The organism is Alcaligenes faecalis (assembly GCF_009497775.1).
Classification (GTDB): Bacteria; Pseudomonadota; Gammaproteobacteria; order Burkholderiales; family Burkholderiaceae_B; genus Alcaligenes; species Alcaligenes faecalis_D.
Genome location: NZ_CP031012.1, coordinates 56895 through 113571 on the forward strand (window position 1 = coordinate 56895; position 56677 = coordinate 113571).

At 58.3% G+C, this 56677-nt stretch carries 50 protein-coding genes and 1 pseudogene (2 of these 51 only partly in view); 32 read left to right on the forward strand and 19 right to left on the reverse strand.

Annotation, left to right across the window (positions count from 1 at the left end; genetic code table 11):
• Positions 1 to 9 precede the first annotated feature (9 nt).
• Both DUD43_RS19390 and DUD43_RS00260 read right to left on the reverse strand, forming a co-directional pair.
• Positions 10 to 234 (reverse strand): annotated as a pseudogene (locus tag DUD43_RS19390) (antibiotic biosynthesis monooxygenase); the annotation flags it as partial.
• Between the two features lie 84 nt (positions 235 to 318).
• Positions 319 to 1020, reverse strand: a complete 702-nt coding sequence (locus DUD43_RS00260) for a glutathione S-transferase family protein (protein ID WP_153228661.1) — start codon at positions 1018 to 1020, stop codon at positions 319 to 321.
• 124 nt (positions 1021 to 1144) lie between these two features.
• On the opposite strand from DUD43_RS00260, the gene DUD43_RS00265 reads away from it, so the two are divergent.
• Positions 1145 to 2140 carry a 5'-nucleotidase gene (locus DUD43_RS00265; RefSeq protein WP_153228662.1) on the forward strand — a complete coding sequence of 332 codons (996 nt, stop codon included), beginning with the start codon at positions 1145 to 1147 and terminating at the stop codon, positions 2138 to 2140.
• Positions 2141 to 2273: 133 nt separating this feature from the next.
• Here the strand turns inward: DUD43_RS00265 and DUD43_RS00270 are convergent, their stop codons facing one another.
• Complete coding sequence (locus tag DUD43_RS00270; RefSeq protein WP_153228663.1) at positions 2274 to 3014, reverse strand: IclR family transcriptional regulator; 741 nt, start codon at positions 3012 to 3014, stop codon at positions 2274 to 2276.
• Positions 3015 to 3266: 252 nt separating this feature from the next.
• Between DUD43_RS00270 and DUD43_RS00275 the strand changes: the two genes are divergently transcribed.
• On the forward strand, positions 3267 to 4862 hold the full coding sequence (locus tag DUD43_RS00275; RefSeq protein ID WP_153228664.1) for a sulfatase-like hydrolase/transferase: 1596 nt from the start codon (positions 3267 to 3269) through the stop codon (positions 4860 to 4862).
• 63 nt (positions 4863 to 4925) lie between these two features.
• On the forward strand, positions 4926 to 5909 hold the full coding sequence (locus tag DUD43_RS00280; protein WP_153228665.1) for a Bug family tripartite tricarboxylate transporter substrate binding protein: 984 nt from the start codon (positions 4926 to 4928) through the stop codon (positions 5907 to 5909).
• Positions 5910 to 6040: 131 nt separating this feature from the next.
• Here the strand turns inward: DUD43_RS00280 and DUD43_RS00285 are convergent, their stop codons facing one another.
• On the reverse strand, positions 6041 to 6499 hold the full coding sequence (locus tag DUD43_RS00285) for a MarR family winged helix-turn-helix transcriptional regulator (RefSeq protein ID WP_121737629.1): 459 nt from the start codon (positions 6497 to 6499) through the stop codon (positions 6041 to 6043).
• Between the two features lie 200 nt (positions 6500 to 6699).
• Here DUD43_RS00285 and DUD43_RS00290 point away from each other — a divergent pair, with 200 nt between their 5' ends.
• The 9 genes from DUD43_RS00290 to DUD43_RS00330 all read left to right on the forward strand — a co-directional run bounded on the left by DUD43_RS00290 (position 6700) and on the right by DUD43_RS00330 (position 18439).
• Entirely contained in the window at positions 6700 to 8910 is a 2211-nt protein-coding gene (locus tag DUD43_RS00290) for an indolepyruvate ferredoxin oxidoreductase subunit alpha (RefSeq protein WP_153228666.1), read from the forward strand.
• Between the two features lie 23 nt (positions 8911 to 8933).
• On the forward strand, positions 8934 to 10439 hold the full coding sequence (locus DUD43_RS00295) for an indolepyruvate oxidoreductase subunit beta family protein (protein ID WP_153228667.1): 1506 nt from the start codon (positions 8934 to 8936) through the stop codon (positions 10437 to 10439).
• 232 nt (positions 10440 to 10671) lie between these two features.
• Positions 10672 to 11187, forward strand: coding sequence for a MarR family winged helix-turn-helix transcriptional regulator (locus DUD43_RS00300; protein WP_052362948.1), 516 nt, complete (start codon positions 10672 to 10674; stop codon positions 11185 to 11187).
• A 95-nt stretch (positions 11188 to 11282) separates the two neighbouring features.
• On the forward strand, positions 11283 to 11726 hold the full coding sequence (locus DUD43_RS00305) for an acyl-CoA thioesterase (RefSeq protein WP_035269363.1): 444 nt from the start codon (positions 11283 to 11285) through the stop codon (positions 11724 to 11726).
• A 130-nt stretch (positions 11727 to 11856) separates the two neighbouring features.
• Positions 11857 to 14193 carry a bifunctional salicylyl-CoA 5-hydroxylase/oxidoreductase gene (locus tag DUD43_RS00310; protein ID WP_153228668.1) on the forward strand — a complete coding sequence of 779 codons (2337 nt, stop codon included), beginning with the start codon at positions 11857 to 11859 and terminating at the stop codon, positions 14191 to 14193.
• A 21-nt stretch (positions 14194 to 14214) separates the two neighbouring features.
• Entirely contained in the window at positions 14215 to 15339 is a 1125-nt protein-coding gene (locus DUD43_RS00315; protein ID WP_153228669.1) for a cupin domain-containing protein, read from the forward strand.
• Between the two features lie 95 nt (positions 15340 to 15434).
• On the forward strand, positions 15435 to 16358 hold the full coding sequence (locus DUD43_RS00320; RefSeq protein ID WP_153228670.1) for a fumarylacetoacetate hydrolase family protein: 924 nt from the start codon (positions 15435 to 15437) through the stop codon (positions 16356 to 16358).
• Between the two features lie 15 nt (positions 16359 to 16373).
• The gene (locus DUD43_RS00325) at positions 16374 to 17402 is read left to right on the forward strand and encodes a carbon-nitrogen hydrolase family protein (RefSeq protein WP_153231499.1); all 1029 of its coding nucleotides are present in this window, start codon (positions 16374 to 16376) and stop codon (positions 17400 to 17402) included.
• A 248-nt stretch (positions 17403 to 17650) separates the two neighbouring features.
• A complete protein-coding gene (locus DUD43_RS00330) occupies positions 17651 to 18439 on the forward strand; it encodes a cyclase family protein (RefSeq protein ID WP_153228671.1) in 789 nt (262 codons plus the stop codon).
• 94 nt (positions 18440 to 18533) lie between these two features.
• On the opposite strand, the gene DUD43_RS00335 is transcribed toward DUD43_RS00330, so the two are convergent.
• Positions 18534 to 18755: a hypothetical protein gene (locus DUD43_RS00335; RefSeq protein ID WP_153228672.1), complete on the reverse strand. Its 222-nt coding sequence runs from the start codon at positions 18753 to 18755 to the stop codon at positions 18534 to 18536.
• A 477-nt stretch (positions 18756 to 19232) separates the two neighbouring features.
• Between DUD43_RS00335 and DUD43_RS00340 the strand changes: the two genes are divergently transcribed.
• From DUD43_RS00340 to DUD43_RS00370, 7 genes are read left to right on the forward strand one after another with little or no spacing between them, the layout of a single operon-like run.
• Positions 19233 to 20201, forward strand: a complete 969-nt coding sequence (locus DUD43_RS00340) for a PDR/VanB family oxidoreductase (protein ID WP_153231500.1) — start codon at positions 19233 to 19235, stop codon at positions 20199 to 20201.
• A 24-nt stretch (positions 20202 to 20225) separates the two neighbouring features.
• The gene (locus DUD43_RS00345) at positions 20226 to 21560 is read left to right on the forward strand and encodes an aromatic ring-hydroxylating dioxygenase subunit alpha (RefSeq protein WP_045930501.1); all 1335 of its coding nucleotides are present in this window, start codon (positions 20226 to 20228) and stop codon (positions 21558 to 21560) included.
• A gap of 2 nt (positions 21561 to 21562) precedes the next feature.
• Entirely contained in the window at positions 21563 to 22045 is a 483-nt protein-coding gene (locus tag DUD43_RS00350; RefSeq protein ID WP_094195171.1) for an aromatic-ring-hydroxylating dioxygenase subunit beta, read from the forward strand.
• A gap of 19 nt (positions 22046 to 22064) precedes the next feature.
• A complete protein-coding gene (locus tag DUD43_RS00355; protein WP_153228673.1) occupies positions 22065 to 23696 on the forward strand; it encodes an AMP-binding protein in 1632 nt (543 codons plus the stop codon).
• 4 nt (positions 23697 to 23700) lie between these two features.
• Positions 23701 to 24882, forward strand: a complete 1182-nt coding sequence (locus DUD43_RS00360; protein ID WP_153228674.1) for a thiolase family protein — start codon at positions 23701 to 23703, stop codon at positions 24880 to 24882.
• The gene (locus tag DUD43_RS00365) at positions 24882 to 25283 is read left to right on the forward strand and encodes a Zn-ribbon domain-containing OB-fold protein (RefSeq protein WP_108727031.1); all 402 of its coding nucleotides are present in this window, start codon (positions 24882 to 24884) and stop codon (positions 25281 to 25283) included. The genes DUD43_RS00360 and DUD43_RS00365 overlap by 1 nt, the downstream gene beginning before the upstream one ends.
• 21 nt (positions 25284 to 25304) lie before the next feature.
• Positions 25305 to 26036, forward strand: coding sequence for an SDR family NAD(P)-dependent oxidoreductase (locus DUD43_RS00370; protein WP_042484928.1), 732 nt, complete (start codon positions 25305 to 25307; stop codon positions 26034 to 26036).
• A gap of 242 nt (positions 26037 to 26278) precedes the next feature.
• On the opposite strand, the gene DUD43_RS00375 is transcribed toward DUD43_RS00370, so the two are convergent.
• The gene (locus tag DUD43_RS00375) at positions 26279 to 26971 is read right to left on the reverse strand and encodes a TetR/AcrR family transcriptional regulator C-terminal domain-containing protein (protein ID WP_153228675.1); all 693 of its coding nucleotides are present in this window, start codon (positions 26969 to 26971) and stop codon (positions 26279 to 26281) included.
• Positions 26972 to 27132: 161 nt separating this feature from the next.
• Here DUD43_RS00375 and DUD43_RS00380 point away from each other — a divergent pair, with 161 nt between their 5' ends.
• The 4 genes from DUD43_RS00380 to DUD43_RS00395 all read left to right on the forward strand — a co-directional run bounded on the left by DUD43_RS00380 (position 27133) and on the right by DUD43_RS00395 (position 32038).
• Positions 27133 to 28548: a DHA2 family efflux MFS transporter permease subunit gene (locus DUD43_RS00380; protein WP_153228676.1), complete on the forward strand. Its 1416-nt coding sequence runs from the start codon at positions 27133 to 27135 to the stop codon at positions 28546 to 28548.
• A 502-nt stretch (positions 28549 to 29050) separates the two neighbouring features.
• A complete protein-coding gene (locus DUD43_RS00385) occupies positions 29051 to 29554 on the forward strand; it encodes a TRAP transporter small permease (protein ID WP_153228677.1) in 504 nt (167 codons plus the stop codon).
• Positions 29555 to 29569: 15 nt separating this feature from the next.
• Entirely contained in the window at positions 29570 to 30859 is a 1290-nt protein-coding gene (locus tag DUD43_RS00390) for a TRAP transporter large permease (RefSeq protein ID WP_153228678.1), read from the forward strand.
• Positions 30860 to 31000: 141 nt separating this feature from the next.
• Positions 31001 to 32038 (forward strand): TRAP transporter substrate-binding protein, encoded by a 1038-nt coding sequence (locus tag DUD43_RS00395; RefSeq protein WP_153228679.1) that lies wholly within the window; start codon positions 31001 to 31003, stop codon positions 32036 to 32038.
• A 417-nt stretch (positions 32039 to 32455) separates the two neighbouring features.
• Here the strand turns inward: DUD43_RS00395 and DUD43_RS00400 are convergent, their stop codons facing one another.
• Complete coding sequence (locus DUD43_RS00400) at positions 32456 to 33844, reverse strand: DUF6056 family protein (RefSeq protein WP_153228680.1); 1389 nt, start codon at positions 33842 to 33844, stop codon at positions 32456 to 32458.
• 330 nt (positions 33845 to 34174) lie between these two features.
• Here DUD43_RS00400 and DUD43_RS00405 point away from each other — a divergent pair, with 330 nt between their 5' ends.
• From DUD43_RS00405 to DUD43_RS00425, 5 genes are read left to right on the forward strand one after another with little or no spacing between them, the layout of a single operon-like run.
• Positions 34175 to 35062 carry a SphA family protein gene (locus DUD43_RS00405; RefSeq protein ID WP_153231501.1) on the forward strand — a complete coding sequence of 296 codons (888 nt, stop codon included), beginning with the start codon at positions 34175 to 34177 and terminating at the stop codon, positions 35060 to 35062.
• Positions 35063 to 35084: 22 nt separating this feature from the next.
• Positions 35085 to 35867: an SDR family oxidoreductase gene (locus DUD43_RS00410; protein ID WP_045930507.1), complete on the forward strand. Its 783-nt coding sequence runs from the start codon at positions 35085 to 35087 to the stop codon at positions 35865 to 35867.
• A gap of 57 nt (positions 35868 to 35924) precedes the next feature.
• On the forward strand, positions 35925 to 37169 hold the full coding sequence (locus DUD43_RS00415; RefSeq protein WP_153228681.1) for a styrene monooxygenase/indole monooxygenase family protein: 1245 nt from the start codon (positions 35925 to 35927) through the stop codon (positions 37167 to 37169).
• A gap of 25 nt (positions 37170 to 37194) precedes the next feature.
• Positions 37195 to 37806 (forward strand): flavin reductase family protein, encoded by a 612-nt coding sequence (locus DUD43_RS00420; protein WP_042484910.1) that lies wholly within the window; start codon positions 37195 to 37197, stop codon positions 37804 to 37806.
• A 1-nt stretch (position 37807) separates the two neighbouring features.
• A complete protein-coding gene (locus DUD43_RS00425; protein ID WP_153228682.1) occupies positions 37808 to 39400 on the forward strand; it encodes a phytoene desaturase family protein in 1593 nt (530 codons plus the stop codon).
• Positions 39401 to 39422: 22 nt separating this feature from the next.
• Here the strand turns inward: DUD43_RS00425 and DUD43_RS00430 are convergent, their stop codons facing one another.
• Positions 39423 to 40400: an AraC family transcriptional regulator gene (locus tag DUD43_RS00430; protein WP_153228683.1), complete on the reverse strand. Its 978-nt coding sequence runs from the start codon at positions 40398 to 40400 to the stop codon at positions 39423 to 39425.
• Positions 40401 to 40561: 161 nt separating this feature from the next.
• Between DUD43_RS00430 and DUD43_RS00435 the strand changes: the two genes are divergently transcribed.
• Entirely contained in the window at positions 40562 to 41179 is a 618-nt protein-coding gene (locus DUD43_RS00435; RefSeq protein ID WP_026483916.1) for a flavin reductase family protein, read from the forward strand.
• Between the two features lie 245 nt (positions 41180 to 41424).
• Here DUD43_RS00435 and DUD43_RS00440 read toward each other — a convergent pair whose 3' ends face one another.
• Entirely contained in the window at positions 41425 to 42204 is a 780-nt protein-coding gene (locus tag DUD43_RS00440) for an ABC transporter ATP-binding protein (RefSeq protein WP_009461219.1), read from the reverse strand.
• 261 nt (positions 42205 to 42465) lie between these two features.
• Between DUD43_RS00440 and panD the strand changes: the two genes are divergently transcribed.
• The gene (panD, locus tag DUD43_RS00445) at positions 42466 to 43026 is read left to right on the forward strand and encodes an aspartate 1-decarboxylase (RefSeq protein ID WP_009461218.1); all 561 of its coding nucleotides are present in this window, start codon (positions 42466 to 42468) and stop codon (positions 43024 to 43026) included.
• A 239-nt stretch (positions 43027 to 43265) separates the two neighbouring features.
• On the opposite strand, the gene DUD43_RS00450 is transcribed toward panD, so the two are convergent.
• The 8 genes from DUD43_RS00450 to DUD43_RS00485 all read right to left on the reverse strand — a co-directional run bounded on the left by DUD43_RS00450 (position 43266) and on the right by DUD43_RS00485 (position 53398).
• Positions 43266 to 45803, reverse strand: a complete 2538-nt coding sequence (locus DUD43_RS00450) for a TonB-dependent siderophore receptor (protein ID WP_153228684.1) — start codon at positions 45801 to 45803, stop codon at positions 43266 to 43268.
• 250 nt (positions 45804 to 46053) lie between these two features.
• Complete coding sequence (locus tag DUD43_RS00455; RefSeq protein WP_153228685.1) at positions 46054 to 47067, reverse strand: FecR domain-containing protein; 1014 nt, start codon at positions 47065 to 47067, stop codon at positions 46054 to 46056.
• Positions 47068 to 47085: 18 nt separating this feature from the next.
• The gene (locus DUD43_RS00460; protein WP_153228686.1) at positions 47086 to 47646 is read right to left on the reverse strand and encodes a sigma-70 family RNA polymerase sigma factor; all 561 of its coding nucleotides are present in this window, start codon (positions 47644 to 47646) and stop codon (positions 47086 to 47088) included.
• 142 nt (positions 47647 to 47788) lie between these two features.
• Positions 47789 to 48793, reverse strand: coding sequence for an ABC transporter ATP-binding protein (locus DUD43_RS00465; RefSeq protein WP_153228687.1), 1005 nt, complete (start codon positions 48791 to 48793; stop codon positions 47789 to 47791).
• Positions 48790 to 49764, reverse strand: a complete 975-nt coding sequence (locus DUD43_RS00470) for an ABC transporter ATP-binding protein (protein ID WP_153228688.1) — start codon at positions 49762 to 49764, stop codon at positions 48790 to 48792. Before DUD43_RS00470 ends, DUD43_RS00465 begins: the two co-directional genes overlap by 4 nt.
• Before the next feature lie 3 nt (positions 49765 to 49767).
• Positions 49768 to 50682, reverse strand: a complete 915-nt coding sequence (locus DUD43_RS00475) for an ABC transporter permease (RefSeq protein WP_009461211.1) — start codon at positions 50680 to 50682, stop codon at positions 49768 to 49770.
• A 1-nt stretch (position 50683) separates the two neighbouring features.
• Complete coding sequence (locus DUD43_RS00480) at positions 50684 to 51670, reverse strand: ABC transporter permease (protein ID WP_009461210.1); 987 nt, start codon at positions 51668 to 51670, stop codon at positions 50684 to 50686.
• A gap of 156 nt (positions 51671 to 51826) precedes the next feature.
• The gene (locus DUD43_RS00485; protein ID WP_153228689.1) at positions 51827 to 53398 is read right to left on the reverse strand and encodes an ABC transporter substrate-binding protein; all 1572 of its coding nucleotides are present in this window, start codon (positions 53396 to 53398) and stop codon (positions 51827 to 51829) included.
• A 213-nt stretch (positions 53399 to 53611) separates the two neighbouring features.
• Here DUD43_RS00485 and dinB point away from each other — a divergent pair, with 213 nt between their 5' ends.
• A complete protein-coding gene (gene dinB / locus DUD43_RS00490) occupies positions 53612 to 54781 on the forward strand; it encodes a DNA polymerase IV (protein WP_228125861.1) in 1170 nt (389 codons plus the stop codon).
• A 264-nt stretch (positions 54782 to 55045) separates the two neighbouring features.
• Entirely contained in the window at positions 55046 to 56236 is a 1191-nt protein-coding gene (locus DUD43_RS00495) for an acetylornithine transaminase (RefSeq protein ID WP_153228691.1), read from the forward strand.
• Between the two features lie 116 nt (positions 56237 to 56352).
• Here the strand turns inward: DUD43_RS00495 and DUD43_RS00500 are convergent, their stop codons facing one another.
• Positions 56353 to 56677, reverse strand: partial view of a helix-turn-helix domain-containing protein gene (locus DUD43_RS00500; protein WP_026483905.1) — the 3' portion only. The gene runs 2 nt beyond the window's last position; the window shows 325 of its 327 coding nt (coding positions 3–327); its start codon straddles the right edge of the window (only 1 of its three bases is visible, at position 56677); the stop codon is at positions 56353 to 56355.
• A protein-coding gene (locus tag DUD43_RS00505; RefSeq protein ID WP_035269329.1) for a type II toxin-antitoxin system RelE family toxin crosses the window boundary here: on the reverse strand, positions 56663 to 56677 show its 3' portion. 249 nt of this gene lie beyond the right edge of the window; the window shows 15 of its 264 coding nt (coding positions 250–264); its start codon lies beyond the right edge, outside the window; its stop codon occupies positions 56663 to 56665. The genes DUD43_RS00500 and DUD43_RS00505 overlap by 17 nt, the downstream gene beginning before the upstream one ends.

Consider the following 56677-nt stretch of genomic DNA (forward strand, 5'->3'; position numbering starts at 1 on the left):
TTGCAGGGTCTGGGCGGGGGCGCTGGCGTGAAAGTCCTTGCAGCTTTGGGAGTCTCGCCAGCTTTCATGCAGCACCCATTGTCCTGGGGGCTGGTCTTTGCGCAATACATCGAAGCGTAAACAGGCGCTGTTGGCTCGGGCTTGTTCAGCCAGCGAGCCTACATAGGCGTCCTGTGCCTGAGGGTCCAGATCGGTGAAATGGTAGTTTGTAGTGCGAAAGTACGTATCGCCCATGCGGCGCAATCCTTGACAGCGAAATCATTCGGGACCATCAAGGATACTCTTTCGTGCCTGCACTGACATGGCAATTCGCTGACACTAGGCTGGCTGGCGTAAATCCAGATGTATATCAGCCACACGCAGGATTTCGGCTTCGTGGTCCGGGTCGCGCCAGGTGTCCTGACAGGCCATCTGGTGCCAGCGCTGCATGGCAGGCAGTTCCAGTATGCGGTTCATGTAGTCCTGACAGGCCTCGTCCAGCTTCAGACCATAGGTTTGCAGGCGAAACACCACGGGGGCGTAAAAGGCATCGACTGCGCTGAATCGCTCTCCGGCCAGGAAAGGGCCACCAAAACGGCTCAAGCCTTCTTGCCAGATGGTTTGCAGACGCTCCAGCTCGCCTTGCAGGCGCATGTCGTGCTGATGGTGGTGGGCACGCAGGGCGACGGCAAAGGGGCAAAGATTTCGCAGCGAGGAAAAGTTGGCGTGCATTTCCGCGCTGGCGCTGCGAGCCCAGGCACGGGCCACGGGGTCAATCGGCCAGACGCCGGGATGCTGTTCAGCCAGGTATTCGGCAATGGCCAGGCTGTCCCAAATGATTTGCCCATTGGCATGCAGCACGGGTACCTGACCGGCCGGGGCCATTTCGTGAAAAGCCAGGGTGCTGAAGGGAGGGCCGAAATTGAACCATCGCACATCAAAGTCCATGCCCAGGTGGCTCATCAGTAGCCAAGGGCGTAGGGACCAGGACGAATAGTGGGGATTGCCCAGGACAAGGGTATAGCGTTTGGAGGCTTGCATGGTGGCACGATTTCACGAAGGTGATAGTGTTTGCACTTTAGTAGGCTTTGTTCTGCTTGGGTAGTACCAGAACTGGCTTGTCGTTTTGGTATGCTGTTTTTTTTGCGGATTTGGGGAGCGGTGCATGGCGTATGACCTGGAGAAACGGCTGGTGATTGGGTTGGCTTCCAGCGCTTTGTTTGATCTGAGCCAGTCCCATCAGGTCTTTCTGGAGCAAGGTGAGGCGGCTTATCGCGATTACCAGCTGGCGCGCGAGCACGAGCCCCTGAAGCCAGGTGTGGCCTTTTCCTTCATCCGGCGCTTGCTGGCCCTGAATGATCTGTCGCCCGACGATCCCTTGGTCGAGGTGGTGCTGCTGTCCCGTAACGATCCCAATACGGGTTTGCGGGTGATGAATTCCATTCGCCATCATGATCTGGACATTACGCGGGCGGTGTTTTTGCAAGGGGGCGACCCCAGCCCTTATATTCAGCCGCTATCCATCAGCCTGTTCCTGTCGGCCAATCAGGAGGATGTGCATCGGGCGGTGCAGCAAGGCTATCCCGCAGGTCAGGTGCTGAATTCCTCTTACGAGGATGCTTACGACGACCAGCCCATCCGCGTGGCCTTCGACTTTGATGGGGTGATTGCGGACGACGAGTCCGAACGTGTGTATCAGCAGGAAGGCGGCTTGCCGGCTTTTTTCGAGCATGAAGTGCGTTTGGTGCAAAAACCGCATAATCCGGGCCTGTTACAGGCGTTTTTGCTGAAATTGGCGCATATTCAGGAAGTGGAGCAGCAGCGTCAGGAGCAGGATGCCAGCTATGTGCCGCGCCTGCGGATTGCGATTGTGACGGCGCGCAATGCCCCGGCTCACGAGCGCGTCATCAATACCATCCGTAGCTGGGGTATTGAGGTGAATGAGGCTTTCTTTCTGGGCGGCATCGAAAAACGGCGGGTGCTGGAAGTCTTGCAGCCGCATATCTTCTTTGATGACCAGACCACGCACCTGATTCCTACCGCGCAGACTTTGCCTTCCGTGCATATTCCGTTTGGAGTGGTGAACCACCCGCCGGTGAAAGCGACGGAGCCGGAGAAAAAGAAAGGTCGGAAACAGGAGCAGCGGAAATCAAAGCCGTAGACAGGGTGTGTGATCGGCTGGTGCGGCTGCAGCGGGCTTAGTGCTAAATCCGTTCGGTTCTAAACCCGCCCAAGACAAAGCCGCGTACTGATGCTTGATCAGGCGCGGCTTGGTCCTTGTGGGCACCCAGTCCTCAGACTTGTGCCAGAGCGCGGCTAACGGCGCGTGCAGCGGGTTGGATCAGGCTGGCCAGTGCCTCGGGGTTGATGGCCTCAAAGCGTTCCAGCGTGCCCAGCAAGGTCAGGCTGCCGAAAATCCGTTTGGCATCGTCAAAAATAGGCGCGGAAATGCCGCCTATGCCCGGATTGATCTGCTCCTTGGTGATGCAATAGCCTGCACGGCGCAGCTCCTGCATATGGGCGGAGAAGGCTGGCCATTCCTTGCCCAGGCGCTGTACATAATCAATTTCCTGATTCTTCTCGTACAGACGGCGCAGATGGCGGGTGGGCAGGTAAGCCGTGACGATACGTGCCGTGGAACTGCGGAACATATCCATGGTGCGGCCCCGGCCAAACAGCAGCTCGAAACGCTCCGGCCCGGTTTCCTGATGGGTGGTCAAAATGCGTTCGCCATATTGCTGGCCAATCAGGACGTCCAGCCCGGTCTGCTCGACCAGCGAGCGCAACAGGGGACGACAGCGGCTGACCAGCGGATCAAATTCGCGGATCAGTAAATCCATTTCTATAAACCGGGGCCCGGGAGCGTAGCCTTCTGGGCTGCGGATCAACAGGCCGCTATTGCATAGCTCTTTCAGATAGCGATAGGTGGTGGCGGGAGGGTAGCTCAGGCGGGTGCAGATGGTCTCCACATCCAGAACCGGCGTGTGTGCACCGTACAAGTCCAGAATTTGCAGCATGCGTCTTAGACTATTCATGTGCCCTCGTAAAAACGGAGTTGTTGGTTCTCTATTCTAACCACGCTCTGGCCTGTCAGTGGCGAGCAACAGCGGGCATGGCTCCGGTCTACTGGTTTATACCTAAACCATCAGATTATTCAAAAATTATTCTCAGACTACGGTAATAATCTGGAACATAAGCGGGTCTGTTATGCATTTGCTTACACATGGCCTACTCCTTTTGTGATGCCGGGTTATACACGGGCCCGGCCCGGTTTTTTCGAGGCGGACATGGATCAGGCTCATCCCAGCCAGGTGTCTTTAGAGATCAAGAATGTGCTGTTCATCATGTGTGATCAGTTACGTGCGGACCACCTGTCCTGTTATGCCCCTGGCGGTGCATTGAAGACGCCCAATCTGGATCGTCTGGCCGCCATGGGTGTGCGCTTTGATCGCGCCTATGTGAACTCTGCCGTCTGTGGCCCCTCGCGGGCCTCGTATTACACCGGCCGCTATCCCTTGTCGCACCGGGTTAGCTGGAACCGCGTCCCTCATCCTATCGACGAGCTGTATCTGGGCGATTATCTGGCCCAGTCCGGGCGAGACTGCCATCTGCTGGGCAAGACTCACCACGTGCCGGACCCGGCCGGGGCCAATGCCCGGCGCTTTCAGGTGCAGCCCGAGGGGGCCGAGCGTTTCTGGCAAGGCGGCTTTACCGCGATTGAGCGCTACGACGGTCACTTTGAAATGGGCCCGGATAGCGAGTACCGCCAGTATTTGCAGGCTCAGGGTTACGACAGCGAGCGTCCCTGGGAAGACTATGTGATTGGCAGTCAGGATGCCCAGGGCCAGTTCGCCTCCGGTTGGTACATGCGCAATGCCAGCCTGCCTGCACGAGTGCAGGCGCAGGACTCGGAAACCGCCTACTTCACCCAGCGGGCCATGGATTTCATCACGGACAAAGGTGAAGAGCCCTGGGCCCTGCACCTGTCTTTCATCAAACCGCACTGGCCTTACAAAGCGCCCGCGCCCTACCACGACCGCTTTGGCGCGGAAGATGCCTGTACGCCCTTGCGTGCGGAGCACGAGCGCCAGAATGCACACCCGGTGCACGCGGCCTATCAGCAGCACGAAGAGTCACAGTCCTTTGCCCAGGATGAGGTCTGGCGCACGCTCAAGCCTGTCTATATGGGCCTGGTGCAGCAGATTGACGATGAAGTCGGCCGTTTGCTGAACATGCTGGAGCAGCAGGACCGCCTGAAAGACACCCTGATTATTTTCAGCTCCGATCATGGCGATTTGCTGGGCGATCACTGGCTGGGCGAAAAAGAGTACTTCTTTGAAAACGCCATTCGCGTTCCGCTGATCGTGGTTGACCCACGGGCCTCAGCGAATGCCACACGTGGCCAAAGCAGCGATGCCTTTGTGGAGTGCGTGGATGTCACCCCCACGATTCTGGATGCCTTGCACCTGCCTGCCCAGGAACACCGGGTGGAAGGTCGTTCCCTGATTCCCCTTTTGCACGGCCAGTCCGACTGGGCGCGTGAGTACACCGTGGCCAGCCTGGATTACGCCTATCGGGAAGCCCGCCAGATTCTGGGTCGTGGCGTGGATGAATGCCGGGGCCTGATGTTGCGCGATGGCGAGTATAAATACATGCACTGGCAGGGTTACCGGCCACAACTGTTCGATTTGAAGCAAGACCCTGACGAGCTGCACGACCTGGGCGCAGACCCGGCGTATGCAGCGGTTTGTCGGCGTATGAAAGAAGGCCTGCTGGACTGGCATGACACCCTGAAAGGGCGTGCCAGCGAGAGCTGGGCCGCGGTAGAGGATCGTACCAATGCGCATGAGCGCATGATGAATATCTTGATTGGACGATGGTAGATGCGCTGCGGGGGGCTACCAATCGGTGGCGGGCCGCAATCAATAACGATAAGGAGTGGACAAATGAAGCAGCTTAAAAATACGACGCTGGCCCTGTTGTTGGCAGGCGTAGGTGCTTTGGCCCCGATGATGGCTCAGGCCGCCTGGCCGACCACGGATCAGGTTCGTATTGTGGTCCCTTACCCACCCGGCACCGAGCCGGACATTCTGGCCCGCGATCTGGGTGTGCATCTGAACAAGGCCACCGGCAAGGTCTTTGTGATCGAGAACCGTCCGGGCGCCAACGCCATTATCGGCACCGACAATATCGCCAAAGCCAAGGGCGACGGTGCTTCCCTGCTGATGGTCGATAGCCTGGCAGTCTCCACCAACCCGCTGCTGTACAACAACCTGCCCTACAAATGGGAAAAGGACCTGAAGCCGGTCACAACGGTAGCCGGTGTGAACCTGTACCTGCTGGTGCGTAATGATTTCCCGGCCAAGGACTACAAGGAATTCATCGCCCAGGCCAAGAAAGCCAATGGCGACACCAATGTGGGCACAGGCGGCCGTGGACACGTCACGCACCTGGGCATGGGCTTGCTGGCCCGTGAAGAAGGGGTGAATTTCACCTACATCCCGTACAAGGGCATGGCCCCGGCCACTAATGCCATTCTGGGCGGTGAGACGGATGCCATGCTGGTCGGCGGTATTCTGGCGTCCCAGCACGTGGATGGCGGCAAAGTGCGCATCCTGGCCGTAGGCTCGGACAAACGTACCGAATTGCTGCCCAATGTGCCGACCGTGCAGGAAGCAGGCGGCCATGCCAACAGCATTCCAACCACGACGTTTGCGCTGTTTGCCCCCGGCACCACGCCCGATGACACTGTGAAAGAGATTCAGGAACAGGTCGATGCCGCCCTGAAGACGCCCGAGATGCAGGCCGCCTTCAAGAGCCGGGGTCTGGCCCAGTTCTTCACCACCCCTGCCCAGACGCTGGAGCGCGTGCAGAACGACTCCAAAGTCTATTCCGAGTTGATTCCTACCTTGGGTATCCAGCCTGAATAAGGCTTTGGTATCCCCCGGCGGGCACACCTGCCTGTAGCTGGATCACAGGCGGGTGTGCTGCTTTTTTAAAACCGGCTGCGGTTCAAACCAAGCAGGGTTTGAACCAATAGTGCGACGGGATTCGCTGCGTTTTACTGATCGTTGTAGTCGTGCTGCTCGGAGATCAGGCGCCGCAAGGTGGTCTTGAGGGCATTGACGTCCAGTGGTTGCAGGCGCTGCACCACTTCCTGTTCGTGCAGGCGAGCCTTGGCAATCAGACCTGAGATCAGGGTTTGGCCTTCCTCGGTAATGCGCACCAGCGTGATGCGGCGGTCCACATCGTGGGCCACGCGACGCAGCAAGCCCTGTTTTTCCAGCCGGTCCAGCAAACGGGTCACGGTGGGTTGTTTGGTGGTGGCAATACGAGCCAGGTGGCCGATGCTGACCTCGCCCGCGCCGGACAGGGTGGACAGGACACGCCATTCGGAAATGGACAAACCGTTGCTCAGCACCACTTCGTGGAACTCGGCAGAGATCAGCTGGCTGGCCTGGGCCAACAAGGCGGGCAGGTAGTTTTCGACAAAGACGGTGTCGTGTTCGGTGGGGCTCATGGTGCTTATTGTCATTACAGGCTAATGGGTGCCGCAAGGCGGCAACAGGGCTCACTATAACCAAGCTGTTCGTTTGCGTGTCGCAAATAATTTGCTGACTTTACTAGGGAAAACCATGAGGATGGATATGTTGAGATATAAACATATTCAGATGAAAATAAATACCATGTTCACAATGAGCGGTAAGTAAGGAAAGAAAAATGGCTGAGCGATCGTTTGTCGAAGAAGTCAAAAAGCTGCGCCTGGGTGATGGAGACGTATTCAGTGGCGAAGGCATCCTGGCAGTGACCAAAGCCCTGCTGGAATCGGGCGTGTCCTACGTGGCCGGCTACCAGGGTGCGCCTATCTCGCACTTGATGGACGTGCTGGCGGATGCCCAGGACATCCTGCAAGAAAACGGTATCCGTTTTGAAAACAGTGCCAGCGAGGCAACGGCGGCGGCAACGCTGGCCGCGTCGGTTAACTACCCGCTGCGTGGCGCCATCACTTTTAAAGCAACCGTGGGTACCAACGTGGCCTCGGACGCGCTGGCCAACCTGGCCTCCGGTGGGGTCAAGGGCGGTGCGCTGATCATTGTGGGCGAAGACTACGGTGAAGGCTCGTCCATCATGCAGGAGCGTAGTCACGCTTTTGCCATGAAATCCCAGATGTGGATGCTGGACCCCCGTCCTAACCTGCCCTGTATTGTGCAAGCGGTAAAAGACGGCTTTGATCTGTCCGAAGCGTCCAACACCCCCGTGATGTTGCAGCTGCGTATTCGCGCCTGTCACGTGCATGGTCAGTTTGTGGCCTCGGACAACCGCCGCGCCAAATTCACCATCAAAGAAGCCATGGAGCAGCCCACACGCGACATCAATCGCATTGTGTTGCCGCCTGCCAGCTTCCTGCACGAAAAAGAAAAGATCGAACAGCGCTGGCCGAACGCCGTCAAGTTCATCGAAGAGCGTCAGCTGAATGAATTCTTTGCTGATGGCACCGATGACGTAGGCCTGATCGTTCAGGGCGGTGGCTACAACACCGTGATCCGTGCTCTGGAACACCTGGATCTGGCCGACGTGTTTGGCGAATCCAAAGTGCCCATGTACGTCATGAACGTGGCTTACCCGCTGATTGAATCTGAAATCGTCCGTTTCTGTGAAGGCAAGCGTGCGGTGCTGGTGCTGGAAGAAGGTCAGCCCAACTTTGTGGAACAGAACATCTCCGACATCGTGCGTCGTCACAATGTGGACGTAAGTCTGCACGGCAAGGATCTGCTGCCACTGGCCGGTGAATACAACACCGCCACCATGTTGAAAGGCCTGCGTGCCTTCATGGAAAAATACGGCCGCGTCGAGCCCCTGGCTCCTCGCAAGCCACGCGTGATCCCGATGAAAGTCGAGACCGTGGAACGCCCCAAAGCTGAACAAGCCAGCCTGGTGGAAGTGGAAGCCGCTGAAGTCCAACCTTTGGGCAGCCTGGACGAGAACGTTCATGCCCGTCCGCCAGGGTTTTGTACCGGCTGTCCCGAGCGTCCTATCTTTACCGCACTGAAGCTGGTGGAGCGCGAGCTGGGCGAACACCACGTGTCGGCCGACATTGGCTGTCACCTGTTCTCCATTTTGCCGCCCTTCAACCTGGGTAACACCACCATGGGTTACGGCCTGGGTGGCGCCGGTTCGGCTGCCTTGAACGTGGATTCGGACAAGCGTGCGATCTCGGTGATGGGTGACGGTGGTTTCTGGCACAACGGTTTGACCAGCGGTATTGCCAATGCCGTGTTCAACCGCAGTGACAACCTGACCATTGTGATCGACAACAGCTACACCGCGGCTACGGGTGGTCAGGACATTCTGTCCTCCAAGGCCAAGAACGAAACCCGCAGTACCGGTCACCTGATCGAGAAAGCGGCACGTGGTGTGGGTGTGGAGTGGTTGCGCATGATTCGTCGCACCTACGACCTGAAGACCATGACGGCAACCCTGCGTGAAGCGCTGACGACCAAAGAAAAAGGTCCGAAAGTGCTGGTGGCGCAAAGTGAATGTATGTTGAACCGTCAGCGTCGCGAGAAAGGTCAGGTGCGTAAAGCCGTGGCTGCGGGCGAACGTGTGGTGCGCGAGCGCTTTGGTGTGGACCCGGACACATGTACCGGCGATCACTCCTGCATCCGCTTGTCCGGTTGTCCTTCGCTGTCGATTCGCCCCAATCCGGACGCCCTGCGTCAGGACCCGGTGGCGAACGTGATGAACAGTTGTGTGGGTTGCGGTCTGTGTGGTGAGGTTTCCCACGCGGCGATTCTGTGCCCGTCTTTCTACCGTGCACAAGTGGTCAGCAACCCGACTGGCTGGGACAAGTTCCGCGAAAAAACCCGCCGTGGCTTTATCGGCTGGTTGCAGCGTCGTGACGCTGCTCGTCGTGATCGTCTGGCCTTCTAAGCACACCCGTAGAGATTTTTATCATGCAGATCAAACCAATCAAGATTGCTATTTTGGCCATGGGTGGCGAAGGCGGCGGCGTGTTGGCCGACTGGATCGTCAACCTGGGCGAACAAAACGGCTACTTTGCACAGACTACCTCGGTGCCTGGCGTGGCCCAGCGTACCGGTGCCACGATTTACTACGTGGAACTGTTCCCGCACTCGGCCGCTGTGGATGGCAAAAAACCTGTGCTGGCTCTGATGCCCATGCCCGGTGATGTGGACGTGGTGCTGGCTTCCGAGTTGATGGAAGCCGGTCGCGCCGTACAACGTGGCCTGGTGACAGAGGACCGCACCACGCTGGTCGCCTCGACTCACCGCGTCTACTCCATTGCCGAAAAATCGGCCATGGGCGATGGCCGTGTGGACGACAACGCGCTGATTGCTCACGCAACCCAGGCTGCCAAGCGTTTTGTGTACTTCAATATGGAAAAAGCGGCCGAGGATTCGGGCAGCGTGATTTCCGCCGTGCTGTTTGGCGCCTTGGCCAGCACCGGCGTGCTGCCCTTCAGCCGCTCGCAGTTCGAGCAGACCATCGAGCGTGGTGGTGTGGGCGTCAAGCCCAGCCTGAAGGCTTTTGGTGCCGCTTACGCCCGTGTCGCGGAAGGCGATGCTGGTAAGGCCGATTCGGAAAACAAGCCTGTTGATATGGCGACGCTGGCTCCTCGCGACCCTGCCGTAGCCAAGCTGATTGACCGTGTCCGTGCCGAAGTCCCCGCGCAGGCTCAGCCTATCGTGGTGGAAGGTGTGCGCCGTGTTCTGGACTTCCAGGACGTGAACTACGCCAATCTGTACCTGGACCGCCTGAAAAAGATCAGCCAGTTTGCGCGTCCTGACGATGTGGCCCTGATCCGTGAAACCGGCCGTTATCTGGCGCTGTGGATGTCCTACGAGGACGCCATTCGCGTGGCCGAACTGAAGACCCGCTCCAGCCGTTTTGACCGTGTACACAAAGAAGTGCGCGCTGCCGACGGCCAGATCGTGGCGATCAACGAATACATGCACCCCCGTGTGGAAGAAATCAGCGAAATCCTGCCGTTTGCCAGCGTGGGCCGTTGGTTGATGCGTCCTACCTGGGGCAACAAGCTGGTGAAATCCCAGACCAAATCTGGTCGTGTGATTCAAACCAGCTCGGTGCGCGGTTTTATTCCTTTGTACTTGCTCTCGGGCTTCAAGCGCTGGCGTCGTCGCACGCTGCGTTACCAGGCCGAGCAGCAGCGTATTGAAGGCTGGTTGAAGCAGATCGAACAGGCTGCCGATGCCCACCCGGCTCTGGCGCTGGAAATTGCCCAGTGTCAGCGTCTGGTCAAAGGCTATGGCGATACCCATGCCCGTGGCTTGCGTAACTACCAGACCGTGATGTCGGCTCTGGAACGCAACCCCAGCACCCTGTCGCCTGCCATCTTGGGCGCCCTGCGCGATGCGGCTTTGGCTGACGAGCACGGCGTGAAGCTGGAGGCAGCACTGCGCCAGTACGCACTGGTGTAAGGGCAACACCGGGCCGCTTTCGGGCGGCCTTGGTGAAAACCCTTGAGGAAGCGTTTTTATCCCGCCAAATACTTTATTTCTAAAATATTCATAGTAGAATATAAATTCGGATTGGCACTGCGAAGAAGGCCCTGAAAGCCAACGATCCCGTGTCTACTTGGCCACTTGTTCAAGCAAGAATATCCCGCTGTTGGTCAAACTGAAATTAGCCAAAGTTTGGGGGAAAAACAATATGAATCAAAGCGAAGCAGCACTTGAATTCCTGGTAGAGCCGGCCGATGCCGGATTTGAAGGCCGCGTCGGTCCCAAGGACCCGGCCAGCCTGAAATTGTGGTTGCGCATGCTGACCTGCACCAAGCAGATCGAGGACGAAATCCGTCGCCGCCTGCGCCAGAATTTTGATATTTCGCTGGCCCGTTTTGACTATATGGCCCAGTTGTACCGCTACCCGCAGGGTCTGAAGATGGGCGAGCTGTCGCGCTATCTGATGGTGACCGGCGGCAATATTACCGGACTGACTGACGAGCTGGCCCGCGAGGGCATGGTGTCTCGCCAGAGCAGCCCCACTGACCGACGTGCCTGGGTGTTGCGTCTCACCCCCAAGGGCAAAAGCAGTTTCGAGGCGATGGCCCAGGCCCACAGCGACTGGATTGCAGAAATGTTTGAAGGACTGGGTACCGAGGAAGTCGTGCACATCCATCAGCACCTGGGCCTGTTACGGGTTCATCTGCAAAGCGCGGCCAGCTAGCATAAGGTGCATCCTGCCAGGCCTGTGAACCAGGCAGGATGCGGATAGCGCCACGAACAGGCGCACAAAACACTTGCTAAAAAGGTGTCTACAACATGGTTTCCAAGCTGTACGAACAAGAACATCGCATCCGTTTTTCGGAATGCGATCCGGCGGGTATCGTTTTTTATCCGCAGTACTTTGTGATGTTTAACGACCTGATGGAAGCATGGATCGACTCCATGACCCCCGAGGGTTTTCACAACATGATCGCCAGCAAACGGGTGGGCATGCCCTCGGTGCACATTGAAGCCGAGTTCAAGTCCATCAGCCGTATGGGTGATGATGTGGTGATGAGCCTGGGTGTGGAACGCATTGGCAATAGCTCCTTGAAGCTGCTGTTGCGCTGCATCGGTAAAGACGGCGTGTTGCGTATGCAAGTGCGCCAGACCGTGGTGACCACCTCGTTGGAGACGCACCTGGGTATTCCTATCCCTGATTTCCTGCGCAACCCCATGCAAGAGTATGTGATTGCCCAGCCAGAAAGCAGCAAGGCTTGATCTAGTTTGAAGTAGTAGCAGGCAGTGTGCAGGTCAGCTATTTTTTTTGATTTAAATAGTTGACTTGTATAATATTTATTAATAAATATACTATGCTCAGAAGCATGTATTCAGACCATACGGACATATCATGAATATCGTATGTATTGGCGGAGGCCCAGCCGGCTTGTATTTCGGTTTGCTGATGAAGTTGCAAAACCCTCAGAACGAGGTTTTTGTAGTCGAGCGTAACCGACCGTACGACACCTTTGGCTGGGGTGTGGTGTTCTCGGACGCGACCATGGAAAACCTGCGTGAAGCTGACCCCGTGTCCGCGCAGACCATCGGTGACGCGTTCAACCACTGGGACGACATTGAGTGCCATTTCAAAGGTAGCGCCGTGCGCTCCAGCGGCCATGGCTTTATCGGGATTGGTCGCAAGAAATTGCTGAACATCCTGCAGGCCCGCTGTGAAGAAGTGGGCGTCAAGCTGGTGTTCGAGACCGTGGTCACGGATGAAGCTGAACTGGCCCGCAAGTACAACGCCGATATCCTGATTGCTTCTGACGGCATCAACAGTGCTGTTCGTACCCGCTACGAAGACGTGTACCAGCCTGATATCGACACCCGTAACTGCCGCTTTGTGTGGCTGGGTACGGAAAAAGTGTTCGACGCCTTTAACTTCATTTTTGTTGAAACCGAGCACGGCTGGTTCCAGGCTCACGCCTACCGCTTCCAGGACGGCCTGTCCACGTTCATCGTGGAAACGCCTGAAGAGACCTGGCAGAAAGCCGGTATTGGCGAAATGTCGCAGGAAGAGGCCATTGCCTACTGTGAAAACCTGTTTGCCGACCACCTGGATGGCAACAAGCTGATCAGTAACGCCACCCACCTGCGCGGTTCGGCCATCTGGATCCGTTTCCCACGCGTTATCTGCAACAAGTGGGTGCACTGGCAAGATTACGGCACCGGTAAGCAAGTGCCTGTGGTGCTGATGGGCGACGCCGCTCACACCGCTCACTTCTCCATCGGCTCCGGCACCAAGCTGGCCCTGGAAGATGCCATCACGCTGGCCAAGCACATGGACCACGAGTCCATGGAAGAGGCCCTGAAAGATTACGAAGCCGCTCGTAGCGTGGACGTATTGCGTATTCAGAACGCTGCCCGCAACTCGACCGAATGGTTCGAGAACGTGGCCCGTTACGCCAATATGAAGCCCGAGCAGTTCACTTACTCCATGCTGACCCGTTCGCAGCGCATCTCGCACGAGAACATGCGTATGCGTGACGCCGCCTGGCTGGAAAAATACGAGCGCTGGATGGCGACCGAAGCCGGCATGACGCTGGCCGACGGTGAAAAAGCCCCTTCGCCCATGTTCACACCCTTCAAGCTGCGCGATATGCAGTTGAAGAACCGTGTCGTGCTCTCGCCCACGCTGATTTATAGCGCCAAGGATGGCATGCCCGGTGCTACGCACCAGGTGCATTACGGTAGCCGCGCCATGGGTGGTGCTGGCCTGATCATGGCTGAAATGACCGCTGTGACGCCTGAAGGTCGTGTCACCCCCGGTTGTACTGGTTTGTGGAACGACGAGCAGGCCAATGCCTGGAAACCTGTGGTGGCTTTCGCCCACGAACAGGGTGCCAAGATTGGTGTGCAGCTGGGCCACGCTGGCCGTCGCGGTTCGACGCAGTTGGGCTGGGAAAAAGCCAACAAGCCGCTGGCTGAAGGCAACTGGCCTTTGGTGTCGGCTTCTGCCCTGCCTTACCAGGCTGGCGTAACCGCCGTTCCTGCCGAGATCACTCGTGCCCAGATGGACGAAATCCGTGACGCCTTTGTGGCCGCTGCCAAGCGCGCTGACCAGGCCGGCTTTGACTGCATCGAATTGCAAGCCGCCCACGGTTACCTGCTGTCCAGCTTCATCTCGCCGCTGACTAATCAGCGTAGTGACGAATTTGGTGGTAGTCTGGAAAATCGCATGGCTTACCCGCTGGAAGTGTTTGCGGCTATCCGCGCCGTCTGGCCAGAGAACAAGCCCATCATGGTGCGTATCTCGGCAACAGACTGGGCCGAAGGTGGCAACACGGCGGACGATGGTGTGGAAATTGCACGCCTGTTCAAGCAAGCCGGTGCCGATCTGATCGACGTGTCCTCGGGTGAAGTGGTGCTGGAGCAGCAGCCAATTTACGGCCGCATGTACCAGACGCCATTCTCCGACCGTATCCGTAACGAAGCCGGTATCGCCACCATGGCGGTGGGCTCGATCATGGAAGCGGATCACGCCAACAGCATTATTGCTGCAGGCCGTGCTGACCTGTGCGCCCTGTCGCGAGGCTTTCTGGCCGACGCGAACTGGCCACAACGTCAGGCTGCGGAGCTGGGTTACACCGACCTGGCCTGGCCCGTTCAGTACGAATGGGGCAAGGACTGGTTGCAGCGTCAAATCAAACGTGCGCCAGTGGCCCAGGACGGCCCTGCCAAGTCATAAAACACGAAAGGAGACAGCATCATGTCGGAAGAACGTTTTGACACCCACCGCGAAAGCGTGCTCGGTCGTGCAGATGTTGAGGACACGCCCGAATTGGTGAAGTACTACCAGGATTTGACTCAGTTTGAAGCCGGTGCCCTGTGGACCGTGGCGAACAAGATTGAGCCCTGGGAGCCCAAGTCCGAGTCCGTGCCTGTGGTGTGGCGCTACCGCGACCTGCGTGACTACGTGTTGCGTTCGGTGGATCTGGTCAGCCCTGAAAAGGCCGGTCGTCGTGTGATTTACCTGAACAACCCCGGTCGCCAGGAAGTCTCGGCGGCGGTGGGCTGGCTGTACTCCGGTTTGCAGGTCATGAAACCGGGCGAAGCGGCTTCCGCACATGCACACTCCTCCTCGGCCCTGCGTTTCATCATGGAAGGCCGTGGTGCCTACACCATCGTGGACGGCCACAAGATGACCTTGGGCGCCAACGATTTCGTGCTGACGCCTAACGGCTGCTGGCACGAGCACGGCGTGGAAGCCGATGGCCTGCCCTGCATCTGGCAAGACGGTCTGGACATTCCACTGGTCAACGCCCTGGAAGCCGGTTTCTACGCGGTTCACCCGGATCTGGCCCAGGCCATTACGCACCCCGTCAACGACGCGGTGGGTATCTGGGGCGGCCGTGGTCTGAAGCCAACCCTGCACGATTGGCAAAAACCGTACTCGCCTCTGCTCAAGTACGAGTGGGAGCCTACTTACGAAGCCTTGTCGGCCTACGCCAAGGTTACGGACGGCAGCCCGTTTGATGGCGTCATCATGGACTACATCAACCCGCTGACCGGCGGCCCTGTCATGGCCACCATCGGCGCCAGCATGCAAATGCTGCGTCCTGGCGAGCACACCAAGGCCCACCGTCACACCGGCAGCATCATTTACCAATGCGCCAAGGGTGAAGGCTATTCGATCATCAATGGCAAACGCTTTGACTGGCGCGAACGCGACATTTTCTGCGTACCATCCTGGATGTTCCACGAGCACGTGAACGGTTCTTCGTCCGAGGACGCTTGCCTGTTCTCGTTCCACGACCTGCCCGTGATGCGCGCCCTGAATCTGTACCGCGAAGAAGCGCTGGCAGAGAACGGCGGCCACCAGGTCCTGCTGTAAGACTACTTGTTTAACCTATTTGGACGGCCTGCCAAGGCGGGCCGACCCGATTCATTCAAGCCATCTGCACAAGATGGCCCAATCTGGAGATAGAAATGCGTCTTGTAACGTACCGTAGTGAAGTTGCTGCCGCTGGCCGCTTGGGTGCCATTGTGGGTGATCTGGTGGTTGACCTGGGTTACCTGGGCGACGCCACAGGCCACATGCTGCCTGACAATATGCTCGATTTCATCGACCTGGGCCCAGCCGCTGTGACCTCCACGGCTCGCTTGCTGGAAACCTACGCCGACGATATGCCTTTTGGTGTGGCGCTGCCCCTGGCCAACGTCAAGCTGTTGGCTCCTATCCCACGCCCACGCAAGAACATCTTTGGTATTGGCTTGAACTACGTGGAACACGTGGCCGAATCCAGCCGCACTCTGGACACCTCCAAAGAGCTGCCCAAACAGCCCGTGATTTTCTCCAAGCCACCAACCACCGTGGTTGGCCCTGGCGATGCCATCGAGCACAACAAGAACATCACTCAGCAAATGGACTGGGAAGTTGAACTGGCCGTGATCATGGGCACCCGTGCTCAGCGCGTGGCTAAAGAAGACGCTCTGAAGTACGTGTTCGGTTACTCCGTCATGATCGACGTGAGCGCCCGCGACTGCCGTCGTGCCGGTCAGTGGATCTACTCCAAAGGCCAGGACACCTACGCTCCTTTCGGTCCCGTTATCGTGACTGCTGACGAGCTGACCGATCCTCACAACCTGAACCTGAGCCTGACTCTGAACGGTGTGACCAAGCAAAGCTCCAACACCAAGCACATGCTGTTCAACGTGAACGACCTGATCGCTGACATCAGCGCCGGTATCACGCTGGAACCCGGTGACATCATCGCTACTGGCACCCCAGAAGGCGTGGGCGCTGGCCGTACTCCTCAAGAGTGGATGTGGCCTGGTGACGTGGTGCACGCTGTGGTTGAAGGCATTGGCGAATTGCGTCACCCCATCGTGGACGTGACCCCACAAAACTAAGTAAAGGAGAGCATGATGCTGGAATTGCGTCAGTTCAAGGCCGCCGCCGTACAGGCAGCGCCTGTGTTCCTGGACACGAATGCGACCATCGAAAAAGTATGTCGTCTGATCAATGAAGCAGCCGATAACGGTGCCGAGCTGATCGCCTTCCCCGAGGTGTTCGTCTCTGGCTACCCTTACTGGAGCTGGGTGATGAACCCGATCGAGGGCAGCCCGTGGTTCGAGCGCCTGTGCAAATCGGCCATCGAAGTTCCCGGTCCCGAGATCCAGAAGGTTGCGCAAGTTTGTCGTCAGCGCAAGGTCAACGTGGTGTTGGGTGTGAACGAGCGCAGTCCCGTTGGCATCGGCACCATTTACAACACGCTGGTCACCATCGGCGCGGACGGCCGCATTCTGGGCCGTCACCGCAAACTGGTTCCAACCTGGGCTGAAAAGCTGACCTGGGCCAACGGCGACGCCTCCTCGATGCGTGTTCATGACACCACGATTGGCCCGCTGGGCGCCTTGGCTTGCGGTGAAAACACCAACACGCTGGCTCGTTTCAGCCTGTTGTCGCAAGGTGAACTGGTTCACGTTGCCAGCTACATCGCTTTGCCCGTGGCACCGAAAGACTACGACATGGCCGAAGCGATTCGCCTGCGTGCCGCTGCTCACTGCTTTGAAGGCAAGGTGTTTACGGTTGTGGCTTGCTCGACGGTTTCCGAGGAAATCATCGAAGCCATGTCGGCCAGCCATCCTGAAGCACGTGAACTGCTGGCTCGTCCCAACAGCGCGTTCTCGGGCATTATTGGCCCCGATGGCCGCGTTCAGGGCGAACCACTGATCGACAAGGAAGGCATTGCCTACGCCGATATCGATCTGTCGCGCTGCATCCAGCCGCGTCAAATGCACGACATCACCGGTCACTACAACCGTTTTGACGTGTTTGACCTGCGTGTGAACCGCAAGGCTTTGACGCCTGCCCGCTTTTACGAAGGCGACGCAGCGTCCCAGCCAGACCTGAATCCTGCCGAGTTCTCCGTTCTGGACGACAAGGAAGTGTAAGAAGGTTCAAGACGGTCCCTTTCCCCCAGTGGATCGGGACCGTTTTTTGACGGGTCTCTTTGCTCAAGCGACCTGCTCAAAAAAAACCGCCGTGGCCTTGCCGCAGCGGTCCAAGATGCACACTGCCTTTTGTAAAAAAGGGCAGCGCCGGGCCTGAAGGAGCGGGCTGTTTTAACGGCTGGTCCCTATCCTGCGCCTTGCAGGGCAGGCACTTATAACGATGACATAAGATCCCAGTAGGAGATGAAATGAGCGACAAGAACCCATTGGCAGCCTTTATCCAGGCGATCGACAGCAAGCAGGTCCGTTTTGTGGATCTGACCCAGACTCTGTCTCCCAGCTTCCCCGCCTTGCAACTGCCCCCCCAATTTGGCCAGACTGCCGGTTTCTCGATTGAGCGCATCAGCCAATACGACGAAAACGGCCCAGGCTGGTACTGGAACAACTTCACCTGTGGCGAACACACAGGTACCCACTTTGACGCGCCTGCGCACTGGATCTCCGGCAAGGACCATCCGGACAACACCGTCGACACCATTCCGGTGGACAACTTCCTGCGCCCTGCCGTTGTAGTGGATGCTTCTGCCGAAGTGGCCCAGAACGAAGACTTCATCCTGACCTCCGAGTTCCTGTTGAACTGGGAAGCCAAGCATGGCCGTATCCCTGAAGGCGCCTGGGTGCTGTTCCGCACCGATTGGTCCAAGCGCGTGAACGACGCCGAGGCGTTCCTGAACATGCGTGAAGACGGTGCCCATACACCTGGCCCAGCCCAGGAAGCCGTGGAGTGGATGATTCACGAGCGCAAGGTTCACGGTTTTGGCGTTGAAACCATCAATACCGATGCTGGCCAATCCTACGCATGGCCCATTGGCTACCCTTGCCACACCCTGATGCACGGTGCCAACCGCTACGGTTTGCAGTGCCTGTGCAATCTGGATCAGCTGCCCCCTCAAGGTGCACTGATCATGTCGGCCCCTCTGAAGATTGAAGGCGGTTCCGGCAGCCCACTGCGCGTGGTCGCACTGGTTGCTCAGTAAGCACGAGAGCAGAGTCGGCAAAGCAAAAAAAAGGGTCAGGCAAAGCCTGACCCGATATGGATAGAGTGTCGTTCAAAGCAGGTCTGTCATCCATTCAGCGTTTGGGTGCGTGGGTGGGGGAAGTTTTCTTGTGAGTGGCCGGTGCCTGGTGAGTGGTGGCTGCGCTGGCTTTAGGGGTCGTCGCGTGTGCGGCGGGTGCCGTTTGAGCCGTAGCGGCATGAGGGGCGGGAGCCGGTTTTTGTGCCATGGCAGCAGTGCCGCCTAAAACACCCGTAGCGCCCATAATGACTGCGCAGATCAATGTTGAACGTTTCATCGTAAAACTCCTTGCGGTAAGAAAACTTGGGTTTGTCTGTGTTAGACGGCCTGATTATGCGCAAGGTGCTGTGAACAGAATCTGAAAACGGCATTCATATTTTGTTCATCTTGAACGTTCTATCGATAAACTGCGGGGTGAGTACAAACGGTGCTGACAGCGTGCCAGACAGTCGTTACCGTGTCTGAGCGATGCTGTTTTCTCACCTAGTGGTTTTCCATTATATTCGGCAGTATATATTTATCCGTAAACTATTCATCAATAAAATAAATTCACAAAAGAATGAATAGAGATCCAGCCATACAGCCAGTCTTGGTGTCAGGCAGCCGGTTTTAGCGGAGACAGTAGACGAGCCTTACGCAGCCTTTTTCAGGTTACGCGATACCGTCCCATTGCCCCCTGCGGCGCTACATCATGCCACGGCTTGGCCTTTTCGGCTGGGTAATTGATGTAGTCATGCTCAATGGTAGGCACATGATGGATACTTTTGAACTCGTCATCCGGGACATCCAGAACGCATCCCCGCTGATTCGCAGTTTTACGCTAGAGCCTGCCCAGGCCGGTTCCCTGCCCGCGTTTGCGCCGGGTTCGCACCTGCAGGTACAGATTCCTGATCTGAACGATCACCGCTGCTATTCCCTGATTTCGCTGGACGCCGACACGGCACAGGGTCCGACCTGTTACCGTCTGGGCGTGCGCCTGGAAGACAATAGCTCGGGTGGTTCGCGCTTCATGCACAGCCTGAAAGTAGGCGATACGCTGCGTGTGGCTGGTCCCAAGAACGATTTTCCCCTGCACGCCGCTGCGGCAGGCGAGACCGAAACCGTGCTGATTGCCGGTGGTATCGGTATCACTCCCATTGCCAGCATGGCCGCTGCCCTGCATCACCAGGGCCGCCCCTACCAGCTGCACTATGCCGGTCGCAGCGTGGAACAGCTGGCCTTTCTGGACGAGCTGAGCGCCCTGTCCGGCCCGGCCCTGCGCCACTACGCCGACGATAGCGAAGGCCGTTTCTGCCTGAATACCCTGCTCGACGGTCTGTCCAAGGACCAGCACATTTACGTCTGTGGCCCCAAAGGCATGATTGATGCCGTGATCGAAGCCTGCAAGCAACGCGGCTGGCCTACCGACCATGTTCACTTCGAGCTGTTCATTACCGCCGCTCCCCAGGAAGGCGACCAGCCTTTTGAAGTGGAATTGCGCCAAAGCGGTGTCACCCTGCAAATTCCGGCCGACAAGACCATTGTGGACGTGATGGAAGAGCAGGGCCTGGACCCCATGATCGACTGCAAGCGCGGCGAGTGCGGCGTCTGTACCTGTGATGTGATCGAAGGCGAGGTTGACCACCGCGACTATTTCCTGAGCGACTCGGAAAAAGCCAGCAACAAGGTCATCCAGATCTGTATTTCCCGTGCCAAGACCCCGCGTCTGGTGCTGGATCTATAAAGCCCTAGGGCGACGGAGAACATGATGGAAAAGTATCGTGATAATCCCCAGGCCATCCGCGAATTGGTACGCGAGGCCGAGGTCCACAAGGATTTGTACATCAACCAGGAGCTGTTTGAACTGGAGATGGAGCAGTTGTTCGTCAATACCTGGGTCTACGTTGGCCATGCCAGCCAGGTGCCCAATAAAGGCGACTTCTACACCACGACGGTCGGTACTGAGTCCGTCATCATGGTGCGCCATACCGATGACAGCATCCGTGTGCTCTATAACCGCTGCCCGCACAAAGGCGTGCAGGTAGCGGGCGAGACCTGTGGCAACACGGGCAAATTCTTCCGTTGCCCCTACCACGCCTGGACCTTCAAGACCGACGGCTCCTTGCTGTCCATCCCCTTGAAGAAAGGCTACGAGAACACCGGCTTTGAATGCACCGAAGGCAGCAAGGGCATGGCAGCGGTACAGAACGTCAAGGTGTACCGCGATTTCGTGTTCTGTCGCCTGGCCGACGAAGGCGTGAGCTTTGAGGACTTCTTTGGTGAGTCCCTGAGCACCATCGACAATATGGTGGATCGCTCCCCCGAAGGCCGTCTGGAAGTGGCCGGTGGCGTGATGCGCTACATGCACCAGTGCAACTGGAAAATGCTGGTCGATAACCAGACCGATACCTGTCACCCCATGGTGGCGCACGAGTCTTCGGCCGGTACGGCAGTAAAAGCCTGGGAAGCGGCCCCTCCGGGCACACCCAAGCCCATGGCGGTCGAGCTGTTTGCCCCGTTCATGTCGCCTTACGAGTTCTACGAAGGCATGGGCATTCGCGTGTGGGAAAACGGTCACGGCCATACCGGCGTGAGCAATTCCATCCACGCTGATTACTCCGAAATTCCCGGCTACTGGGACCAGATGGTCGAAGCCTACGGTGAAGAACGCGCCAAAGCCATTTTGGGCGACACGCGTCACAACACCTGTTACTTCCCCAATATTATGGTCAAGGGCCCGATTCAGACCCTGCGTTTGTTCAAGCCGCTGGCCGCTGACAAGACCCTGGTGGAGTCCTGGACCTTCCGCCTGGTGGGTGCCCCTGACACCTTCCTGGAACGCACCCTGATGTACAACCGCCTGATCAACGCGCCGACCTCCATGGTCGGTCACGATGACCTGGAAATGTACGAGCGTGCCCAGCACGGTTTGCAGTCGCGTGGTCGCGACTGGATGAACCTGGCCCGTCTGGTGGAAAAAGATGAAGACCAGCAAAAGAACGTGGTGATCAACGGCACCAGCGAAATGCAGATGCGCGCCCAGTTCCGCGCCTGGTTGAAGTTCATGCTGCCCGAGCAGCAGGCCAAGAAAGAAGAGGAATAACCATGAGCGAAATCAGCCGTCAGGCCCTTATCGATTTTGTGTATGCGGAAGCCCGCCTGCTGGATGAACAGCGCTACGAGCAATGGCTCGACCTGTTCACCGAGGATGGCTACTACTGGATGCCCTTGGCGCACGATCAGCAGGACGCCCGTTTGCACGCGTCCCTGATGCACGAGGACAAGCTCTTGCTGCGTATCCGTGTGGAACGTCTGGCAGGCCGCCGTACCTTTTCCCAGCAGCCCAAGAGCCGCAGCCATCACTTGCTCCAGCAACCCACAGTGGAAAGCATGGACGAGGAAAAAGGCGAATACACCGTGCGTTGCGCCTTCCACTACACGGAAACGCGTGGCGACAACCAAGATATCTATGTGGGTTGGAATACCTACACCTTGGTGCGCCAGGACGACGCTTTGAAGATCCGTCTGAAACGGGTGGATCTGCTCAATTGCGACGCGCCTTTCGGCAATATCCAGTTGTTTATGTGACAGGACAGGAGAATTTTTGATGGCCAACACCACGGTCTACCAGGCTTTTCGAGACACCGCCCAGAAATGGGGCGACAAGCCCTTTGTATGTACCCTGCCTGAGACCGCCGAGATCTACGGTATTGAAGCGGGCGAGCTGACTTACGGTCAGGCTCTGGAGCGTATCGACGCCTTGCGCGCCGGCTACGCCGCTGCTGGCTACGGCCACGGTCATCGCGTCGGCATCCTGCTGGAGAACCGCCCCGTGTTCTTCCTGCACTGGTTTGCACTGAACAGCCTGGGCGTGTCCATTGTGCCGATCAACCCGGACCTGCGCGCTGCCGAGCTGGAATACCTGATCGGCCATTCGGAAATGATCATGGCCATTGCCCTGCCCAGCCGTCACCAGGATCTGGTGGAAGCGGCTCAGCGTGCTGGTCAGCCTTTTGCCATCATGGCCGATGGTGATGTGCCTCCGATGGTGGAGCGCGCCGCCTCCCGTTCCTGTGACATTCCTGATGAAAACAGCGAATGTGCCCTGCTGTACACCTCCGGCACCACAGGCCGCCCCAAGGGCTGCATGTTGGCTAACCAGTACTTCCATTACGCTGGCGAGTGGTATCGCGACATTGGTGGCCTGGCTTCGCTGGAGCATGGCAAAGAGCGCATGTTGACTCCGCTGCCCCTGTTCCACATGAATGCGATGGCCTGCTCGACCATGGCCATGGTCAAGACCGGCGGCTGCCTGATCTCCCTGGACCGTTTCCACCCACGCAGCTGGTGGGATTCGGTGCGTGAATCTGGCGCAACCGTGGTGCATTACCTGGGCGTGATGCCAGCCATTCTGATGAAGGCCGAGGCCAGCGAAAAAGACCGTCAACATAGCGTGCGCTTTGGTTTTGGCGCCGGTGTGGACCGTGGCCTGCATCCTATTTTTGAAGAACGCTTTGGTTTCCCTCTGCTGGAAGCCTGGGCCATGACCGAAACCGGCGCGGGTGCCAGCATCATCGCCAACCACGAGCCACGCCATATTGGTACTTCCTGCTTCGGCAAGGAAATGCCTGTAGTTGAAGTGCTGCTGCGTAAAGACGATGGCGAACCTGCTCAGGCCGGCGAAAACGGCGAGTTGCTGGTGCGCTCGGCCGGTGACAACCCACGCTACGGCTTTTTCTCCGGCTACTGGAAAGATCCAGCGGCGACCGACGAAGCCTGGGAAGGCGGCTGGTTCCACACAGGCGACATTGTTTGCCGTGATGAAGAAGGCTACCTGCACTTTGTGGACCGTAAAAAGAACGTGATCCGTCGCAGTGGCGAGAACATCGCTGCCGTGGAAGTGGAAAACATCATGCAGCAGCATCCGCTGGTGCGCTCCATTGCCGTGGCCGCCGTGCCCGACGCCATCCGTGGCGACGAAGTGATGGCGTTGGTGGTGCCGCACAATCCTATCGAAACCCAGGAACAGCGCGAACAGGCTGCCCAGGAAATGGTGCAGTGGGGTCTGACCCAACTGGCCTACTTCAAGGTGCCCGGCTACGTTCTGTTTGTGGATGCCCTGCCGCTGACTTCGACCAACAAGATTCAGCGCGGTGAGCTGAAAACAGTGGCCCTGGCCGCTTTGGAAAACCCGGCCTGCGTGAACACGAATCACCTGAAAAAACGTCAGGAGGCCTGAGCCCATGGCCTTGCCGCAAGCAGCCCGCCAGGGCTATGACGATGTGGTGCTGGTCGCTCCGGTGACCATTCCTTACGAGCGCCATTCCGAGCAGACCGCGCATTGGTGGCTGGGTGCGGCATTGGGCCAGTTGCTGGCCCAGTCCGGCCTGAAAAAAGCCGATGTCGATGGCGTGTGCGTGTCCAGTTTCACGCTGGGTTCGGACACCGCCGTAGGCGTGATGCAGCATTTTCAAATGAGCCCGCGTTGGCTGGACCACATCCCCATGGGCGGTGCCAGCGGCGTGGTGGCCATGCGTCGTGCGGCCCGTGCCGTGCAGTGTGGCGATGCGTCCATCGTGGCGTGTATTGCGGGCGATACCAACCACCGTGAATCCTTCAAGAACACGGTGTCGGGCTTTTCGCGTTTTTCGCAGGATGCCGTCTACCCCTACGGTGCCGGTGGACCCAATGCCAGCTTTGCGCTGCTGACGGACTACTACATGCGTCACTACGGTGCCACGCGTGAAGATTTCGGCAAGCTGTGCGTCGCCCAGCGTGACAATGCGCTGCGCAACCCGCATGCCCTGATGAAAAAACCGCTGACGCTGGAACAGTACATGGATGCGCGTGTCATTGCCGACCCCATCCATCTGTTCGATTGCGTGATGCCTTGCGCCGGAGCCGAAGGTTATCTGGTGATGCGTCGTGAACAGGCCGAAGCATTGGGCCTGCCTTATGTCCGTATTCGTTCCACCATCGAGCGTCATAATGCCTTCCCTGAAGATGCGGTACAGCATCGTGGTGGCTGGGCCATGGACAAGGATGCGTTCTACGAACACGCGGGCCTCACCCCGGCAGACGTGGATTTCATGGAAACCTACGATGACTACCCTGTCATCAACGTCCTGCAGTTTGAAGACCTGGGATTCTGCGCCAAGGGCGAAGGCCCGGAATTCATACGCAAGAACACCTTTACCGTAGACGGCAGCTTTCCCTTCAATACCAGCGGCGGACAGCTGTCGGTAGGCCAGGCTGGCGCTGCCGGTGGTTATCTGGGTCTGGTTCAGGCGCTGCGCCAATTGACGGATACCGCAGGCGACACGCAAGTGGCCAATGCCCGCATCGGTCTGGTGTCCGGCTTTGGCATGATTAATTACGACCGCGGCATTTGTACTGCTGCGGCCTTGCTGGAACGGGGGCAGTGATGAGCGATACCCAAATCTTGCCACCGGGCGCACGCAGCGCCACGGCAGCCGGTCTGACCGAAGCCGCCCAGCGTGGCGAATTCGCCCTGCAAGTGTGTCCTTCCTGCGGCACGGTGCAGTATCCCGCCAGGGACGTGTGCGGCCATTGCCTGCACACCACGCTGAACTGGAAGGCGGTGGCGGACACGGGCGTGTTGCGTGCCACCACGACCCTGCATCACAGCAACGAACCCTATTTTCAGGCACGACTGCCCTGGCGTATCGGCACCGTTCAACTGGATTGCGGCCCTTTTGCCATCGCCCACTTGCCCGAAGGCGGGCAGGCCGATGAGAAAGTGCGCCTGAGTCTGGAACTGGATGCCGGTGGCGTAGCCGTGCTGGTGGCGCGCCCTGCGCCTTGAATTTGCCTGGAGACAATCAAGATGACACAAGCTCAATACACCGCCATTGTGACGGGCGGCAGCACCGGTATTGGTGAAGACATTTGCCGCAAGATGCTGGATCAGGGTTACACCGTGATCAGCATGGCGCGCAATGTACTGCCCTGGACGCACGAGCGTCTGCACTGCGTGCAGGTGGACTTGCTGGATGCCGTGGCAACCGAGAAAGCGGCCAAGGACATTGCCGAGCGCTTTGAAGTGACTCACTTCATCCACAACGCAGGCGTAATCTGGCCCGCCTTGCTGGACGAGGTCAAGCTGGAAGACTTGCAGGGCCTGACCCAGATTCACCTGGGCGCAGCCTTGCAGATTACCCAGGCGGTGGTTCCTGGCATGCGCGAGCGCCACTTTGGCCGCATCGTGCTGATGTCATCGCGTGGCGCGTTGGGTCTGCAAACCCGTACTGCCTATGCCGCTACCAAGGCTGGCATGTTGGGCATGGCTCGCACCTGGGCGCTGGAACTGGCTGATCAAGGTATTACCGTCAACGTGATTGCCCCCGGCCCCATCACCACTAATATGTTCTACGACGTGGTTGAAGCCGGTAGCGAGCGCGAAGCCAAGCTGGCTGCCGCGATTCCCGTGAAGCGCCTGGGCCGTGCGGATGACATCAGCCGTGCCACCCTGTTCTTCTCGGATCCTGAAAACAGCTTCATCACGGGCCAGACCTTGTATGTCTGCGGTGGTGCCAGCGTGGGTACGCTGACGATCTGATCGACGGGCAACAGGACTGCTCGTGATTGCGCCTTGAGTGCGTTCGGGAGCCAGTCCATTTGCTTGGCGTAATATAAAAGCCCCCTTGGTTTTCCAAGGGGGCTTTTGTTTTTGGATGGCACAGCACCCTTGATGGACTATCTGTTCCAGCATGTCGGGCGGCGACTGTCATTTAAACAAACGGCTGAAGGGACCATCTTGATTGGTGGCGGCTGGTTGGCGGTACCTGGATTTTTTGCTGCCTAAGTTTTTTTCTTTGTCGTAGAGGCCGTTTTTGGCTTTTTATCCCCGGTTTTTGATGTCAAAAGTCGCTGTTTCAGACCTTCGACCATCAACATCAGCCCAAACTCGAATGAGGTTTCGGGGTCCAGGGCCGGAAGGCTTGCTGTGGCTGCCTGGGCTTGCCCGTTCGCGTTGGCTTTCGGGCTCGCCTCAGAGTCTGTTTCTGCTTTCTTTGCAGGCTGATCATTGCCCGCCGCCTGCCGCGTTTGACTCTCCAGCACGCAGCCCAGCGTGTATTCACCGGCAGACAGCAAGGCCATGGCCGCTTCTTCCTGGCTAAAGCCCACTTGCTCCAAATAAGCAATCTTGGGCAGCAGCCGTTCCATTTCCGTTTGACCGGGTGTGCTGCCCGCATGCAGCCGTGCGCCGTCGCGGTGGCTTAGCAAGGCCGCCCGAAAGCTGCGGGCATTGTCGGCAAACCAGCTGGCCCATGGTTCGGTGGAGTCGGGCACGGCCAAGGTGTGGTGTTCGACCAGCACCGTGGAGGCCATTTGTCCCAGCAAGACAGCCTTGTCGCGGAAATGCCAATACAAGGTGGCCGACTCTACCCCCAGCTTTTGCGCCAGCTTGCGGGTGGTCAGCGCGTCCAGGCCCAGCTCGTCCAGTAATTCCAGAGCGGCGGCGACGACTTGTTCAGGCCGGATTTTTGCCATTGGGGTGTCCTTGCTGAAAGAGGGTGTGCGTGCCGGGGTGAAGAAAATCCGGCTGTTGCGTGCAGCACAAAGTTTAGCATTGATAGATTAATCTATCGTTGATAAATAAATCTATCGATGATAGATTTTTATCTTTCCCGATCTTTAAAAAGGAACCGCCCATGAGCACAGCGCAAAAAACCTTGCCGGCGGCTATCACTTCCATTCCCCTCAGCATGTGGATGCAGGCCGGCATCATTACCCTGGGTGCCTTTTGCACCATGCTGTCTGCGACCTTGCTGAGCGCCGCCTTGCCGACCATCGCCAGCAACCTGGGGGTAAGCGAGGCGGCCATTCAGTGGCTGGCCAGCGCGTATCTGATGGCCTTGGCTGCGGGTGTGCCTGTCAGCGCCTGGGCCTCGCGGCGTTTTGGGCCGACGCAGTTGTGGCTGGCGGGCCTGGCCTTGTTTGCCGCCTTCTCTGCCTTGTGCGCACTCGCCCCGTCTTACGAGCTCTTGCTGTTTGCTCGCATAGGCCAGGGCTTGGCCGGTGGTTTGCTGGTGCCTGCCGGGCAGACGGTAGTCGGCATGGTGGTTGGGCGCGAGCGTCTGGGGCGCGTCGTTGGCACGATAGGCGTGGCGATTGTGCTGGCTCCGGTATTGGGCACGTCCTTGGGAGCCATGTTGCTGGGTAGTGCTGGTTGGCAAAGCCTGTTTTGGGTGAATGTGCCCTTATCTATCCTGGCCCTGATTGCCGGTTGCTATGGTTTGCCCCGTCCGGTCGTCGCGGCCAAAGGGCCGCAGCGTCTGGATTGGCTGGGACTGTTCCTGATCCTGTGCAGCCTGCCCTTGTTGATGGAAGGCATGAAGGCGATGGGGGCTATGGCGTCCGGCGATCAGTGGCATTGGCTGGCGTTGGCCGTTGGAGTGGTATTTGCCGTCCTGTTCGTCTACCGCTCTTTGCGTGTGGACTCGCCCTTGCTGCATTTGCGTCTGTTCAAGCAGCGCAGCTTTGCCTTGTCAGCCTTGCTGATGTTTCTGGGCGGTGCCATCAACTTTGGGGCGCAGTTTCTGCTGCCCTTGTACTTCAGGGACATTCGTCATGAATCGCTGGCCGCAGTCGGTCTGCTGCTGACCCCGCAATTGCTGGGCACGGCTATCGGCTTTCCGGTGGCGGGTTATCTGTCCGACAAGCTGGGCCCGCGTTGGGTGCTGATTGCCGGCGGCCTGATTACCGCTTTGGGGACCGTGCCCTTGGCCTTGATGACGGCGGAGGGCAACTACACGGTATTTGGCATGACAATTGCCGCACGTGGTTTTGGTTTGGCCTTGGCAACCGTGCCTGCCATGGCGGCAGGGATGGCGATGGCCGGTCCCGCTCATCTGGCCGATGCCGCGCCAATTCTGAATATCCTGCAGCGTATGGGTGCGGTGGCTGGTACGGCCTTTGTCTCGGCTATTTATGCCGCGCTGGCCTGGAGCAGTCGCGATGATCTGGCGGGATTCCAGTACGCCAATTGGGTGCTGACTGCAGGGGCGATGCTGATCGCCGTGGCCGCCACCTTCATCGGCAAGGAGGCTGGTCCTTCCAAACGTTAATCCTGATCCGAAAAGCGGCGGCTGCTTGCACAAAACAGCCGCCCATTCAGACAGCCCCCCGCAGCGTGGATGCATGTCCAACGCTTGGGGGCTTTTCAATTCCTGGCTCTTTTTCTGTGACATGACATACAGGGATCTCAGGGTCAGCCCACGGCTCTGGATGCCACCCGATTGCTAGTTGGCTGATTCCTTTTTTCTGCCTTCTTCAAGCCAATGTTCACCCGCTTGATAGTTGGCCAAGCCAGTACTCACGCCTGCTCCAGCGGCTTTTTCTGCTTCTAGCACAGGACAAGCGAGCTGGTTTGTGACCTTATTTCTTGCCATGTGAGATAGAAACCACGAATCCATGATTTTGGATGGAATTAAGGGTTTCTTTCTATTTACCTGGATTTGTTCATCTATAAACTATTTAGAACAAAAATATAACAATGCGACCCGGTTTTCCAGAGCGCATGATGACCCAAAAAACAGGCCTTGTCGGGCCAAAATAAGTGGAGCTGTAATGAACGACGATCTGCCAGGAATGGAGCTGGTGCGTTCACGTGGAGTAGTACGAGTTGTAGAGACAATTCTGGATGCTGCCTGTGTGGTCATCTTGATCCTGATGACAGGGATCACTACCGTGGACGTGATAGGCCGGTATGTATTTCACGCCCCTTTGCTGGGCGCTTATGAAGCCAGCGAACTCTTGCTGGGCGTGCTGATTTTTGCGGCCCTGCCGCGTGTCACCTGGCACCAGCAACACTTGACCGTCAGTCTGATTGACGCCTGGCTAGGCCCAGTAGCGCGTCGTATCCAGCAATTCGTGATCAATGTGGTCTCTACCGTCATGCTGGCCGTGCTGACTTTCTACCTGTGGAGTCACGCCAATGAGCTGGCCGACTACGGCGATATGAGCAATGCCTTGCAAGTGCCTATTGCCCCGTTTGCCTACATCATCGCCACCATGACCGGCATTGCCACTCTGGCTGCCTTGCTCAAGATTTTTAGCTCTTCCCGCCGATAAAGACGGAGTTTTTTCATGTTGATTTCTATTATCGGACTGGCTGTCCTGCTGGGTAGCTTATTTCTGGGTTTGCCCATTGCCTGGGGCATGTTGCTGGTAGGTACGCTGGGTTTTGCCTTCTTTACGGGCATGGAAGCGGCCTTGACCATGGCGGCGCAGACCAGCTACGACACGGCCATGAGCTACAGCTTTACCGTGTTGCCGCTGTTCATTCTGATGGGTAACCTGGTCAATGCCTCGGGCTTGTCCAAGGATCTGTACAAAGCTGCTCACGCCTTTATTGGCCACCTGCGCGGTGGTCTGGCAATGGCCACGATTGTTGCCTGTGGTGCCTTTAGCGCACTCTGTGGCTCCAGTATGGCCACCACGGCGGCCATGGGTCGCGTGGCCATGCCCAATATGCGCAAGTACAACTATGACGACCGTCTGGCTACCGGCAGTATTGCGGCAGGCGGCACCCTGGGCATTTTGATTCCGCCCAGCGTGATGATGGTGGTCTACGGGATTCTGACCGAAACCGACATCGGCAAGCTGTTTGCCGCCGGTTTCCTGCCCGGCATGGTGGCCATGCTGATGTACCTGATCACGGTGATGATCATTACCGCGATCAACCCGAATCTGGGCCGTCCTGGCGAGAAAGCCAGCTGGCGCGAGCGCTTTGAGGCGACCAAAGGCGTGATGGCCATTACCGTGCTGTTTATCGTCATCATGGGCGGTATTTACGGTGGTGTCTTCACCCCGACAGAAGCAGCCGGTATCGGTGCCGCAGCGACTTTCCTGCTGACCTTGAAGCGTCGTGGCTGGCAGCCTCGCATGTACCTGACGGTGCTGATTGAAGCCGCTCAAACCACCGCCATCATGTTTGCGCTGGTGATTGGTGCCCTGGTCTTTACCAACTTCCTGACCGTGGCCGGTTTGCCCAATCAGCTGCTGGGCTTCATCCAGGGCATTGATGTGTCGCCCATCGTGGTGATTCTGATCATCTGCGCGATTTACCTGGTTCTGGGTTGCTTCCTGGAAACCATGTCCATGGTCATGCTGACTGTGCCTATCTTCTACCCGATCGTGGCCTCCCTGGGCTTTGATCTGGTGTGGTTCGGCATCATCGTGGTGGTGGCCGCTGAAATCAGCCTGATTACCCCACCGCTGGGCCTGAATATTTTCATGATCAAGAACGTGATGCCCGATGTTCCTTTGGGCACCATTATTCGGGGTGTGACGCCCTTTGTAATGATGGATATCGTGCGTTTGCTCTTGCTGGTGTTTGTCCCCTGGATTGTTCTGGTCATCCCGAACAGTATGTAAACCTGGCCCGGATGCAGGTGTGATCCGGGCAGCAGTAAAGACACCGGGCGTGCAGGTCCAGGACCTGTTTATCGTCCCATCAAGTGGCCAAGACGCCGGGCTGTAGTGGCCCGGCAGCAAAATAATTTACGAGGAGTCGAGATGCGTGTTTTCAAAAAATTGGCCTTGAGCCTGGGCCTGGCTGCAGCAGCCCTGGCACCGACCATGCCTTCGGTTGCGGCTGAAGTCACCACCCTGCGTTTTTCCCAGTGGATGCCTCCAGGCCACTTCATCGTGACCAATATGTTCGAACCCTGGGCTCAGGAAGTCGAAAAAGTGACCGAAGGTCGCGTGAAGGTGGAATTCATCAACGCGCTGGGCAAGCCACAGGCTCACCTGGATCTGGTGCGTAACGGTATTGCTGATCTGGGCATGTCGGTACACAGCTACACGGCTAACCGCTTCCCGATGATCGAATTTGCCGAGCTGCCCTTCACTACTGATGACGGTGGCGTGAACTCGGTCGCTTACTGGCGCACTTACGAAAAGTTCATGATGGGTGCGAACGAGCACAAGGGCGTGAAACTGCTGGGTATGTGGACCAGCCCTGCTACCGTGATTTTCACCAGCCAGGACAATGTGCAAAGCATTGACGATCTGAAAGGCAAGAAGCTGCGCTCGCCCAGCCCCTTGTTTGATGCCATTGGTAAAGCTCTGGGTATCGTGACCGTGAACGCTCCTGCATCGGACAGCTACGAAATGCTGTCGCGTGGTGTGATCGACGGTATGTACTTCCAGTACGACCAATTGGATAACTGGAAACTGGACAAGCTGGTCAAGACCGCCGTGTCCGTGGAAGGTGGCTTTGGCAAGTCCAGCCAGTACATGTTCATGAACGAGCGCAAGTGGAACAGCCTGTCTGAAGCCGACCGCGCTGCTATTGAAAAAATCAGCGGCGAATGGATTGCCAACGACTTCGGTTCCAAGTGGCAGGCTGCCGAACAGCAAGCCATCGAGAAGCACACCGCAGCTGGCCTGAAGACACTGCGTATTCAGGGCGAAGCAGCAGACCAGATGAAAGAGCGTCTGGCCTTTGTTGAAGAAGACTGGATCAAGGCCGCCGACAAGAAGGGCATCGACGGTAAAGCCGCGCTGGCCTACTTCCGCGAGCAGATCAAAGAGCTGAGCGCTGCCAAGTAATACGCAGCAAGAGACACACTACAGTCTTGGCCCCGCTTTCCTTTGGGAGAGCGGGGTTTTTTTGTGTTTCTTGGAGGCTTTCGTCGTGAGCGCAGAGGATAGGCAGCCAGGTTGCTGCTGTAATCTTAGCCGACGTCTCTCCCTGTAAAACGCCGCTTCCGGCCCCGACGGGTCTGGCTGGGCTGACCGCTTGCCGGTGCTGCGCACCGGTACCCTGGTCGAGAGAGAGCTACGGGCGCATCCTGAACTCGCACGATAGTTTGTCCCCCGGACAAACTATAAGCGCCGTGCTCAAACAGCAGGATGCTTGTATCCCTACGCTCTCTCTCGCCTGCGGCAAGCAGTCTGATTCGCCCTGCCAGACCCGTCGGGGCCGGAAGCGGCTTGCAGCGGAGCAAGTGCGCAAGTTTTACAGCTTCAGGGGGCGGGTGGGGGTGCCCCTGTCTCCAGGTCATAGTAGTGATTGACCGCGTATTCATTGATCACCGCTTTGCTCCCGTAGTAGCGGGCCATGGCCTTGGGGTTGAAGTGCATATCAAAGCGATCCCGCGAGCGCAATGTGGGTAGAAAGAAATACTTGGGTAGCCTTACGTGATGACGCTGATGCTTGTGGGCATCGGACAAGATCGCGCGCCGCACCTGATCCTGCTCCCAGGTGCCGTGATAACTGCGTAACATGAGGCCGCTGGACACCAGCCATAGCGTGCCGCAGGCCCCCAGGGTCATTAATAGGCTGCGTTGCATAGGTATGACGCGTTGCCCTCGTGCCAATAAATCATGTCCATAAATAGACAGGGCCACCAGCAGATACATCAAGCCGCCATTCAAGGCTCGCTTGGGAATATTGGGTGCCAGAACCAGTATGGCATTGGCCAGGAGCGACGCTCCAATGAGCAGCCATATCGCCTGACGCACTGATTGAGAGGACGCAGGCCCTGCGGCAAAACGCCAAATCAGCATCACCAGGATTACACCCCAATAACGCAATATCGCGTCCGGGAAACGGCGACTGAAATGCTCCCAAATGCGCCATAGCAAAGGCTGGTCGTACCAATGAGCAAAGGCCTCTGCGCGTACCTGATTGCCCGGTGCCAAGACCAAGACGGCTACGCCCAGCCCCATGCACAGCAACCAGACCAGATGCCATTTGCTCAGCGAACCCGTACGCTGAAAGTGTCTTAGACACAGATACGCTAACAAGCACCAACTGATAATGCCGGTGTTCTCATTGGAGCAACCGGCCAGCACGGCCAGAATGCAGAGCGCCAAGCCCATGCCAACGGAGGGTCTGCCTTTTTGCAGATACCAGATAAAAGCCAGTACGAAGCCAAAATTGAATAAGTTCGGCCATAGATAATTTGCTGCACCCACCAGCCAGAATGTGGTTTGTCCCAGATCGGGATTAACCAGCCAATACAGCGTGAACATCAGTAGCAGTAAGGATGGGCGCAAGGCCTGTCCCGCCAGACGCGCTCCTAAGGTGGCTAATATCCAGATCAGGCCAAACAGGGCCGCTGTATTCAGTGTGGCTTTCAGCCAGCCGGGGGCCAGGTTGAGTATGGCGCTGGAAATCGTGTCTGATACGAGCCGACCACTCCAGTTCAGGTAGTGGGCCTTAATTGATGCCCAGGCAATCCCCTTGTTGGCGTAGTTGAAGTCGTCCGAAATCATGGGGGTGAGCCAGTAAATGGTCCACGTGGCCATCACAGCCATCACTGCAAAAAGAATAAAAGCCCAGGCGCCAGAACGGCGGCCGAGCAAGGGCTGGCTGAATCGAGATTCAGCAAAAGAGAGAGTTGAGCTCATCGAAATGAAGCGGCGGGTTTGTGGGCAGGTCCACGACGACGGTATTACACATCGCTGGCCGCCCTGGATGTTATTGCCACGGTGATATCAGTTATTTTCCGGGCTGAAAGGAAAGAAAGTATCTCAGGTACCCGTTGAAACACTGCGTTTAACGGCCTTACTGATCGCCATCCTTTAAATCTAAACCAAATCGGGGTTTTCCCTGCTTTTGCGGCTTCTTGCGCTTATTGGCTAGGCGCTGCGCAAAGTGGATATACCGGCATAAATGGCACTTCTACCATTGGCTCCATCGTCATACCTAAAAAACAAAAGGAGAAGGACGTGGGGGACATCAATAAAAAAATAGCAGCCGTTGTACTGGGAGCTGGCGCATTGGGCGCTGGTCCGGCCTATGCCATTGAAGGTAATGGCCTGCCCATTTATCCCGACGGTTTGGAAAATTTCATGAGTGGCGCCCTGCCACCACCCGGTGTGCATTTGCTGATGTACGGCGGTGCCATGCGCTATGACTCGGTGCGGGACAAGAACGGCGACAAGCTGCCTATTCCGGACTTCAAGGTGGATGTGGCCATGGTGGCCCCCCGTCTGGTTTGGGTGACGGAGCAGCAAGTGTTTGGTGGCCAACTGGCGTTCCACGCGCTGGCTCCCCTGCTGACCGTCAAGGCGCAAGCCGCTGGTCAGTCGCAGCGCCGCAGTGGTCTGGGTGATGTGGTGTTTGGTCCTGCCCTGGGTTTCCACCCCAGCGAAAAAATGCACTACGTGCTGGGTGTGGACTTTGTGGCCCCTACCGGCCGCTACAAGGTCACTGACAGCGCCAACCTGGGCCGCAACTACTGGGCCATTCAGCCCGCTGCTGCGTTCAGCTACATGCAGCCCAGTGGCATCAACCTGGATTTGAAGATGATGGTGGACTTCAACTTCCGCAACAGTGATACCGAAACCCGCACGGGTAAGGCCATTCACGCCGACTACGCCGTGGGTTGGGGTTTCGGTAATGGCCTGGTGCTGGGGGTGGGTGGTTATGCCTATCAACAGATTGAAAGCGACCGTGGCCCGGCAGCCGGGGACAGCAAGGCGCGCTCTTTCGCCATTGGTCCCAGCCTGCGTTACGCCAACGACAAGGGTCTGCTGATTACGGCCAAGTACCAGCAGGATCTGGGTGTGCGTGGCCGTCCTGAAGGAAAACAATTTTTTGTAAAAGTAGCGGTTCCGTTCTAAGGGCCCGCGGCAGGAGAGCGAGATGAAAGGACTGAAAGACAAGGTAGTCATTGTCACCGGCGGCGCAACGCGCGTTGGCGCAGGCGTGGTCGAAGTGCTGATGGGCTATGGCGCACGTGTGGCTGTGTTTGATATTGATGCCGCAGGTGGTCAGAAAGCCGTAGGCAACGATGCCGCCAAAGCCAAATTCTGGGAAGTGGACATCACCAGCGATCAAAGCCTGAATGCGGCCATCGAGCAGGTCAAGGCGCACTTTGGCCGTGTGGATGGCCTGGTCAATTTGGCCTGTTCCTATCTGGATGAGGGCATGGCCTCCAGCCGTGCAGACTGGCTCAAGGCATTGGACATCAACCTGGTCAGCGCTGTGCAAGCAGCCAAGGCCGTGCGTCCCTTGTTGCCGCGTGGCGGCTCCATCGTCAACTTCACGTCCATTTCATCGTCGATCGCACAAACCGGGCGCTGGTTGTACCCGGTCTCCAAGGCCGCCTTGTTGCAACTGACGCGCAGCATGGCTCTGGACTTCGCTCCGGATGGTATCCGCGTGAACTCGGTCTCGCCCGGCTGGATCTGGTCGCGGGTGATGGACGAGCTGACAGGCGGTGATCGCGCCAAAACCGACCGCGTGGCCTCGGCATTTCACATGCTGGGCCGCGTGGGCGACCCGCAGGAAGTGGGCGAAGTCGTGTCCTTCCTGCTCTCGGATTCCGCCAGTTTCGTGACCGGTGCCGATTACGCCGTGGATGGCGGCTACTCGGCCATGGGTCCCGAGCAAGGTGTACCGGCCATTCCCAAATTGGCTGAATAAGAAAAACCGGGACGCCGCTGGGGTGGCGTCCTTAGCTCCCTCAGAAGGAAAAAAATCATGCGTAAAGTTGCTATTGTGGGCGCTGGCCAAGCTGGCATGCCCGTTGCATTCGGCCTCTTGGCCCAAGGTTACGAAGTAGCCGTTTTCACCAACCGCAGCCCTGACGATGTTCGTGGTGGCCGCGTCATGTCCAGCCAGTGCATGTTTGCCGAGGCGCTGGATGTAGAGCGTCGCCTGGGTCTGAACTTCTGGGATGACGAGTGCCCACCTGTACAAGGTATTGGTTTTGCCCTGCCTAACCCCGATCAGCCTGACACCAAGGCCGTGGATTGGAGCGGTCGTCTGGACCGCGAAGCCCAAGCCACCGACCAGCGCGTGAAAATGCCTTACTGGCTTGAACTGTTCGAGCAGCGTGGCGGCAAGCTGATCATGGAAGATGTGGGCGTGGCCGAACTGGAACGCATCACCCAGGAATACGATCTGACCATGCTGGCTGCCGGTAAAGGCGAAGTGGTCAAACTGTTCGAGCGTGATGATCAGCGCTCCATGTACGACAAGCCCCAGCGTGCTCTGGCCCTGACCTACGTACACGGTCTGGAGCCTACGCCTGAATACTCGCGCGTGTCCTTTAACTTCATCCCCGGTGTGGGCGAATACTTTGTGTTCCCATCGCTGACCCTGTCCGGTCCTTGCGACATCATGGTGTTTGAAGGCGTGCCTGGTGGCCCATTGGATCGCTTCCGCGAGGCCAAGACCCCCGAAGCTCACCTGGAACAAAGCGTGTCCTTCCTGCGCGAATTCCTGCCTTGGGAAGCCGACCGCGCCCGCAATGTGGAACTGACTGACGCCCAGGGTTATCTGTCCGGCGCTTTCCCTCCCACGGTGCGCAAACCGGTACTGACACTGCCTTCGGGCCGCATGGTGCTGGGTCTGGGCGATGCCGTGGTCGTGAACGACCCCATTACCGGCCAGGGTTCCAACAATGCCGCCAAAGCCGCCCAAGTGTATCTGGACAGCATTTTGCAACGTGGTGAAGGCGCGTTTGACCGTAACTGGATGCAGGAAACGTTCGAGCGTTACTGGGATTACGCCAACCTGGTGGTGCGCTGGACCAACTCCATGTTGAAGCCGCCAACCGACTCCTCTTTTGCCTTGTTGACCTCGGCTCAGCAATCGCCTGCCCTGGCGCATTTCCTGGCCAACAGCTTTAACCACCCGCCGGTTCTGTTCCCGGCCTGGGAAGATCTGAATGCCGCCCAGGCATTGATCGAGAAGACTCGCAGCCAATCTGTGGCTGCCTGATAGATAGTATTCAAGGAGACGTATCATGACCCCCACCGCAACGCTGCAAGACTCCTCGTCCCAAACCGCTGCCCAGCGGCAGGCCGTGTCTGCCCAAGCGTTGGCAGCCGCTGACGCCAAACCCACACCGTCCAATCTGAATGTGGTCGATAGCCGTGCGTTTCGCCAGGCACTGGGCCATTTTCCAACGGGTGTGGCCATTGTCACGACTCGTTGTCCCGATGGCCGGGCGGTGGGTCTGACCATCAACTCCTTTACCTCCCTGTCGCTGGAGCCGCCTCTGGTGATGTGGAGCCTGGTGAATCACTCGCCCAGCCTGGAGATCTTTGAAAAATGCAGCCACTTTGCCATCAATGTGATTAGCCAGGAGCAAGTGCCTGTGGCTCTGGGTTTTGCCAATTCCCAGGTCAAGGACAAGTTCTCGCTGGTCTCGCATGTGGATGGTGAAGAAGGCGTGCCATTGCTGGACGATTGCGTGGCGACCTTTGTGTGCGAGAACTACCGTCAGCACGAAGGTGGTGACCACACTTTGTTTATTGGCCGTGTGGTGCGTCACACCACGCTGACCGAACACGAGCCTGCGGTGTTTCACCGTGGCCGTTTCGCCAACCTGACCACGCCTAGCGGAGACCGTTGAAATGAGTGACGCGCACAGCGCTGATGTAGTCATTGTCGGCAGCGGGATGAACTCCCTGACCTGCGCCGCCTTGTTGGCCCAACGGGGCTTGTCGGTGACAGTGCTGGAGCGCAATGCGGTTGCCGGGGGCTGTATCCGTACACAGGAGCTGTTCCCCGGTTTTACCCATGATGTTCTGTCCAGCTGGTATCCCCTGTTCATGGGCGGCGCGTCGTATGCCGCTCTGGCAGAGCCCTTGGCCAAAGCCGGTCTGGAGTTTGCCAAAGGCGAGTACAGCACGGGCTTGGCCATTCCCGGTGGCCCGTCGCTGGCCTTGCGCCAGGATATGGACGACACGGTGCGTCGTTTCAATGACTTGATGCCCGGCGAAGGCGATGCCTTGGGGGCCATGGCTGCCCGCATGTTTGGCCCGGATGCCGGTCTGGTATTTGGCCTGCTGGGTGGTGAGCCCTACCGCTGGCCCATGGCCAAGCTGGCTTTTGGTGCCTGGCGGGAACGGGGTTTGGACGGTTTGATGTCCTTTGGCTCGCAAGCGCTGGAAAGCTTCCGGCGCTGGGCCATGCGCGATCTGCGCAGCGATCTGGCCCGCGCCATGATTGCTCCCTGGGTGCTGCATAGCGGCCTGGGCCCGGACGAGGCCAGCTCGGCCCTGATCGGCAAGCTGACTTTCAGCGCCGTCGTCAGTGGCGGCATGCCGGTGGTCAAAGGCGGCAGTTACCAGATTGTGAAAGCCTTTACCCGCATTATTGAAGAAGCAGGTGGTGCGGTACTGACCAATTCCCATGTGGATCGCGTGCTGGTGGAAGGTAATAAAGCCACTGGAGTGTGTGTGGGTACGCAGCGCTATCTGGCCCGCCGTGCGGTGGTCTGCAATGTGACGCCCGGTCAGCTGTACGGCGACTTGTTGCCGGAAGTGGAGCCTGAACTGCTGAAGTCCGCTCAGGATTATCACTATGGCCGCGGTGGCATGCAGATTCACTTTGCCTTGAATTCCCCGCCCGACTGGGTGGACCCGGAACTGCGCCATGTACCGATGGTGCATGTGACGGAAAGCATGGAGCAGGTGTGTTCCTCTGTGGTGACGGCCAGCAATGGCTATCTGCCCGCCAAACCGACCTTGGCCGTGGGCCAGCCGGTGGCGGTGGATGTGACTCGCGCACCGGAAGGACACTGGATTCTATGGGTACAAATGCAGGAACTGCCGCGCCACATCAAAGGCGATGAGGCGGGCGAGATTCCTGTGCCGGCTGATGGTCGCTGGAACGAAGCCGTGCGCGAGGCCATGGCCGACCGCGTGCAGGCCCGTCTGGAAACCGTCATGCCCGGTTTGGCCGCCAAGATCATCGGGCGTCGTAGCGTCAGCCCGGCGGATCTGGAAGCCTTGAACATGAATCTGGTGGGGGGCGATCCGTATAGCGGAGTGTGCTCGCCGGATCAGTTCTTTTTCATGCGTCCTTTTGCAGGACACAAGAACGCGCGTAGCGGCACGACGCCCTGGCGCAATCTGCATCAAATTGGTGCGTCGGTGCATCCGGGCCCTGGCCTGGGTGGTCAATCCGGCTATCTGGCAGCCCAGCGTATCTTGAAGGGGTGAGAGGACGGGTGAGGCGGTCAGCTTAGTGCTGACCGCCGCGCACTCGTTGCAGGGTCTCGCTAGGCGTTTCGCCAAAGCGGCTGCGGTATTCGGCGCTGAAACGGCCCTGGTGTGCAAAGCCCCAGCGCATGGCCAGGTCGGCCAGCGTCAGATGAGGCTCGTTGGAATGGATCAGTTCGTGGCGCAGACGGTCCAGACGCACTTGGCGCAAGTACTGCATGGGGCTGACGCCGTAGTGGTCTCTGAAGGCTTGCTGCAAGGTGCGCGAGCTGACGCCCGCAATGGTGCTGAGTTCGTCCACCGTAACGGGCAAATGGGCCTGCTCATGCAAATGGCTGGCTACTTTCTTCAAGTGACGCGGCAAGATGCGGGTGGGGTTCAGGGCCTGAATCTGAGCCGGTGGGTGCAGATCCAGCAAGGTTGTCACCGCCAATTGCTCCAGCTGGTTGATAATCAGCGGCGAGCGCAAAATGTCTTCGTAGTTGCGTGCACAGTCCAGCACATAGCGCAGCATGATTTGCCAGGAAGGCTGGGTATGCGCCTCCAGGCGTACCGGAAACAGCAAACCTTGCGGGCCTACGTCCAGGCCCATGCCACGGGCAGCCTGTTCCACCAGATTGCGGTCTATCTTGAGCATTAATTGCTCATTATTGGCATGCCAGATCATATCCACGTCCTCGTTGGGATTCAGGATCGTGGCGGCGTAGGGGGTGGAGTCCACGGTTTGGCCACCGCAGCGAATTCTGGCGGTGCCATATTGGGGCATCTGGACCAGGTAGAAACCGGCCAAGTGGTCAGGTTGGATATGTACGTCGGCGCCATAGCCCAGGCGGCTCAAGGCGACCTGACCAAACTGGGCGTGTCGCAGCCGGGTTTGCAGGGTCTGGTCGGCACGTAGCTGCTTGAGCTGGTGCGACTTGAACATGTCGCTGACAGATTTGCGCACGTGTTCCAGGTCAGCAGAAGCTACACGTGCCCAGTGATCGGGCTTATTTTCCATGTTTCATGTGCCTAGATGGTTCTGAAAGGCAGGAAGGATACGTAAAACCTTGAGTTTCAACGGTTTGCAGCGGCTTTATTTTAGTTGTAAAGTATATCAGTGGGCCACCGGGATTTCCCGCAGTCCTGTTTAGTTTGTTTTGTTTATTAACAGAGAGAACCGTGCAGAAAGACTTTCACTTCTACGAACCCACACAAGGCCATGGACTGCGCCACGACCCGATCAGTTCTATTGTGGGCCCTCGTGTAATTGGCTGGATCGGTACCAAAAGCACGGAAGGCGTGCTGAACCTGGCCCCGTACAGTTTCTGCAACGTGTTCAACTACCGCCCGCCTGTCATCGCTTTTTCCAGCGTGGGCTACAAAGACAGCGTGCGCAACGCAATTGAAACCGGCGTCTTTACCTGGAACCTGGCAACGCGTGATCTGGCCGAGCCCATGAACATGACCAGCCTGGAGCAAGACGTGCGCGAGTTTGAAGTCGCGGGCCTGACGCCTGTGGATTCCCGCCTGATTGATGCCCCCCGCGTGGGCGAGAGCCATGCCTCGCTGGAGTGCAAGGTCACGACGCACTTTCAGCTGAAAGACTCGGAAGGCAAGGATCTGAACACCTGGATGGTGCTGGGTGAAGTGGTGGGTGTGCATGTGTCGCCCAACAGCATCGTGGACGGCATTTACCGTACCGCGATCCCACGTCCGATTCTGCGTGGTGGTGGCCCTGGCGATTACTTTGAAATTACGGACCTGGCCTTGTTTGATATGCCACGTCCCAAGTCCTGATAGCAGGGCGACGTAGTCTGGGGGCGGTGATTGGCGGCCCCTGTGAGTTGTTTTGAGGTGACTACGCATTAGCTGGACATGACAACGGCGCCGAAAGGCGCCGTTTGCTTTATGTCTGCTCAGGGAGTGGCCGCAGTTTTGGACTGTTTTGCCATTGCTCGGTGACGGGTCGATCCGATCGACCCAAGGGGCAGATAGCCAGTCACAGACCCATCAATGCGCATTGCGCGCCGTAGGCGAGCATCTTAGCCCTTGGACGAACCGCCCGCTGCCAGGAATTGCGCCAGACGGGGGCTGCGCGGCGACACCAGCACTTCTTCTGGTGGGCCTTCTTCTTCGATCTGGCCTTCGTGCAGATACACCACCTTGCTTGATACGTTCCGTGCAAAGCTCATTTCGTGCGTAACGACCACCATCGTGCGCCCTTCTTCGGCCAAATTTTGCATAACGCGCAGAACTTCGCCCACACGTTCCGGGTCCAGCGCCGAGGTCGGTTCGTCAAACAGCATCACTTCAGGTTCCAGTGCCAGCGCACGGGCAATGGCCACACGCTGCTGCTGGCCGCCGGACAGGAAGGCCGGATATTGCTTGGCCAGATCGCGCGACAGGCCCACCTTGTCCAGATACAGTTCCGCCTTGGCTATGGCCTGGGCCTTGTCCATGCCCTGTACATGAATGGGCGTGGCGGTAATGTTTTCCAGCACGGTCATGTGCGACCACAGATTGAAGTGCTGAAATACCATCGCCAGACTGGTGCGCAGGCGCTTGAGCTGTTGTTTATCTACCGCAACCAGCTCATCCGTTTTGGGGTCCAGACGGGTTTTCAGTTCCTCGCCCTTGATGACGATACGGCCGGAATTGGGTGTTTCCAGGAAGTTGATGCAACGCAGAAACGTACTTTTACCCGAACCACTGGAACCGATCAGGCTGATGACATCGCCCGGCTCTGCGCTGAGAGAGACTCCCTTGAGGACCTCCAGGGAGCCATAGCGTTTGTGAATATTCTCGATGAGCAGGTTGGGCATGGAAAACGGTATCGTATTGAAAATAAAAAAGACCGGTGCGACGCGGCAGAGGGGATTACAGCACAGACTGGCCGTCAGGCAAATCATTGAGCCTGTGGTTTTCCCGTACAAATCTGTGGGTCTAAACGGATTTGCGCGCATTTCTGGGTTTATGATGCAGTCTTTCCCGCAGCCCTGATCGGGCTAAGGGCGCAGCGCAAGCCGCGTTTTAGCCAAGCTTAGGTGTCCGTTTTAGGGGACCTGTTTCTAGAGAGTGTTGTCATGAAAAAAGTGGTCCGTGCCAAGCTGCATGGTATCAAGGTGACCGGTGCCGACTTGAACTATCACGGGTCGATCACCCTGGATCCGGAAATCTGCGAACAAGCGGGCATTTTACCCATGGAGTTTGTGGAAATCTGGAATAAGGACAGTGGTGCCCGTATTTCTACCTACGTGATCTTCGGTGAACCCGGTTCGCGCTGCGTGGTTCTGAACGGCGCGGCCGCTCGTACCTGTCAAAAGGGCGACACCGTCATCATCTGCGCAACCGAATACGTGATGAACTCCGAAGACCTGTATTCCCTGCGCCCTACCGTGCTGACCTTCACGCCTGAAAACGAAGTGGACGAAGTCATGCACTATGAAGTGGCCAAGACGGCCCAGCGCGATTACGACTTCCGCGTGGTACGCGACGACCGCCCTCGCGGTGCCGAGCGCCCACTGGCCCGTGTCGACGTGGACGCCCTGTCCGCTGACCTGCGCTCCCGTGGTCTGGATGATCGTGCCATTGCCGACATTCTGTCCTGCCATTTGGCCGATTTCGCACCTGCGAACCAGAACTGATTGTTCTTCACCGGGCCGCAACAGGCCCGATGATGGCTATATTGAAAAACGCTGTGTTCACTGCCTCAGGCAGCAAGCACAGCGTTTTTTTATTCAGTCAGTTTGTGGCCAAATTACATCTGGTACACAAGCCTGAATATGGCATTGAGCACAGCGCCATAGCGCACAGGGTGCCGTCAGACCGCAAGGTACCCAGAGCGCTGAGATAAGAGCGCTTGAGTACCTTGTTCATGTTTGCGTTAGTACTGGGCGCGCAGCGTCAGCATGACGTTGCGTGGGTCGCCGTAGTAGTTGTAGGCACGTTCGTGGGCAATGTAACGGTAGTAGTTCTTGTCGAACAGGTTGTTCACGTTAAGGGTGGCTGAAACCTTGGGCGTGAAGTCGTAGCGCACCATCAGATCGGCCACGGCGTAAGGATTCTGCTCGATACGGATCGTGCCAGCCGTGTTCTCGTACAGGAATTTGGTCTGCCACGTGAAGCCACCACCCACCGTCCACTGGCGCAGCGAGCCTGGCAGGCGGTACGAGGTAAAGAGCTTGAACATATGTTCAGGCGTGCGGGTGTTGAAAGGCTTGCCTTGGTTGGCCGCATCCTTCACGTACTTGGTGGTGTTGTACGTATAGCCAGCCGTCAGATTCCAGCCTGGGGCCAGTTCACCTGTCAATTCCGCCTCAATCCCTTCGCTGCGCACTTTGCCTGCGGCAATCGAGCAGTAGTCGCTGGTGGTGTAGGGGCACGGTTTGGGGCCGTCCAGATCGGTCTGGGCGCGGTTGGTTTCTTCGATACGGAAGGCTGCCAGCGAAGCCTGCACGCGGCCGTCCTGGAATTCACCCTTGATACCCGCCTCGTAGTTGGCACCCACGATAGGCTTGAGCAGCGAGCCGTTGCGGTCGATGGCGTTCTGTGGACGGAACACGTCGGTGTAACTGGCGTACAGCGAGTAGGTGTCGTTCAGATCGAATATCAGACCGGCGTACGGTGTGAACTCGCCACTGACCTTATAGCTCGAGGAGGCCGTGTTCGCGCCCGTGAGCAGGTTGGTGCTGTCGCTGGTGTAGTCCCACCAGCTCCAACGACCACCCACGATCAGGGTGAGCGGATCGGCAAGGCTCAGACGAGCGGCGGTATAGATGCCTGACTGCTTGGTGGTGGTGGCGGTGCGCGATTCATAGCGCCCAATGTTCGGCGGTGGCAACGAGGTGGGGTCCCAGTTAAAGACATCGGGTCGGATGCTGGCGTATTCACGCAGCGGCACCTGATCGGTCTCGGTGGGGTTGCGGCGCATGTTCGCACCGACTACCAGCTCATGCTTGCGGCCCAGCAAGGAGAATGGGCCCGAGGCGTACAGGTCCATGCTGGTCTGGGTGCGGTTCAGGCTGCTGGCGCGGGCGTAGTTCAGGAGTGGGCCCTGGTGCGTGTTGCGGTCCACGCCCGCGCCCGAGGCGGACAGAAACACCGTGTCTACGTCGTAGTGCTGGCGGTTGGCCGACAGCTTGGTCTGCCAGCCGTTGTCCATTTCCCAGGTCAGATCACCGAATATGGTGGTGCTGCGAGTGGCGCGGTGGTTCCAGTCGGCACCCAGGTAAGTGCTGCGTGGCAGCTCCAGATCGCCACCATCGTCAAAAAAGACGACGCCAGTGCCGTTGGGCGTACCCTTGGTGCGCTGATGATCCACCCCCACGGTGGCCGTGATCGAGGGAGTAAAGTCGTATTGCAAGACGCCATACAGCACTTCCTTGCGTTCCTTGACGTGATCCACGAAGGAGTCGCGGTCGTCGTGTACAGCCACCACTCGTCCGCGCAGATCACCGCTCTTGTTGAGCGGGCCGGAGACATCGGCTTCCACACGGTAGCTGTTCCACGATCCCGCCATCGCGCTGCCGCTGGCGGTAAATTCGCGTGTCGGTTGCTTGCGCACCAGATTGAGCGTGCCGCCCGGATTGCCAGCGCCCTGCAACAGACCAGCGGCGCCGTGCACCACTTCCACCCGGTCGTAGATGGCCATGTCGGCGGCGGCTTCCGAGCCACCTGCGCCCAGCGAGACAGGCACGCCGTCAAGCTGTGCCGTGTCCAGCGAGAAGCCGCGGATCTGATAGGTTGTGCCCAGTACTTCGCCTTCCTGCACCTTCACGCCGGTGGCCTGCTTGAGTGCGTCGTTAAGTGTGAGCAGGCCCTGATCGTCAAGCCGCTGGCGCGTGATCACGCTGACCGACTGTGGAGTTTCACGCGCCGACAGGTTCAGGCGCGTGGCCGAGCTTGCCGATGCGTTGGTGTAGCTGCCCGTGCCTTCGGTTCTTGGATCGAGTTGTCCACGTACGGTTACGGTGCCCAGCTGGGTGACGTCACCGGCAGGTGCCTCTGGGACCTGGCGCAGATGATAACTGCCATCCGAGCTGGCAACAGCGGTCAGGCCGGTACCGGCCAGCAGCGCATCCAGCGCGGCCTGGGGCGACAAGGTGCCGGAGACGCCAGGGCTGTTTCGATCCTTGGCCAGCTCACCGGCTCCGGCTACCAGCACGCCGGACGCGCTGGCAAAGCGAGCCAGCGCTGTGCTCAAGGGGCCCGCTGGAATGCGGTAGCTTTGTTGTTGGGTTGATGCACGGTTGATGGTTTGAGCGTGGGCTTGAGGATGCCAGCTTGTCAGGCTTAATGCGCCACTGACCAGGGCGAGCTGCAGCACGCAAGCCAAGGGGTGTAGTTTGAAGCCAGGTCGGAAAAAGTGCATGGCACCAGAAGGGGCCGCCCGACGGGCGACAGGCTGGGAATAGCCGGACATGATGAATTCTGCTCCTTGGAAGCGGTGTAGTCGGCGAGAGCGAGCCGGTTTGCGTGTGTCCTGGCCAGTGTCTGTTCTGAGGCCAGAAGACGGAGTAAAACGATGCCCTCTTTAGGTATATCGAACACGCCAAGGAAAAGCGGAACTCGAAAAAGTGGAAATAGCCGGTTTCAGGTTTTGGGCCGCTTCAATAGGCCCGTAAACCGGCTTGTCATGCGCGGCTGCTCATGCCCGTGAATGTGCGCCTGAGTCAAGGCCGGTGCTCGGCAAGTTCAATGCTGACCCACCAGGGCAGGGTTCTTTTGAGGCGAATGGGGAGCACCCCTTCCAGCATTCTCAAGGCCCGGTCCGGGTCGGTGGAGGGATAACTGCCAATCACAGGAAGCTGGGCAGCCTCGGGCGAGACGCTAAGGTGGCCACCGCGATAGCGTTGCAATTCGCGCACGACCTCGATCAAGGGTGTGTTGTCGGTGACGAGGATACCTTTGGTCCAGCTTTGCCGTTCGGGAAGAACCGGAATGGTGTCCGCAATTTGGGCACGCGAGAGCTGCGTCTGCTGACCGGCATAGATAATGCGCTGCTTGCCATTGCTGGCCGTGTCCACTTGCACCGCCCCTTGGTACACCGCCAGAAAAGTCTCCTGACCGTCCAGTCGCACGGTAAAGCGGGTGCCCAAGGCACGCAGCAGGCCTTGGCGCGTCTTGACCAGAAAGGGCCGCCCAGGATCGGCCGCGGTATCGATCAGAATTTCACCCTGGACCAGTGAGAGCAGGCGTTGATCGCCTCGGTAATCATGGTTCAGTGCGGTGTCGGAACTGAGCCAGACGCTGGAGCCGTCGGGCAAGCTGAGCTGGCGAACTTCGCCACGGGCGGTGCGATGCTCGGCTGACCAGGCCATTACTGTGCCGGGCAAGGATGTATGCTGCCAGGCCAGCCAACTGCCCAATCCGCTGCCTGCCAGCGTGCCCAGGCCCAGCAACAATTGGCGGCGTCGCCCCATGCGTTGGTTGGCCATGCAATAGCTTTGGACGGCAGCCTGGCGGCTGTCGCTGCTTTGTATCGGCTCAAAGCGGCCACTGATGCGTTCCACGTACTGCCAGGCCTTGCGATGCTCGGCCTGAGCGGCCAGCCAGCCTTGCCAGCGTTGCTGGTCCTGGGCCGAGGCCTCATCCGAGCGCAACAGGGCAAACCATTCGGCGGCCTGTTCCAGCGCGTCAAACGAGGGCTCCAGCATATCGTCGGGATGCAGTTCGGAAGTGCTCATAGGGGGGCGTCCAGGCAATCAGCGTGGCTCGGGCAGGCTGGACGCCTGATGCACGGGCATGTCAGCGGCGGTATGGCGGGCTTCCAGTTTCAGGCAGCACAACATGGCCTGGCTAAGGTAGCGGTGCACCATGCGTGTGGACACGCCCAGCGCCTCTGCAATTTCCCGGTTGCTCATGCCGTCGGCCATTGCCATGAAAAAGGCATTGCCCACTTTGGCAGGCAGGGTGCGCAACATGCTGTCTATCTCTTGCAGGGCTTCCAGCACCAGGGCCTGGTGCTCGGCAGACGGAACCAGGGCGGCCGGGCGATTGGCCAGCTCTTCCAGCCAGGCTTGTTCAATTTGGCGGCGTCGCCACAAGTCCACGCACATGCCATTGGCCATCAGCCGCAAATACACACGCGCTTCGGGCTCGCTTCCGAATTGGCGGGGTTTTTGCAGCAGTCGTACAAAAACGTCTTGGGCCAGATCAGCCGCGTCAAAGGAATTACCTAGCCTGCGCCGCAGCCAGCTATGCAACCAGCTGTGATAATTCCGGTAGAGCGATTCCGTATCTGGTGAGAAGGCGGGATTGTGCATGATGCGTTCCAGTGGTGCCTGCTCGACCAGTAAAACGGTAGAGATTCGGGCAATGAGAACTGAGAATAATTCTCAATTATCAGAAAAAACCGCCCATTCGGCAAGCTGCCGTGGGCGGTTTTACTGTTGGCATCGAAAGCGATCAGGCCTGATCGCGCCCTTCTTCTACGGCATGACAAGCCACTTCCTGCGGCCCGGTTTTCAGCAAGGCCGGGGCTTCGCGACGGCAGCGATCATTGGCCAGCGGGCAGCGTGGATGAAAGGTACAGCCTGATGGTGGGTTCAGCGGATTAGGCACTTCACCCGCTACCGGGATGCGGCTTTTGCCCGCCCCGCTCATGTCGGGAATGGCTCCCAGCAGCATCCGTGTGTAGGGATGGCGAGGTTGCGCGAACAAGTCGTCGCGTGGCGCAATTTCCACAATTCGACCCAAATACATGACGCCCACCCGGTCGGCCACGTGATGTACCACGGCCAGGTTGTGCGAGATGAACAGATAGGTCAGCCCCAGCTCGCGCTGCAAATCCTTCATCAGGTTCAGTACCTGGGCCTGCACCGACACGTCCAGCGCCGAGGTCGGCTCGTCACAGACGATGAATTCGGGTTGCAGGGCCAGAGCACGGGCAATGGAAATACGCTGGCGCTGGCCGCCGGAGAACTGGTGCGGGTAACGCTGGGCGTCTGTGGGGTTCAGGCCCACTTGCGTCAGCAGTTCGGCCACTTTGGCGTCTTGCTGGGCGCGGCTCATGTCCGTGTGAGTGACCAGTGGCTCGGCAATGATGCGGCCCACGCGCCAGCGAGGATTCAGGCTGGCATACGGGTCCTGAAAAATCATCTGACGGCGCTTGCGCATGGCCTTCTGGCTGGCCTTGTCCATGGTTTGCAGGGACTGGCCATCAAACAGAATCTCGCCACGTGTCAGCGAATACAGGCCGGTCAGCAAACGGGCCACGGTGGATTTGCCACAGCCGGACTCACCCACCAGCGCCAGGGTTTCACCCTTGTTCAGGGTGAAGCTGACGCCATCGACCGCACGCAGGTTTACTTTGGGTTTGCGGTAGACCAGACGCTCCAGCAAGGGCGGGGACACATCAAACCAGCAGGCAGCGTCCTTGACCTGGACCAGGGCTTGTTTAGGGGCGCTCATGCGGACTCCTGTGCATGCAGCCAACAGGCCGCCTGTGTTTGTGGGGGAACAGGCAACAGCTCGGGGCGTTCAACCAGGCAGCGATCAAAACGGCGATCACAGCGTGGATTGAAAGCACAGCCCGCAGGGATGGCGTTCAGGCGCGGCATGCTGCCGGGGATTTGTTCCAGACGTTCCAGCCCGGCGTGCAGATTGGGGATGGAACGCATCAAACCACGGGTATAGGGGTGACTGGGTTTCTGGATGACGTCCTGCACAGGGCCAATCTCGATAATGCGGCCCGCGTACATCACAGCCACGCGGTCAGCAGTTTCGGCAATCACCCCCATATCGTGAGTAATCAGCATGACCGAGGTGCCTTGCGATCGACAGAGCTTTTTCAGCAGGTCGATAATCTGCGCCTGAATGGACACGTCCAGCGCGGTGGTGGGTTCGTCTGCCACGATCAGCTTGGGCTCGGCCGCCAGGGCCAGCGCAATCACCACCCGTTGGCGCATGCCGCCGGAGAACTGGTGCGGATAGTGGTCGATACGTTCGCGCGCGGCGGGAATGCCGGTGGCTTCCAGCAATTCGATGGCGCGTTCCCGTGCCTGTTTCCAGGACAGGGGCAGGTGCGTGACGATGGTTTCAGCCAACTGATGGCCCACGGTATAGAGGGGGTTCAGCGAGGTCAGCGGGTCCTGGAAGATCGCGCCAATCTTGCGGCCACGAATCTTGCGCATCTGGTCCTGGTTCAGGTTGTCGATGCGCTCGCCTTCCAGCAGGATCTGGCCGCCGCTGATGCGACCGGGGGCATCGAGCAAACCAATAATGGAGGAACCCGTCAGGGACTTGCCGGCGCCCGACTCGCCCACCACACCCAGCACTTCACCGGGGGCGATGGAAAAGGACACATGATCCAGGGCTTGGAGCACCCCACGCCGGGTCGGGAATTCGACACACAGGTCTTGGACAGTTAAGAGTGCAGTCATGGCTTAGCTCAATTTGGGGTTCAGGGCGTCACGCAACCAGTCGCCCAGGAGATTGACCGACAGCACCAGCAGCACCAGCATCAGGCCAGGGAAAATCGTGATCCACCATTCGCCCGAGAACAGGAAGTCGTTACCGATCCGGATCAGGGTGCCCAGGGAAGGCGAGGTGGCCGGAACGCCTACGCCCAGAAAGGACAGCGTGGCTTCGGTAATGATGGCGGTTGCCAGATGCACGGTGGCCAGCACCAGCACGGGGCCCATTACATTGGGCAGCACATGGCTGAACATGATGCGTGGCGAGGACACGCCAATGACGCGGGCAGCCTGCACGTATTCACGGTTTTTCTCCACCAGCGTGGAGCCGCGCACGGTACGGGCATATTGCGGCCAACCGGCCAGCGCAATCGCCCCGATCAGCACCGGGAAGGCGACCACATCGTGCATGTTCAAGGGGAACACGGCACGGGCCACACCGTCGATCAGCAAGGCAATCAGGATGGCCGGGAAGGACAGCTGCACATCGGCCACACGCATGATGAAGGCATCCACACGGCCACCGGAGTAACCGGCCAGCAGGCCCAACACAATGCCGACCACCATGGACAAGGCCACCGAGGCCAGACCAATCAGCAAGGAGGTGCGCGTCCCGTATAACAGGGCGGAATACAGGTCACGCCCCTGGCTGTCTGTTCCCAACCAGTATTGGGGCGAACCGTTTTCCGACCAGGCTGGGGCCAGTAAGGCGTCCATCAGGTCGATGGAGGTCAGGTCGAACGGGTCGTAAGGAGCCACCCAGCGGGCACCCAGTGCGCCGATAAACAGCAGCAAGGCCATGATGGTAGCGGCAATGGCCACGGGGGAATGACGCCAGGACCAGACCAGATCGCTATCCCAGGCGGTTTTCAATTTAGCGAACATATTAGTGCCCCTTGGCGCCCGACAATTGGGTGCGCAGACGTGGATCGACCAGGAAGTACAGCAGGTCTACCAGCAGGTTGATCACAACAAATACCAGGGCAATCAGACAGAGGTAGGCCGCCATCACGGGGATGTCGGCAAATTGCACGGCCTGGATAAACAGCAGACCCATGCCCGGCCATTGGAAAACGGTTTCCGTCACGATGGCAAAGGCGATGATGCCGCCCAGTTGCAGACCCGTGATGGTGATAACCGGCACCATGGTGTTTTTCAGGGCGTGGCCAAAGTGGATGGCGCGTTGCGACAAGCCACGGGCACGGGCGAACTTGATGTAATCGGCGCGCAGAACTTCTAGCATCTCGGAGCGCACCAGACGCAGGATCAAGGTGAGCTGGAACAAACAGAGCGTGATGGCGGGCAGGATCAAATGCTTGATCCCGTCCCAGCTAAGCAGGCCGGTACTCCACCAGCCAAACTTCAGAACTTCTCCCCGGCCATAGCTGGGCAGCCAGCCTAATTGCACGGAAAAGATCAGGATCAGCAAGATACCGATCAGGAAGGTGGGCAGCGAGATCCCCAACAGGGAAAAGGCCAGAATGCTTTGCGCCATGAAACCATTGCGCTTCAAGGCGGTATACACGCCCAGCGGTAGACCTATCAGCAAGGCCAGGATGGCGGCCACGACGGATAGCTCGACAGTGGCAGGCAGGCGATCTTTGAGCAGGGTGGAAACAGGTTGGGCTTGCCGCAGGGACAGGCCAAACTCGCCTTGTACGGCTTGGGAGACAAAGCGTCCGAATTGTACGGGGGCGGGTTGGTCCAGCCCCAGGCTGGCACGCAGTTCCACGCGATCTTGTTCGGTGGCGTCCTGTCCCAGCATGATGGTGACCGGGTCACCAATGTAGCGGAACAGCACAAAGGCCAGAAGGCTGACCGTCAGCATCACCAGAACAGCCTGGATCAGACGGCGAATAATAAATACCAGCATAGGCGGTCTCCTGGTAGAGCGCGAGGATCACTCGCGACCAGTGTCGTCCTTAATGTGTAGAAAGGGCCCGGCAAGGGGGCTGGTGTAGAAACGAATGACTACAGCGTAATTGGAGCCAGCCCCGCACGAAGGCGGGGCTGGGGTGGGGAAAAAAACTTAGTCGATGGTGGTCCATTGAGCCAGCATGCGGTTGTCCGCACGATGAATCACGTTGACCTTCTTGGCCATGGCCCAAGGAATGATCTGGTCATGCAAAGGGATATGACCCACTTCCTTGGCATGGATTTCCAGAACCTTGTGAATGGCGTCATCGCGCTTGGCGGTGTCGGTTTCGGTCTTGATCTGGTCGATCAGGGCGTCCACTTCGGCGTTTTCGTAGCCACCAAAGTTAAAGGAGCCGTCAGCGCCCTCGCCCTTGCTGTGCATCAGGCTTTGCAGGGTGTACAGCGCGTCAAAGGTGGGCACGCCCCAGCCAAACATGTAGGCGCTGGAGTCAAAGCTTTGTACTTTGGGGAAGTAGGTGGCGCGTGGCATGGCGTTCAGGTTGGCTTTCACGCCGACCTTGGCCCACATGCCCACGATGGCCTGGCAGATGGCTTCATCGTTGATGTAGCGATCGTTCGGGCAATCCAGGGTGAAGGTCAGGGAGTTCTCGTAACCGGCTTCTTTCAGCAGTTCCTTGGCGCGGTCCTGGCTGTAAGGAATGCGTTGTGCCAGTTCCTTGGTGTAGCCGTGAACCTGAGGGGCCACCATGGTGCCGGTGGGGGCGGAGGAACCGCGCATCACAGCTTTCTTGATGGCTTCAATGTCGATGGCCACGTACAGGGCTTCACGCACGCGCTGGTCAGCAAAGGGGTTCTTGCCCTTGATGCTGCTGTATTTCAGCTCTGGATTCTTTTGATCCAGGCCCAGGTAGATGGTGCGGTACTCGTTGCCTTCCACAATCTTGGTTTGCTGGCGCAGACGCTGCAAATCCTGAGCAGGCGGGTCCAGAACCAGGTCCACTTCGCCAGACAGCAAGGCAGCGGTACGGGTGGCGTTCTGCTTGATAGGTACGTAGATCACTTCGGTGACGTTACCCACCTTGTTGCCCTTGTTCCACCATTCTTCGTTTTCGACAAAGACGGTGCGCACGTCCACTTCACGCGATTTCAGCTTGTAAGGGCCGGTACCGTTGGTGTTGCGAGCCGAGAAGGTCTCTTCGTTCTTGTTGAAGTCCTGAGGCTGGGTGACATTGTTCTTTTCCGACCAGGCCTTGTTCATGATGAACACACTGGTCAATTGGCGCAGCAGAACCGGGTTGGGCGCGGCAGTGATGATGTCCACCGTCTTGTCGTCCACTTTTTCAGCCTTGACGATACCGTTCACGTAGGCCTTGAAGTTGGACGTAGGGGCCATGGCGCGCTGGACGGAGAACACCACGTCATCGGCGGTAAAGGGAGCGCCATCGTGGAATTTCACCCCTTCGCGCAGCGTAAAGCGCCACACAGTAGGTTCGCGCTGTTCCCAGGCCGTGGCCAGGCTGGGCACAATCTGGAAATCCTTGTCGTAGTCCACCAGCGCCTCATAGACATACATGCTGCCTGTGATCGTGAGGTTTTCGTTCTGTGCGTGTGGGTCCAGCGTCATGAAGTCGCCCTGGCTGGACCAGGTAAGCGTTTTGCTGTGGCCCACCAAGGGCAGGGCGACCAGAGCTGCCAGCGCAGCAGCCAATACTGTTTTTTTCATGAAAACCTCCTGTTGGGGTGCTTGGTGTCGCTGATAGAGAGGCTGCATAGTAACCGGGCGCTTGCTACCGATTCAATACGTAGTTTCAGCCTGCTGTCAGCTTAACGATGTTTAGTGATTTATATCATCCCGGCGCTTATTCAGTGGCTCTCGGTGCACCGCTGACTTGTCGCTATAATGGTGTACATATATACAGTTAACAGGCTGATCACGGTGGCGGCACAAGAAGAAAAACCTCTGGAGCGGCGTATCGCTCATGTGGATATGGATGCGTTTTATGCCTCGGTAGAGCTGCTGCGCTACCCGCATTTGCGCGGCAGTCCCGTGGTGATTGGCGGGCGCAGTGCCGATGCGCCGCGCCAATTGCCCGATGGCAGCTGGCAACATGCCCGTCTGGCCGATTACGTGGGGCGCGGAGTCGCCACGACGTCCACTTATGAAGCACGCCAGTTGGGCGTGTTCTCGGCCATGGGTTTAATGAAGGCGGCCCAACTGGCTCCCGACGCCATCTTGCTGCCTGCGGATTTTCAAGCCTACCGTCATTATTCACGTCTGTTTAAACAGGCCGTGGCCACGGTCTCGGACCATATCGAGGACCGGGGTATCGACGAGATCTACGTAGACCTTAGCCATAAAACCGAAGACAGCCACGAACTGGCCGAGCAGATTCGACAAGCCGTGAACCAGGCCACGGGCCTGACCTGTTCGGTAGGCATCACTCCCAACAAGCTGCTCTCCAAAATTGCCTCGGAGCTGAACAAGCCCAATGGGGCCTGTGTGCTGACCATGGACGATGTGCCTACCCGCATCTGGCCGCTGGCCGTGGGCAAGATCAATGGCATTGGCCCCAAGTCGGTCGTGAAGCTGACGGAAATGGGCATAGAGAAAATCGGGGAGTTGGCCGCCACGCCTGCAGAGAAATTGCAGGAACACTTTGGCTTGCGCTACGCGCAATGGCTGATGGCTGTGGCCCAAGGCCAGGATGAACGTCCCTTGTCGACCGACCGCACGCCTAAATCCATCAGCCGTGAAACCACCTTCGAGCGTGATCTGCACGTGCGCATGGATCGCTCCCGCCTGTCTGCCGTGCTGGAGTCCTTGTGTGAAAAGTTGGAGCAGGATTTACGCAAATCCGCCATGTGCGCCCAAACCATAGGCATCAAACTGAAGTTCGAGGACTTCAAAACCGTGACGCGCGACCTGTCCCTGCCCGCTCCGGTGCTGGCGGCAGATGCCATTCTGGCCGCCGCCCGCCAGAATCTGAAACGCGCCGTGCTGGACAGACGCTTGCGCTTGCTGGGCGTGAAAGCCAGCGCCCTGCTGCCTATCAGTGAAATGCCGCAGGAGCAGCCCCGGCAACTGGATCTGGACGGTTTGTTTTAGGCGGGCCGATCATCAGAAGTTTGCGGCCCTCCTGACAGGTTTTATATAGATGCGGCCCCTCAATACCCTGCAAAGATTTCAGGCTTAAAACGCTTTGGCGCCTGCCAGGGCGCGGATGTGTACCAGAAAAGGGACAATCCACGGCCAGATGGCCATTGTCCCAGGCATAAGCGTCCTGCTGGGGGTGTGCTGCGTTAGAATTAATTGTCCAGCCGCCGGGCTGGTTTATTTTTTCTTCTTTCATTTTCATCAAGGTTTGCCGTTATGGAATTCGATCGGGCCGGTGTACGTGCATTAATGGAAATTACCCAGCGTCCGGAGTTGGTCTTTGTGCGAGGAGAAGGTTCCTGGCTGCAAGATCACAACGGCAAGCGATACCTGGACACCGTCCAGGGCTGGGCCGTGAACGCGCTGGGCCACAGCCCTGCCAACGTGATCAAGGCGATCACCGAACAAGCGTCCAAATTGATCAACCCCTCGCCTGCGTTCTACAACGAGCCCTCTATCGAGCTGGCCAAACGCATCGTGGAACACTCCTGCTTTGACCGCGTGTTCTTTGCCAACAGCGGTGGCGAAGCCAACGAAGGTGCCATCAAGCTGGCGCGCAAATGGGGTCAGATCAACAAGAACAACGCTTACAAGATCATTTCTTTTGAGCACTCTTTCCATGGCCGTACCCTGGCCACCATGTCCCTGTCCGGCAAACCCGGCTGGGATCGCATGTTTGCTCCTCAGGTCGACGGCTTTCCTAAAGCCAAGCTGAACGATCTGGAATCCGTGCGCGCGCTGATCGACGATCAAACTGTGGGCATCATGCTCGAACCCGTACAGGGCGAGGCCGGTGTTATTCCCGCTACCGTGGAATTCATGAAGGGCCTGCGCGCCCTGGCTGACGAGCACAAGCTGCTGCTGATCGTGGACGAAGTGCAAACCGGCATGGGCCGTACCGGCACCATGTTTGCCTACGAACACTCGGGCATCCGTCCTGACATCATGACCCTGGGTAAAGGCATTGGTGGTGGCGTGCCTCTGTCGGCACTGTGCGCCCGCGAAGAAGTGTCCTGCTTCCAGCCAGGCGACCAGGGTGGTACCTACAACGGTAACCCTCTGATGACCGCTGCTGGCGTAGCCGTGTTCGACGAACTGACTGCCCCTGGCTTCCTGGAGTCGGTCAACGCCCGCGCCAAGCAACTGTCCGAAGGCCTGCTGGCCATCAGCGCCAAGTGGGGCATGAACGGCGAGCGTGGTGAAGGTCTGCTGCGTGCCCTGATCCTGGATCAGGACGACGGTCCGGAAATCGTGGCTGCTGCCCGCGACCGCGCTCCAGAAGGCATGTTGCTGAACTCGCCACGTCCTAACCTGCTGCGTTTCATGCCAGCCCTGAACATCACGGCCGACGAAATCGACCTGATGCTGGCCTGGCTGGACGAAATTCTGGTCAAGGTTCGCGGCTAAGCGGCCAGCTTGCTGTAAAGAAATCCGCCTTCGGGCGGATTTTTTTTGGTCTTTGGGTTTTGGTAGCCCTGCGGGTCTGGCGGTTTGGCGCAGGCCTGCAAGCCGCCGTTCCTGGCTTAGAAGTCGAGTTGCTCAGGTGTGATCCCAAGCGCGGCTGCAATGCGTTCCAGGCTGCTTTTGCGTAGCCGCTCGCTGCTCTCTTGCTGAGCATAGGCAGATTGGCTGATACCCAGACGAGCGGCCAGCTCTGCCTGTGTCAGCCCAAGGTGTTCACGCCATGCCCGAACCGGCGTAGCACCGTCGATCGTGCTGCTGACGACGGCGTGGGGGATCAGCCCGCCGTCCTGGGCCTGGCTGGCGATGTAGTCCTGGTAGGGAATCACGACAAAAGCGGGATTGCCGTCGGGGCCATTGATGATCTGAATGTTAGTACGTGCGTTC

Bases quoted from the DNA above. Each gene is read 5' to 3' on its own strand.
- DUD43_RS00360 (WP_153228674.1), top strand. From the start codon at position 23,701: ATGGCCTTGCCGCAAGCAGCCCGCCAGGGCTATGACGATGTGGTGCTG.
- DUD43_RS00475 (WP_009461211.1), bottom strand. From the start codon at position 50,682: ATGTTCGCTAAATTGAAAACCGCCTGGGATAGCGATCTGGTCTGGTCC.
- DUD43_RS00315 (WP_153228669.1), top strand. From the start codon at position 14,215: ATGTCGGAAGAACGTTTTGACACCCACCGCGAAAGCGTGCTCGGTCGT.
- DUD43_RS00350 (WP_094195171.1), top strand. From the start codon at position 21,563: ATGAGCGAAATCAGCCGTCAGGCCCTTATCGATTTTGTGTATGCGGAA.
- DUD43_RS00380 (WP_153228676.1), top strand. From the start codon at position 27,133: ATGAGCACAGCGCAAAAAACCTTGCCGGCGGCTATCACTTCCATTCCC.
- DUD43_RS00295 (WP_153228667.1), top strand. From the start codon at position 8,934: ATGCAGATCAAACCAATCAAGATTGCTATTTTGGCCATGGGTGGCGAA.
- DUD43_RS00330 (WP_153228671.1), top strand. From the start codon at position 17,651: ATGAGCGACAAGAACCCATTGGCAGCCTTTATCCAGGCGATCGACAGC.
- DUD43_RS00495 (WP_153228691.1), top strand. From the start codon at position 55,046: ATGGAATTCGATCGGGCCGGTGTACGTGCATTAATGGAAATTACCCAG.
- DUD43_RS00430 (WP_153228683.1), bottom strand. From the start codon at position 40,400: ATGGAAAATAAGCCCGATCACTGGGCACGTGTAGCTTCTGCTGACCTG.
- DUD43_RS00365 (WP_108727031.1), top strand. From the start codon at position 24,882: ATGAGCGATACCCAAATCTTGCCACCGGGCGCACGCAGCGCCACGGCA.
- DUD43_RS00465 (WP_153228687.1), bottom strand. From the start codon at position 48,793: ATGAGCGCCCCTAAACAAGCCCTGGTCCAGGTCAAGGACGCTGCCTGC.
- DUD43_RS00320 (WP_153228670.1), top strand. From the start codon at position 15,435: ATGCGTCTTGTAACGTACCGTAGTGAAGTTGCTGCCGCTGGCCGCTTG.
- DUD43_RS00335 (WP_153228672.1), bottom strand. From the start codon at position 18,755: ATGAAACGTTCAACATTGATCTGCGCAGTCATTATGGGCGCTACGGGT.
- DUD43_RS00395 (WP_153228679.1), top strand. From the start codon at position 31,001: ATGCGTGTTTTCAAAAAATTGGCCTTGAGCCTGGGCCTGGCTGCAGCA.
- DUD43_RS00390 (WP_153228678.1), top strand. From the start codon at position 29,570: ATGTTGATTTCTATTATCGGACTGGCTGTCCTGCTGGGTAGCTTATTT.
- DUD43_RS00480 (WP_009461210.1), bottom strand. From the start codon at position 51,670: ATGCTGGTATTTATTATTCGCCGTCTGATCCAGGCTGTTCTGGTGATG.
- DUD43_RS00275 (WP_153228664.1), top strand. From the start codon at position 3,267: ATGGATCAGGCTCATCCCAGCCAGGTGTCTTTAGAGATCAAGAATGTG.
- DUD43_RS00370 (WP_042484928.1), top strand. From the start codon at position 25,305: ATGACACAAGCTCAATACACCGCCATTGTGACGGGCGGCAGCACCGGT.
- DUD43_RS00425 (WP_153228682.1), top strand. From the start codon at position 37,808: ATGAGTGACGCGCACAGCGCTGATGTAGTCATTGTCGGCAGCGGGATG.
- DUD43_RS00265 (WP_153228662.1), top strand. From the start codon at position 1,145: ATGGCGTATGACCTGGAGAAACGGCTGGTGATTGGGTTGGCTTCCAGC.
- DUD43_RS00310 (WP_153228668.1), top strand. From the start codon at position 11,857: ATGAATATCGTATGTATTGGCGGAGGCCCAGCCGGCTTGTATTTCGGT.
- DUD43_RS00440 (WP_009461219.1), bottom strand. From the start codon at position 42,204: ATGCCCAACCTGCTCATCGAGAATATTCACAAACGCTATGGCTCCCTG.
- DUD43_RS00305 (WP_035269363.1), top strand. From the start codon at position 11,283: ATGGTTTCCAAGCTGTACGAACAAGAACATCGCATCCGTTTTTCGGAA.
- DUD43_RS00410 (WP_045930507.1), top strand. From the start codon at position 35,085: ATGAAAGGACTGAAAGACAAGGTAGTCATTGTCACCGGCGGCGCAACG.
- DUD43_RS00385 (WP_153228677.1), top strand. From the start codon at position 29,051: ATGAACGACGATCTGCCAGGAATGGAGCTGGTGCGTTCACGTGGAGTA.
- DUD43_RS00460 (WP_153228686.1), bottom strand. From the start codon at position 47,646: ATGCACAATCCCGCCTTCTCACCAGATACGGAATCGCTCTACCGGAAT.
- DUD43_RS00300 (WP_052362948.1), top strand. From the start codon at position 10,672: ATGAATCAAAGCGAAGCAGCACTTGAATTCCTGGTAGAGCCGGCCGAT.
- DUD43_RS00260 (WP_153228661.1), bottom strand. From the start codon at position 1,020: ATGCAAGCCTCCAAACGCTATACCCTTGTCCTGGGCAATCCCCACTAT.
- DUD43_RS00375 (WP_153228675.1), bottom strand. From the start codon at position 26,971: ATGGCAAAAATCCGGCCTGAACAAGTCGTCGCCGCCGCTCTGGAATTA.
- panD (WP_009461218.1), top strand. From the start codon at position 42,466: ATGAAAAAAGTGGTCCGTGCCAAGCTGCATGGTATCAAGGTGACCGGT.
- DUD43_RS00455 (WP_153228685.1), bottom strand. From the start codon at position 47,067: ATGAGCACTTCCGAACTGCATCCCGACGATATGCTGGAGCCCTCGTTT.
- DUD43_RS00485 (WP_153228689.1), bottom strand. From the start codon at position 53,398: ATGAAAAAAACAGTATTGGCTGCTGCGCTGGCAGCTCTGGTCGCCCTG.
- DUD43_RS00285 (WP_121737629.1), bottom strand. From the start codon at position 6,499: ATGAGCCCCACCGAACACGACACCGTCTTTGTCGAAAACTACCTGCCC.
- DUD43_RS00415 (WP_153228681.1), top strand. From the start codon at position 35,925: ATGCGTAAAGTTGCTATTGTGGGCGCTGGCCAAGCTGGCATGCCCGTT.
- DUD43_RS00470 (WP_153228688.1), bottom strand. From the start codon at position 49,764: ATGACTGCACTCTTAACTGTCCAAGACCTGTGTGTCGAATTCCCGACC.
- DUD43_RS00340 (WP_153231500.1), top strand. From the start codon at position 19,233: ATGGATACTTTTGAACTCGTCATCCGGGACATCCAGAACGCATCCCCG.
- DUD43_RS00280 (WP_153228665.1), top strand. From the start codon at position 4,926: ATGAAGCAGCTTAAAAATACGACGCTGGCCCTGTTGTTGGCAGGCGTA.
- DUD43_RS00400 (WP_153228680.1), bottom strand. From the start codon at position 33,844: ATGAGCTCAACTCTCTCTTTTGCTGAATCTCGATTCAGCCAGCCCTTG.
- DUD43_RS00345 (WP_045930501.1), top strand. From the start codon at position 20,226: ATGGAAAAGTATCGTGATAATCCCCAGGCCATCCGCGAATTGGTACGC.
- DUD43_RS00325 (WP_153231499.1), top strand. From the start codon at position 16,374: ATGCTGGAATTGCGTCAGTTCAAGGCCGCCGCCGTACAGGCAGCGCCT.
- DUD43_RS00420 (WP_042484910.1), top strand. From the start codon at position 37,195: ATGACCCCCACCGCAACGCTGCAAGACTCCTCGTCCCAAACCGCTGCC.
- DUD43_RS00290 (WP_153228666.1), top strand. From the start codon at position 6,700: ATGGCTGAGCGATCGTTTGTCGAAGAAGTCAAAAAGCTGCGCCTGGGT.
- DUD43_RS00355 (WP_153228673.1), top strand. From the start codon at position 22,065: ATGGCCAACACCACGGTCTACCAGGCTTTTCGAGACACCGCCCAGAAA.
- DUD43_RS00270 (WP_153228663.1), bottom strand. From the start codon at position 3,014: ATGAATAGTCTAAGACGCATGCTGCAAATTCTGGACTTGTACGGTGCA.
- DUD43_RS00450 (WP_153228684.1), bottom strand. From the start codon at position 45,803: ATGTCCGGCTATTCCCAGCCTGTCGCCCGTCGGGCGGCCCCTTCTGGT.